Here is a 57671-nt window from a genome sequence, read left to right as displayed (position 1 = left end):
CTGGCTGTTCTCCCCTTAAAGTCATCAGATAATTGGTTTTCTCAGTTAATTTTTTCATGCTTCATCCTCCTCTGCGATTTCTCCCCTGCGTCTGCGCAGGTGATTCCTCCTACTCCTTTTACTAATATATTTATTTTATCTGTTTATCACCTTGCATACCATATCCAAAGAATACAAAATATTAGCCAAAACATTTTTACATTTTTGTATCCTTCGTACTTTTCCCCATAAACATTCTGTGATAGAATGATATAAGAATGATTTTTCAGACATATAGGCTTAACATCTGTACCAAAGGAGGCATAAACATTTTGAAACTTAGTATGTGGATGATCGCAAACCGGCTTTCTTCGTTGGACTTAGAGTTGAATATCAGCGAGAATGCAAAACCTGTCCTGAAGAGTGCCAGAAGTGTCTATGCAACAAACTGTGTACACGTGTACCAGTCAGGGAATGATGTCATCTGCAACGGAGAAGGTGATCTGATCCGTATTAAAGATGCCAGAGTAACAGAGGCCTTTGAAATTGTGCAGTGTGTATTTGATTTTTACGAGGACTGGTTTACCAATATTGCGGAGCTGATCCGGAAGAAGAACTACAGGGAAGTGGTGAATGAATGCTGGCCTGTATTTCACAATCCTCTGATCCTCTTTGACGGAAACTGCCGTGTTCTGGGTTTAAGTGAACAGTATGAAGAGGATGATATGGATGAAGAATGGAAATACCTCTCTGCCTATGGATACTCCTCTTTAGACGCCATCAGCTATATGCGGTATAACAGCCTCAATCAGGATTTCACCCGCATGGGCATGCAGAAATTTTCCTTTGAGGGAAATATGAACTATCCCGGGATCACCTACAGTCTGTATTCCGATGAAATGCTTTGCGGCAGGCTCAACCTCCTAGAAAAAGAGCGGTCCCTAAATCCGGGGGACTACCAAATCCTGGAGCTTTTGGCCAACTGCCTGAAATCCGGACTGGCAGAACAGGAGACAGATACCCCTGATGATAGAAAAACAAATCTTTTTTATAATCTTCTGGACGGAAAGCAGGTGAATGACCATCACCTTTCCATTCAGCTTACTTATCAAGGCTGGCAAAAGGATGATACCTATCAAATCTTCCTGTTGGAAGCAGATTCCCCTGAGAATGACAAAAGCATTATGGAAATGCTTGCCCTGACCATCATGCAGCATCTGTCATCCTGTTGTATTCTGCAGCGTTTCCCCTATCTCATTATTTTGTGTGACATAGACAGGTATAAAGGCGCGCCGATCAAGGAAATCATTTTATCTCTTACAAAGGGCGGAAATATCCGGATTGCCTGCAGCCTTTCCAGCCAGGGCATAAGAAACTGCAGCTTTTTACTGAAACAGGCATCCGCCGCCATTGAATACGGAAGGCTGTTGACACCGGAAATCTACTATTTTGAATTTTTTGATCATGCTATGGACTACATCATAGAATCCTCCAGTCTTGAGGACAGCGTGCAGGCCTGTCATCCTGATGTCTATGATCTCTGGAAAAAACGCCGAAAAAATCACGACGAAATGTTCGATACCCTGAAATGCTATCTGAATAATGAGCGCTCCCTGGTGAACACCGCCCAGGCGCTCTTTGTCCACCGCAATACACTGGTCTATCGCGTTCATAAACTGACAGAACTGCTCCATGACAATCTGGATGACATCTATACAAGGGATTATATCAAACTGTCCATCCGTACCCTGGAACTCTTTGAGCAAAAATTTCTGAATACAAAAAAGCAGCACTGAAAATATGCGGCTCATTGACGGCTGCAGTTATTGAAAAAGACCGTCTGCGGTTACAGACGGTCTTTTTAAACATATCATGATCATGCTTCAACTTCAGCTTCTGCAGGTTCTTCTGCAAGTACCTGTTCGTATTTTTCCAGGATAATACCCTGGATCCTTTCACGGGTTTCAGAGTTAATCGGATGTGCGATGTCCCTGTACTCACCGTCGGTTGCTTTACGGCTGGGCATGGCAATGAACAAACCTTTTTCCCCCTCGATAACCTTGATGTCATGCACTACAAATTCTTCATCGATCGTAATGGAGACAACAGCTTTCATCTTACCTTCCTTCGCAACTCTTCTTACTCTTACATCTGTGATGTTCATAAAAACCTTCCCCTTTCATATGCCATTCTTAAAAAGTCCTGCTTATGATGTCACTGCACCCTGCGCACTTTTTACTTGTGTATTTTTATAGTACATAACGCTCGTTCTTTTCCACTACGATCTTAATGCCATCCTCACCGCAATAGTAGGAATTGGCACGGATCGTATCACGGCTCTCCACAATGCAGTTCTCAATGTGGGTATTATCTCCCAGATACACATCGTTGAGAATAATGGAATTCTTGATCACGCAGTTATTGCCTACAAATACTTTCTTAAACAGAACAGAGTTCTCAACCTGTCCGTTGATGATACATCCGCTGGAAACCAGACTGTTCCTCACATCTGAACCGGGGTTGTATTTTGCCGGAGGCAGATCATCGATCTTGGACTGAACTCCAGGATACTGATTGAAGAAGTAATCTCTTACTTTAGGTTTCAGAAAGTCCATATTGGTTTTATAGTAAGACTCCACAGTGGAAATATTGCTCCAGTAAGTATTGATCTTATATCCGTATATCCTCTTCAGGTTCTTATAACGGATGAGAATATCTTTTACAAAATCATATCTGTCTTCCTGTGCGCATTTCTCTAAAAGCTCTATGAGCTGTCTTCTTCTGATCACATAGATACCTGTGGACACAGTATTGGTACGTGTGACCATTGGTTTCTCTTCAAACTCTTCAATTCTGCTGTCCTCGTTCATTTTCAGGCAGCCGAATCTGGTGGTGTCATCCCCATACACATCTGTGCAGACAACAGTAATATCTGCGCGTTTTGCAATATGGTATTCCAGAACTTTATTGAAATCCAGCTTGTACACACCATCACCGGATGCGATCACCACATATGGCTCGTGGCTGGATTTAAGGAAATTCAGGTTCTGGATCATGGCATCTGCTGTGCCTCTGTACCAGAAGCTGTTGTCAGCAGTAATGGTTGGTGTGAAGGTGTAGAGACCTCCCTGTTTTCTTCCGAAATCCCACCATTTGGAGGAACTCAGATGCTCATTCAGAGAACGGGCATTATACTGTGTCAGAACCGCAACTTTTTGAATGTGGGAATTTGACATGTTGCTAAGCGCAAAGTCTATGCTGCGGTAACTTCCAGCGATGGGCATTGCTGCGATCGCTCGTTTCTGTGACAACTCTCTCATTTTATTGTTATTGCCGCCGGCAAGAATAATACCTATTGCTCTCATGCTGTCTCACCTTCCTTATTCAATGTTTCGCCGCTCTCCAGTATGCCGTCCGGATAGTCTTCGCTTGACGTCTCACCCACGATCGCTGTGTTCTTGCCAATCTTTACATCTGACGGAATCACCGTGTTCTCTCCTACAGTTACAAGACCAAAGGAGTACACGCCTGGTTTTTCTTTGTTCGGAACCTCTTCGCCGATTCCCATGATCACATTGTCTCCCACCGTGACATTCTCCGCAATGATAGCCTTGTCTATCACGCAGTTTTCTCCGATGAAGGCCTGCTTCATGATAATGGAATCGCGCACGACTGCGCCTTTTTTAATTACGACACCCGCACCAATAACGGAATTATGTACCTCACCGTATATCTCAGTTCCCTCTCCCACTATACTTCTCTCCACTACAGCATCAGCAGAAATATACTGCGGAGGAATGATATCACTCTTAGTATAGATCTTCCAGAATTCCTCATATAAATTGAATTCCGGGATAATGTCGATCAGTTCCATATTAGCTTCCCAATAGGAGCCAAGTGTACCGACATCTTTCCAATATCCATTATATTCGTAAGCAAACAGGCGCTGGCCTTTTTCCTTGCAGTACGGAAGGATATGTTTACCAAAGTCACATCCCGGCTGGTCTTTCAGGGCAAGAAGGGCGTCCTTCAGTACCGGCCAGCTAAAAATGTAAATACCCATAGATGCCAGATTACTCTTTGGATGCTCCGGTTTCTCCTCAAAATCCGTAACGCGTCCTGATTCATCTGTGATAGCAAGTCCAAAACGGCTTGCCTCCTCCCACGGAACGGGCATACATGCCAATGTGACATCAGCCTTGTTCGCTTTGTGGTAATCCAGCATTACCTCATAGTCCATTTTATAAATGTGGTCGCCGCCCAGAATCAGTACATAATCGGGATTATACTCCTCCATATATGCCATATTCTGGTAGATAGCATTTGCAGTTCCTGTATACCATTCCGTATCTGTCTTCTTCTCATATGGCGGAAGAATAGATACGCCTCCAACATTCTTATCGAGATCCCACGGAATACCGATGCCGATATGAGTATTCAGACGAAGCGGCTGGTACTGTGTCAGTACACCTACGGTATCAACTCCTGAATTAATGCAGTTGCTCAGCGGGAAATCTATTATTCTGTACTTTCCCCCGAATGTCACTGCGGGCTTTGCGACTTTTGCAGTCAATACGCCTAATCTGCTGCCTTGTCCACCTGCGAGCAACATTGCAATCATCTCTTTCTTAATCATGCAATCACCTCTTGTATATTCTATGATTTTTCTATTATACCACATTAAATCATAATTGTGAACATTTTTAACAATTTTTTTTCGACTTTACATTAGTTTTTGTGACATTTTACCTGCCTGTAACCGTTTCTATAACTAGGGGTTTCATTTTGTACCTTTTTTAGGTATAATAAACACAAGCAGAGCCGGATTGACACCGGCCCATATAATAATAAAGAAGAGAAAGGAAGCACAACCTTATGTATCAGATAGATTTTAATCAGCCGCTGCATATTCACTTCATTGGCATCGGCGGTATCAGTATGAGCGGCCTGGCCGAAATTCTTTTAAAAGAGGATTTTCCCATATCAGGTTCTGACTCCAGAAAGTCCGCGCTGACTGCCCATCTGGAGAGCCTTGGTGCCGTTGTCCGCATTGGACAGCGCGCTTCCAATATTACAGACGATATCCAGCTTGTTGTCTACACGGCTGCGATCCATGAAGACAATCCGGAATTTGCATGTGCCCGAGAAAAGGGACTGCCCATGCTCACTAGAGCAGAACTTCTGGGACAGATCATGAAAAACTATGAAATACCTGTAGCTGTATCCGGCACACACGGCAAGACCACCACCACATCCATGATCTCACACATCCTTCTGGAAGCTGACGCAGACCCTACTATCTCCGTGGGCGGAATTCTGCCTGCCATCCACGGCAATATCCGTGTAGGCCGGTCAGAGACCTTTGTCACAGAAGCCTGTGAATACACCAACAGTTTTTTGAGCTTTTTCCCCAAGATCAGCATCATTCTGAATATAGACGCGGACCATCTTGATTTCTTCAAGGATCTGGACGATATCCGCCACTCCTTCAAGCTGTTTGCTGAAAAACTGCCCGCTGACGGAACTCTGATCATCAGCAGTGATATTCCGGACTATGAAGAGATTACCAAAGACCTTTCCTGCGAGATCATTACCTGCGGCCTGGAACATCCGGCTGATTATATGGCTCAGAATATTACCTTCGACGAGTTCGCCCACGCTTCCTTTGACTGTGTAAAAGGCAGCGAGACACTTGGACATTTCTCCTTGTCAGTACCCGGAGTCCATAATGTTGCCAATGCCCTGTCTGCCATAGCTCTGGGCATAAAGCTGGGCCTTTCCGCGGAGCACATCCAAAAAGGGCTTCTGAACTTCAGCGGAACGGACAGACGATTCCAGTACAAGGGCAAAGTGGGCGGTGTCACCATCATTGACGACTATGCCCATCATCCCACAGAGATTGCTGCCACACTGCGAACTGCGAAAAATTATCCCCACAAAACTACCTGGTGTGTCTTCCAGCCGCATACGTATACCAGGACAAAAGCCCTGTTGGATGAGTTTGCGGAGGCATTGACCCTGGCTGACAAAGTGGTCCTGGCTGACATTTATGCCGCACGGGAAACCGATGATCTGGGGATTTCCTCACGGGATCTGCGTGATCTGGTGGCCTCCCTTGGCACAGATGCGTATTATTTTTCCACATTTGATGAGATAGAAGAATTTTTATTAAAAAATTGTATCCACGATGATTTGTTGATAACTATGGGTGCCGGAGATGTGTATAAAATCGGCGAAAACCTGCTAGGAATGTAAAGTTATCCACATTATCCACATGCTTATACACATTTACTCCAGAATAAGCATGTGGATTTTTTTGGGTATAAGCCAGTTTACATAATAATCTAACATAATTTGCTGTAAACCTTTAAAATCCCCATCTTTTCGACATTTTTCGGTTGCTAATAAAAATACTCCACTTTTTTATCCACATTATCCACATTCCCCACAAAGTTTTCAACAAGTCTGCATAAAGGACTCTGCTAAAAAATGCTTATTCTCTTTTCAAATATAATATGTTATACTTACAAAAGACGGGGAAACACTTGCTTGGGCGGACCTTTTTGACATGTCTGCGCCGGGCGTACATGAAAAGTTGTTTTCCTGTTTGTTGTGCCGGAATCTTTTCGGCTAACCGGATTTTAGGATAGAAAAGGATGTTAGACATGGGACAGTTCATCATACATAACGATTTTCCCGGAGATTTTACTCTTGTCTCCAACTATTTTCTGGATACTTATATGCCGCAGGCCAATGGAGAATTTGTGAAAATCTATCTATGGCTTCTGCGCAGCGCGTCTGTATCCGGTTCCGCTCTGGAGCTGTCATCAATTGCCGATATCTTTAATTGTACGGAAAATGACGTGCTCCGCGCATTGAAATACTGGAAAAACACAGGCGTCCTGAATGTGACCTTCGATGGACGCGGCAATTTAAAAGAGCTCCGGCTGTGTTCTCTCACAGGCGGAGCTAAAGCTGTGCTCTCCCAGACTCCCCCGGCTTCCCCGGCAAAAGCACTGTCTTCGACAGTACCTGAAGCGGCCGCCTCCAGGGAAAAAAGCCTGCCGCCCCAGCAAAAAGCCCTGTCTCCCGACAAAGTAAAAGAACTGTCCGGCCGGGATGACGTGATCGAGCTTCTGTTTATCGCGGAGCAATATCTGGGAAAGACCCTGACGCCCACGGAGATCAACAAGCTTCTCTATTTTTATGAAGAACTGCATTTCTCAAAGGATCTGATGGAATATCTGATCGAATACTGTGTCTCCAAGGGAAGCCGCAGTATCCGCTATATTGAAACTGTGGCGCTTGCCTGGGCGGATCAGAAGATCACTACAGTGGAACAGGCAAAACAGGAGACCAATACATATAACAAGAATTTCTTCGCCATCCTGAAAGCTTTCGGCATTAAAAACCGGAACCCTGTGGATGAGGAAATCCGTTATATGAACCTCTGGCTGAATGAGTACGCCTTCACACTGGATATTATATCCGCTGCCTGCAGCCGTACTGTCATTGCCACAGGACAGCCTAATTTTGCCTATGCGGATTCGATTCTCCACAACTGGCAGAAAAAAGGTGTCAAACACCTGTCTGATATAGACAAGCTGGATGAAGACCGCCGCCAGCAGAAGGCTGCAAAGGCGGAAAGCAGTGCGGCCCGCCCCAAACCGGCGCCGTCTAAAAACAAATTCAACAACTTCCACCAGCGTACCTATAATGTGGACGAACTGGAGAAGCAATTACTGAAATAATAGTAAGCCCTTTTTGTAAGGAGGCCCCTGTGTCACTGAATAATTCCCAATACGACGCGCTTATGCGCGCATACAATGAGAAACAACTGGATCACAAGCATGAGCAGGATGAACACATCCGGCAGGCTTACCATGAGATCCCCCGTCTCCAGGAGATCGATGGTGAGATCGCAGCACTGAGCCTGAAAAAAGCCAGGGCGCTCCTGCTCCCCTCACCCGGGGATGACTTTGACCTCTCCGCCGCTATCGCCGGACTTTCCGAGGAACGGACTGCACTTCTGCAGATACACGGCTACCCGCCTGACTATCTGGAGCTTAAGTATGACTGCCCCTACTGTAAGGATACCGGCTATGTGGAGAATCAAAAATGTTCCTGTTTTAAGAAAGCTGCCGTAGATTTGCTGTATACACAGTCCAATATCAGGGAAATACTTGAAACAGAGAACTTTGAAAACTTTTCATTTGAATATTATCCTTCGGATATCATAAATCCTGCCACGGGCCTCAGTGCACTGGAGACGGCCCAAGATGCAGTGGACAAGGCCTGGGATTTTATTGACAGCTTTCAGGAGCATCCCTGCGGCCTGTTCTTTTACGGTGATACAGGCGTGGGTAAGACCTACCTCTCCCACTGTATAGCAAAAGAACTGATCGACAGGGCATACTTTGTACTGTATTTTACATCCTTTGATCTCTTCGATCTGCTGGCGAAGAATACCTTCCAGAAGGATGCAGCCGCTTCTGATGTAGCCGGGTTCATCTATGACTGTGACCTGCTCATCATTGACGATCTGGGAACTGAGCTGACTAACAATTTTGTGGCGAGCCAGCTATTCTGCTGTATCAACGAACGCATTATGAACCATAAATCTACAATCATTTCCACCAACCTGGCCATGGATGACTTTCTGGAGACCTATTCCGAGCGTATCTTCTCCAGAATTTCCAGCAATTACACCATGTTAAAGCTGATCGGAAATGATATAAGAATACAAAAAAAACTTTTAGGAGGAAAGTAAAACATGTCACCAAAAGATGCAACTCCCTTAGATTCCCTTCCCGTAGGCCGCCTTGGCATCATACCGCTGAAGAGCTGTGAAAAGCTGGGATCCAGAGTCGATGACTACATTGTAAAATGGCGCAGGGACCGTGAACATCAGGAGAAAAACAACCTGGAATTTGATGGTTATGAACGGGATTCCTACCTGGTCAAAGCGCAGACCCCCCGCTTTGGGACAGGTGAGGCAAAGGGTATTCTAGGCGAGTCCGTTCGTGGCGATGACATCTATGTCATGGTGGATGTGTGCAACCACAGCCTTACCTATTCCCTCTGCGGCCACACAAACCACATGTCACCGGATGACCATTTTCAGGACCTCAAGCGTGTCATCGCCGCCATCGGCGGAAAGGCCAGACGTATCAATGTCATTATGCCATTCCTCTATGAGAGCCGTCAGCACAAGCGTTCCGGCAGAGAATCCCTGGACTGCGCCATTGCACTGCAGGAATTAGTGAACATGGGTGTGGACAATATCATTACCTTTGACGCCCACGACCCTCGTGTGCAGAATTCCATCCCTCTGCACGGTTTCGAGACCGTACAGCCGTCCTACCAGTTCATCAAAGGACTGTTCAAGGCAGAGCCGGAGCTTGAGATCACCAATGACAATACCATGGTCATCAGCCCGGATGCAGGCGGTACGGGACGTGCCATCTATCTGGCCAATGTACTTGGTGTGGATATGGGTATGTTCTACAAACGCCGGGACTACTCCACCATCATCGACGGCCGCAATCCTATCGTTGCACATGAGTTTTTGGGCACGGATGTTGCAGGCAAGAATATGATCATAATTGATGACATGATATCCTCCGGCGACAGTATGCTGGAAGTCGCCGCACTTCTGAAGAGTAAAGGGGCAGGCAAGATCTTCATGTGCTCCACCTTCGGGCTTTTCACAAACGGCATGGAAAAATTCGACAAGGCTTTCGAGAGAGGTGAATTTGACAGGCTGCTCACTACCAACCTGATATATCAGCCTGATGAACTTCTCCGCAAAGAATATTATGTAAACTGTGATATGAGCAAATACATTGCTCTGCTTATTGATACTCTGAACCACGATGCCTCTATCAGCAAACTGCTGAATCCCGTGGAGAGGATCAATAAACTGATGGTAAAGCATAAAAAACAACTGGAAAATAAAGAATCATAAAACAAAAAAATTTAATAATAATAATTAGACAAAACAGGGATGGCGCCGCAAAATGCGGTTTCCATCCCTGTTATATCTTCACCCTTTGACTGCTCCTACTATCAAACTCTTCTGAACTTCCTTTGACAGCAGAACATATAGAAAAATCGTTGGAAATGTGGCCAGTACCAGGGCCGCTCCAATAGGCCCCCATTTGGTATTATACTGTCCTGCCAGTGTCTGTATACCCGCTGTCAGTGTCTTAAACTCTGTGGAATTCACAAAAGTTGTGGCAAACATCAATTCATTCCATGTATTCATAAAAGTAAAGATGCTGGCTGTAGCCACAGCGGGTTTCATAAGCGGAAAAATGATCCTGACCACCATCTGATAGATACTGCATCCGTCTATACATGCTGATTCCTCCAATTCTCCCGGTATTCCTGATATAAATCCAGAAAAGATCAATATGGTCATGGGTACAGCGAAGGCTGTATACGGCAGGATCAGGGATACATATCCCCCCAGAAGATGAAAGTTTTTCAGCATCAGCATCACAGGAAGCAGTGCGGCATGCATGGGAATCATCAGCCCAAGCATAAGTATCGCATACACAGTCTTACTCATCTTCCATTTCATTCTATTTAAGGCATAGGATGCGAAAAGGGAGACTATACTGGTGATCAAAATACTGGCACCCACAACGATCACACTGTTAAAGAAAAATCTTCCGATATTTGCACCCACTATTGCCACCCGATAGTTTTCCCATATGAACTCCTTGGGCAGTCCTATGACATTCGCCCCAAAGATTTCCTCATTGCTCTTCAGCGAAAACGCGAACAGCCAGTATAGAGGAAAGAGCTGGATCAGCGCCCACACAGTCAGCAGTATCCGGATCAGGGGCTTACTTTGTCTTATCTTTTTCACCTGTTATCCCTCCTCTACCTTGAAAAGCTTTTGCACCCCGATATACAGAAGGAAACATATAAGTACAATGATAACTGCCATGGCGCTTCCATAGCCGTATTGGTTCCTTTTGAAAATGGTCCATACCATCAACGTTGTCGGCACTTCACTTGCATGGGCAGGACCGCCCTCTGTCAGAACATAGACCATATCAAAGGTCTTGAATGAACCTACCAAAGAAAAGATAATACAGGTTCGTATCATAGGCTTGACAAGCGGGATTGTCACGCAGAACGCTGTCTTGATCCTGGATGCACCATCTATTTTGGCGGCATCAAAAATATCTGCGGACACAGATTTTATGGAGGAATAGAACAACAGCATATAATATCCAATGTACTGCCAGATAATAGGTACTATAACTGCCCCCAGAACTGTCTCCTTGTCCCCAAGCCATGCTCTTGTAAGCCCCTCCAGTCCCATCCCCCTTAAAAGGGTATTCAGCAACCCGTAATCCGGATGATATATCTTCCCCCAGAGCTGTCCGATCGCCACGCCGGAGATGATGACGGGAATAAAGAAAATGGTGATATACGCCCGTTCTCCTTTTATGCCCCCTGACAGCAGCAGTGCAAATGCCATGCCGGCGGGGAGCTGGATCAAAAGTGAGAGGACGGCAATGATCATACTGTTCCGCAGAGCCAGCAAGAATTTATCGCTCTGGTCCGTAAACAGCCTTACATAATTGGCAAGCCCTACAAATTCCTGTTTTCCCATGCCATCCCACTCCAACAGGCTGTAATATCCTGACAGGAACACCGGCGCAGCTACGATCATCAGGAAAAGTATCACCACGGGCAGCATAAACAGGAAAATAGCCTGTTTATTCTTCAGCAACCGGTTCATATAACCCCTCCATTCAGTTAATTCAGGGTATCCATCTTCTCACAGAATTCCTCGGCAGAGATATCTCCCATGGATAAGTCGATCAGAGCATAGAGGTAATCCTGAGCTGCACTGCCCTCAAAGAAAGTATCCCACCACGCAATATATCCGGTAGCGTTCTGGGCATCCTCCGCGATTGTTTTGAACAGCGGGTCTATCTTACTCTCATCAACCTGGTCTTTTACATCCCAAACGGGCATATCAAGGCTTGCCTGATAGGATTTCAGTGACATTTTGTAGGAAATTTTCTGAAGCACTTCAAATGCTTTTTCCGGATATTTTGTTTCCTTATTAATGACAAAACCGTCTGACGCTCCGCCCACATACTCTGTCACAGTACCCTTTCCATCCTCCATAACAGGAAACGGTATGGTGATCACATCATCCTTTACAGTTGAAGATTCACCGTTAATGAAGCCGCAGGACCAGGAACCATTATAAAACATAGCTGCTTTGCCAAGGGTAAAATCCGCAAGCGCCTCATCATTACTAATAGCCACTGCATTTTCTGTGAAGGCACCAGCTTTTGACATCTCCTCGAATTTCTTTGCTGCATTTTCAAAATCAGGATCTGTAAAAGTGCTCTCTTGGGAAAGGATCTTTGTTACATTCTCAATTCCGCATGCGCGGACTCCCATCATATCAAACACCTTACCGATTGCCCACCTGTCTTTTGCTCCCAAAGCGATAGGTGTCACACCATTTTCCCTCAATGTTTTGCAGGCTTCCAGTAATTCCGAATAGGTTGTGGGAATCTCCACATTGCTCTCTTCCATGATCTTCTTATTGATGAAGAGATGACAGGTTGACATCTTGGTCGGAAGTCCGTAAAGCTTTTCATCAAAAGTAAAGTAATCTAGAACACCCGGAAGAAGCTGCCCCTTAATATCCTCTGTCATATACTCATCAATCTGAAGTACCTTATCTGCCTCCACAAAGGGCTTGGTAAAGCCGCCACCCCATGTACCGTAAATATCAGGTGCCTCATTGGCTGCCACGGCTGCCTTTATCTTTGTCTTGTATGCCTCATTTTCCGCGTAGTCAAGCTGTATATCCAGTGTGGGATCCTCCTCCATGATCTCCTTGATGGATTCCTGGAAAGCGACTGCTGACTTATCATCCGGATTCGTTCCATACAGAGACCAGATTGTAAGCTGTACCTTTTCCCCTTTATCCTGACTCTCCTCCCGGCCGGCCGCGGTACCGGAATCCTTTTTCTCCTCTTTACTGTTTTCTCCTCCGCATCCTGCTGCTGCCAGCGCTATGGCTGCTGCTGTGGTAATGCATAATGCCTTTTTCCATCTCTTCTTCATATTTTGTACCTCTCTCATCTCATTTTTAACCGGCCGGGTTTTATAGTCTTATCCTATCATCTGCCCTCCAAAATGTAGAGAGAGAAAATTTACCGAAACAAAGAAAATAATTACTATATGGATTCCTGGTAATCGCGCACGGAAACCCCTGTGATCTTCTTAAAGCACTTAGAAAAATAGTTGGCATCCGGTATGCCCACCAACTCCGCGATTTCGTAAATCTTGTAGTGTTCTTCCTTCAAAAGTTCAATTGCCCTGTCGATCCGGATACGCATTAAATAATTTGAAAAGTTTACCCCCATCTCCTGCTTAAAGAGACGGCATAGAAAGCTTGAGTTTACATAATATTTCTTAGCCATTCCCGCCAATGTTATTTCACTGTCTCTGTAATTATCCTCCAAATCCCTGCACACCTGCCGGATCACATGACTTTCAGGTAATTCTCTTCTACTCCCACAGCCCGCTATAATATACCCTGTAAAATTCAAAAGGTAATTCCGCATCTCCTCCTTTTCCTCCATTCGTATTACATATTTAAAGGGCACACTGCTGGTCTTAAAGAACTGGGATATATCAAAACCATAGTCACAGACAAGGCGCATTAACCGGGTGATACAATTTACCGTATCCATTCTCGCTGCATTGATCTCCAGTGCAGAATCTCCCTGATAGCATTTAAACATGCTGTTTATATAGCCATATGCCTGTTCCTCCTTCCCTGCCTTCACAGCTTTACAGATTTCCTCCATACACTCATCTACCCTCTCCTGATACTCCTGCTGTGCCTTCAGAAGATTTCTCTTTTCCAAAATACTGTCCCTTACTTTACACACGCTCTGCCTTAGAGCATCTCTTCTGACAGGCTTTACGATATAATCAGCCACTCCCATACGGATGCCTTCCCTGGCATATTCAAATATCTCATATGCAGTCAGCATAATGATCTTAATGTCCGGATACTCCTCAGCCACACGGCGGGACAACTCCAAGCCATCCATAAAAGGCATCTTAATATCTGTGATGAGCATATCCACTTCGTTCTCCCCCAATAAGTCCAGGGCTTCCTGTCCGCTGTCCGCCTCCTGAACAATCTCACATCCAACCGCCGCCCAATCCAGACATATCCTCAGCAGACTGCGTGTATTCTCCTCGTCATCCACGATCATAACCTTTATCTTTTGCTCACTCATTTTAAATCCCCCTGATCTTCCCTGCATAACTGCAGCGGCAGCTTAAATGTTATTTTTGTTCCTGATCCCCTGCTGCTCTTTATATCACAGCAGTCCTTATAAGAATAATAGATACGGATCCTTTCCATAGTTCCGCACAGTCCGAAGCTTTTCTCCTGTTTGTCACCAAAATAGAGTTCCTCCACCTTCTCCGGCTCCATCCCCACTCCGGTGTCCTCTACGCTCAAATGCAGCTCCTCCTGGACCCTAAAAACCTTAATGTAAATACTTCCCTTCACTCCCCCCGGCCGTATTCCGTGGTAAAGGGAATTCTCCACAATAGGCTGCAGGATCAATTTCAGCACCTTTTTCCTTTCAAGCCCCGGTTCAATCTCAGCTTTGTGATCAAAGATATCCCCGTATCTCAATTTTTGCAGCTCCAGATAATCCGTCACGATCTTTAACTCCTCCTCCACTGTGACAACCGTGGAACCATGGCTCAGGCTGCCGTGGTAATAGCTCCCCAGATTTTCAATGGCGGTATATGCCCGCTCCTTATCACCGGCCAGTACAAGATATCCGATCGTGTCCAGTGTATTGTACAAAAAATGGGGTTTTATCTGCTCATACAGGACACTAAGCTCATACGTTCTTTTATCCTTCTCTGTCTGGATTCCCCGCTTTATCAGAGAATCTATCTCCTCTATCATTTCATTATAATTATCCTTCAGGATTCCGATTTCATCTTTCCCGGTATCCAGATCCACCTTTTTCAGACTGCCCATTTTTACTTTATTCATGGATTTTATGAGTTTCTGAACCGGATGGGTGATCGAACGCGATATCAGAAAGGAAGCGGCTATAAAGACAACGGAACAGAACACACTCATGATGAGGATCGTGGACTTTGCGGTCTTGCTCTCTGCCTCAACATTTTTCAGTGATGCTGTATTTACTATCTTCCATCCGTATTTCTCCATATTAGAGCCAGAAAAAACACATTCTTCCCCTCTATTCTTCTCTAACACGGAATATATTTCCGTGCTTCCGTCATAATCAAGAATTTCCCCCGGAAGCTCTGTCCGCTCTGTATTGGATATGATAACATTATTATCAGAATCCAGGATCAGAAAGGGGATATTATCATAGGGCTTTGTCTGCCCTCCCAAAAACTGACGTTCCAGAATGTCCAGCACCAGTACACCGATTGGTTCCTGTGTCTCTATATCATTGACGATCCTCACAAGGGATATCACGGACTCTCCCGGGTATTCGTTATAGTAATAAATATTGGCTATGAGCTTGAACCCGCCCTTCAGCTTCTCAACTTCACTGAACCATTCCTGACTGAAGATATCTGCGCCTTCAAAGGTATTTTTCTTATTGTTATTGATTCCGTATCTGTTTTGATAACGGTCATAAATAGTTATGGATTTCGCAACCGGATATATGTCCATATAAGTCATGATCTGTGAAAAGACTTCCTTAGACTGCACGGTATAATTCTCATCCACAGATTTCAGAAAATTCTGTACTGACGGGTTGGCAATAATGATCCTCGATATATTATTCAGGCCATTAACTGTATTTTCAATGGAAGACTCCTGCACAGACAACACCTGCTCCGAGTATTCCCTGGCTTTATTCTTGGACATATTTAATGTGTAGTCGTTATACAGCCAGAAAGAGAACAAGATAAATACTGCCAGCACCATAAAATATATGAGTAATATTTTCATATTTAATTTTAAATTCCTGTATGAAAAACGTTCCGCCCCTCTCATCCTTAACCCTCTCCCATATTTATCCATAAAAACAAAACAGCGTTTGGTGAAGCCCGTAAAAATCACCTTCTGCTCAAGGATGACTCCACACTGTGCAACACAAAACGCTGTTTCCTGCTATTGTTTAATTAGAAATGCCTCATACCCGCCGGAATGATCAATCTCCATATCTGTATATCCATTCTCGTAATGAAATTTTACCGATTCCCGAGACGGCAGTCTCACAACACCCGCAGGGCTATACCCTGTCCTGATCCTGACAAATTTATCCTTTACCATATATTTTTCTTCTACGGTATCCAGCTTCTTTGCTTTGCCTGTCACCACATAATTCAGCATATGAAGGATGAAATCCTGCCCCTGGCGTCTGAGGTTCAGCTCTGTAATGGCAGGCAGATCTGTCTCGATCAACGGCCTATCCAGAAGTCGCCGGATGCACCCCTCTACCAGATCCCTATAGACTGTATAACCGCTGTCCGTATACATACGGAAAACAGGAAATGCCATATAGATGCCTGCTTTTGTCTCCAGAATGGCCGGCTCCCCTTGGCTCTCTCTTTTGGGCGGTGTCTGTCTATGGGAACAAAAATGCTCATATGTACGGGAAAAATACGGATTTATGATCTCTGCCAGCACAGTTCCCTCTCCCATTATCTGCTCCCCGGCTTCATACAGGACATGGTCCGTCTTCGGGACTTTTGGGAATATCCCGCTGTCCCTCATCCTCAAATACCGCACATCGTATTCACTTCTGCCCAAATGCTTCAAGGGCATGCCGGGTATCATGGATCTTCCGTCCTTTAACCCTGATGTACCGGACACAAGAAGCTTTCCTCCCTGTTTTAAAAATGCCTCTATGGTTTCGGCATACTGCCCGTCCAGCTCTGCGTGGTCCGGTAAGATCAGAAGCCTGTAATCTGCAAGGGAATCCTCTTTATTGACAAAATCAAAAGGAATATGCAGTTCTGAGAGTACGCGGTATACTCCCTCCTCGCTCATTCCCCCCAAAGAAGGGTCCTCTGTCCCCGCCCCGGTTGGAATCAGTACGGCAGTCTCTCTGACTTTTTTTGTATCGTACAGCCACGGCTCCATACCTTCTATCTGTTCAAAAACTTTGCCAATCCGTTCATACACCGTAAGATCCAGCTTTCCGCAGGGGTGCATCTGGTCACCCACACATACCCTTGCCCCATTGGCAATCGCCCGGAAGCATTCATACTCCAGGGCATTTTCATGGCGCAGAGATCCAAAATCTCCCCAGGCAGTGTGAAACTTCCCGTTCATCATGCAGATGTCTTTCTCATATTTATTCAGATAATTTGCTGCCACAGGAAAATGCGTATATCCCCACTGTTCACTTGGAAGGGACTCAATATCCAGAAAATCAAAGTATTTTCTTTTTTCAATGGAGGAACAAAGGGTATCAGAACCGTCATCCAGTTCATAGGGAAACGAGTTGAAATATATTTCAAGGTCCCCATCCAGGGATTTTAAATAACGGTAAAACTCCTCACAAAATCGTGTCTCTGATATCTTGTCAAAACGCCGTACATCTGTTGCGTTCTCAGGGTCCAGTCCCAGTGCCTTCATGTCACCGGAACAGGTGGTACATACACATCCCCTGCCCTGTACAATATCGATCCAGAATCCGTCCGGATGATACCTGTCATATACTTCTTTCATTTCTGCCTTTAAGATCTCCCGGTAATCCTTGTTGTTATAGCAGATACATTTCCAGGAATAATAAGAACTGTCAAAAGGTTTTTTGTTCCCCCATATCCCTTCTGCGTTCACCATAAGCCATTCCGGGTGCCGGGCAGCCCAGTCCTCGTTCCATGACACGCAGGTGTAGGCCAGTGCCCGGATCTCATGCTCCCGGCAGGCCTGCATCTGCGCACCGAATAGGTCGAATGTAAGCCCCGGATGCATGGTGCCTATTGCAGTGGGATAATAAAACATTCCATGATGGCATTTTGTAAACAGATTGATGGAATTAACATGGGCCTTTTTTAAGGTATCCGCAAATTCCTCTGCGTCAAACTCTGCCCCGATATCCCCTATCAACGGGGACGTATGAAAATCAAGATGTATCTGCCGAAAGGGAATTCCTTTTTTCTCCATACACTTCTCCTTTGCGTTCATTAGCTTTCGGTATCTTTTCTTGATTATAGAATTGTCATGAAAATAAGTCAATTAGTTCCATTCAATTTAAAAATATGGTAAATTTTTTACTTATATTTGCAATATTTTCCTTCTTTACGGCTGCAGATACACCATGTTATAAGGAATGCCTGCCCTCTTGAGAGCCTCGGCCTCCCTCCTGTTACAGGTAAAAATAATGATCTGCTCCTTCTCTTTGTACAGCCACCGAAGAGTCTCTGTCATGCGCTCTTCATCATACATGGCAAAGACCTCATCCAAAAGCAGCGGCATAGGCTCATCGCCGCAGAAGATATCTCCCACCGCAATGCGCAGCGCCAGATATACCTGTTCTATAGTTCCCTGGCTTGCCATGAAAAGCGGCACATGGCGCGTTTCTGTGAACAGATCGATCTTCAGTTCTTCATCTATCGAAACTTTCTTGTATTTTCCCCTTGTCATGGTACAGAAAATCTCTGAGATACGGTTCTTTAATGCTTCTCCCACAGATTCCTGTGCCGATACAGACAGGCTCTCTATGGTCTCTGCCGCAAGCTCTATACTGCGTATCTCCTCCATCTCTCCATGCTCCGAACTTCCCCGCATCTGCAGCTCTGAAAGCTCCTCCTGCAGATTGGACATCCTGGTCCTTTTTTCCTGAATCTGGGCTGTGAGCAGACGGATACTGGCACCCATCACATTTTTTTCCCCGATATTGCCGGAAGTATGATCCTGGTCAGCCCGTCCGGTATCCTCTGTCTCCTCTTCCGTCCCTGATCTCTTTGACACAGTTTTTGTGTATACGTATACCATGGATAAAACGGCTGCTGTGAGTATGCATGCGGCAGATATGCAGGCGGTTTTCCATCCGGCTGTACAGAAGAGAATTACCCATACAGTAAAATCCACCAGAAGGACAGCCGGGATCACCTTTCGCCAGTTCAGCTTTTCCCCGGCTTTTCTTCTGTCCCGGGCAGACCTTCTAACTTTTTCCCGCTGGGTTTCTTCCCGTTTCCGTTCTTCCTGTTTCCGTTCCTCCTGTTTCTGTTCTTCCAGTCTTTCCTTTTCCCTCTTTTTCTCCTCTAAAAGCTTCTGTTCCAGCTCTTCTGTCTCCTGCTCAAGATAGGCAATTTCAAACTTTATCTTCTTCTCCTCCGCTTCCTGCTGCTGTATCCTCAACTGCATGCGGTTCAGCCATTCTTTCTTTTTTTCCTTCAGAAGCAAAAGTGCCTTGTCCACATTCAGCTTTCCGTCTCCGCTCTCCTGATAGCTGCTCAGATAATTCCTCAGCTCCAAAAGCAGGGCATCCCCGGTACGGCTCTTCATCTGTCCTATGGACACTGTATTTTCATACACTGCCTCGCTTATTCCCCCCAGCAGCATCTCCAAATCGCCGTCCGCTACAGACAATAGCTCCCCGTCACTTTCACAGACCAGCTTTGTCCCTTCTTCCCCTCTTCTGAAATCTCTCTCCAGCCTGAAATCTTTTTCCCCGCAGGAAAAGCGTATTGTACCCTCATACCAGGAAGGATTGTCCCAAGGGGTATATCGGGTATAGGTATCCGTCCTGGATGCCCGTCCCCTCATCTTTTTCAGACCGAATAATATGCACTGAATGAAAGCATGGAGCGTGCTCTTTCCGCTTTCATTTTCCCCGTATATAATATTGATCCCCTCATCCAGCCGGACAGAACGGTTCTGAAATTTCCCAAAATTTTTTAATATTAGTTCCCGAATCACCATAGAGCGCTTATTCCTCCCTTGAAGCCATCAGAGCCTCTATGCCATACGCAAAGGCCTTTTCTTCCCTGGCTGATAGTTCTTCACCGCTAAACCGCTTTACATAGGTCTCTATGAGACTGCCCCTGTATCGGCGCATCAAAGACTCCTTGTCATAGACTGTATGACTCTGATCGATCACTTCACGAACATTTCCAAGCTTCATGATCCGTTCTGTATCAAACTCTATCCCCATTGCGTGTTCGCCCTTTATAAGGATCCGGTACAGATTTTTCCCGCCCTTTTCCTCCATGAGCCTGGCAAGGGCCTGTTCAAGAGAAAACTGTGTGGTACTCTCCTTTACCTTTACGGACAGCAGGATATAAGAGCGGCTGGCTGCCGGAATGAATTCCGTCCTGATTGCCCCATTGACCCAGACGCCTTTTATATAACCGTGAGGCCCCAGATCATTTTTATCTATAGGCTCCAGTGCCCCGGCATAGGCTATTTTATCTTTTACCAGGGTCTCCGGTTTGTGGATATGTCCCAGGGCAACATAAGAAAATCCGGCCTGCTCCAGTACGGATCTGTCAAATGGTATATGTGTTCTGTCTCCCCCATGTGCAAGCAGGATTTCCAACGGCTGACGCCTCTGGGGCCTGATGTGGTGATATAAGGGATCCGTGATTTCTTTTCTGTCATAGCTTATACCGTAAACTGCTGTACCCAAATCCGGGAATTCCACACAGGGTTCCTGATCTCCCCACAGGCAGAACACATTCTCTGCCCAGGGAAACCGCAGATAATAGGATTCCCGTTTCAGATAGTCATGGTTGCCTGCTATGAGCACAACTTTTGTATCCGGTATGGTAGAAAACAGATAATTTACTTCCTTCAATTCTTTCATCAGAGGCTGCCGGTGAAACAAATCCCCTGCAATCAGAAACAGGCCGGCTTTTTCTTCGCCGGCCTGTCTTATCAATCTTCGGAAACTGTCCCATATTTCCTGGCCTCTTTCTTTACTCCAGGGAAAACCCTTGTCAGGTTCTGCGCCCAGATGTATGTCAGCGGCATGAAAAAATTTCATAAGTTCTCCTTTTATGATAAACAGCAGGTCTGTACCTTTCCTGTACAGACCATAAAAAACAAATTATAATTCGCAGTTATTTACAGTTCTCGGGAACGGAAGTACGTCGCGAATGTTCTGCATACCTGTCAGGTACATGACGCAGCGCTCGAATCCCAGACCGAACCCTGAATGGCGGGTGGAACCGTACTTGCGCAGATCCAGATAGAAATCATAGTCCTCCTCATTCAGATCCAACTCTGCCATACGGGCTTTCAGCTTGTCATAGGAATCTTCCCTCTGACTTCCGCCGATGATCTCACCGATTCCGGGAACCAGACAGTCCATAGCTGCTACTGTCTTGTTGTCATCGTTTTGTTTCATATAGAAGGCTTTGATCTCTTTTGGATAGTCTGTGACAAATACAGGGCGTTTGTACACCTGCTCAGTCAGGTAACGCTCATGTTCTGTCTGCAGATCACAGCCCCAGAACACCTTGTACTCAAACTTGTCGTTGACTTTCTCCAGGATCTCAACAGCCTCTGTATAAGTGACATGTCCGAATTCAGAATTCAGCACATGTTTCAGACGATCCAAAAGCCCCTTATCAACAAAAGAATTGAAGAAGGCCATCTCCTCAGGTGCATTCTCCAGCACATACTGGATAATATATTTCAGCATGGATTCAGCCAGAGCCATATTGTCATCCAGGTCTGCAAATGCCATCTCCGGTTCGATCATCCAGAATTCAGCGGCATGGCGTGTGGTGTTGGAATTTTCTGCACGGAAAGTAGGTCCGAAGGTATAAATATTGCGGAATGCCTGGGCAAAGGTCTCACCATTGAGCTGTCCGCTCACGGTCAGGCTGGTCTCTTTCTTGAAGAAGTCCTTGCTGTAGTCCACTTTTCCCTCCGGTGTTCTGGGGAGGTTCTCCATATCTAGCGTTGTAACACGGAACATTTCACCTGCACCCTCACAGTCACTGCCTGTGATCAATGGAGTGTGTACGTAGACAAATCCTCTCTCCTGGAAAAACTGATGAATGGCAAAGGCGATCATGGAACGCACACGGAACACTGCCTGGAAGGTATTGGTCCTGGGGCGAAGGTGGGAAATGGTGCGCAGATATTCCATGGAGTGGCGTTTTTTCTGCAGCGGGTAATCTGCCGCGGAATCCCCTTCCACAGTGATCTCTTCTGCCTGAATCTCAAAAGGCTGCTTTGCCTGGGGTGTTGCAACCAGAGTACCTTTTACAACAATGGCTGCGCCTACATTTAATTTGCTAATATCCTGGAAATTATCCATACTGTCATGGTAAACCACCTGAAGTGTCTCAAAAAAGCTTCCGTCGTGGAGTACAATGAAGCCGAATGTCTTGGAATCACGGACACTTCTTACCCATCCGCCTACAGTCACCTGTTTGTCCAGGTACTGCTCCTTGTCCCTGTAAATTTCTTTTACTGTTGTAAGCTGCATATTTATTCTCCTTTATTCTGCCGGTCCCGGTGTTGATCTTCAAACAAACTTCCGAACCGTTAAAATATCAATTTATAAAAAGCGGAGTGGATTTTTTATCCACTCCACATTAGTATATCTCATTGTTTCCTGCTATGCAAGGGGTATTTGGCACTCTACCACTCCAGATTTCCGCAGTTTTTATACTCTTCCTTTCTGTCAAAAGCACTGATCCCTTTACTGCTGCACAGATAGAACGTGTCACCAATATAGACGCTGCGCACCTCGGACAATTCCATATATCCGTAACCGGAAACGTTCATCCATTTGCTCATACTCTGGTACAGAAGCTTTTGGAAGCCCTGCTCAGGATTGTAAGTAAATACTCCGTAATAGCCCTGCAGGTCATAGGTGGTTTTATCATATACTCCCATTGGAAATCCCAGGATATTCTCCTCCGGGTCAATGAGTATTGTCTTGTAATCCTCCATGGCCTGACAGAACTCCACATTCTTCAGCACCATCTTGTCAATCTCCTTTACCTCCGCCGGATTCGAGATATCGAACATAGAGAGCTTCAATCCCTTCCGTTCCCCTGTATCCGGGTCTGTCTCCCATCCGATTCCCAGGAGCTTATTCTCCCCGTAAAAGTGCAGATATTCGGAAAAACCGGTCACTTTCAGTTCTCCTAGTACCTTGGGATCTGCCGGGTCTGTCAGGTCAACGGAAAACAGCGGGTCCACCTGCCTGTATGTGACAAAGTAACCTGTATTGCCCATAAATCTGGCGGAATAAATCTGCTCCCCTTTTGCCAGGTCTTCCACTTTGCCCAGCATTTTCAGTTTATCATCCAGTACATACAGGCTGTTGCTCATGCTTCCGCCCCACCATCCGTCCTTGTATCTGGTAGCCACAACTCTCAGACAGCCGTCATATTCGTCCATGGAAAATGTATCGTTAATACTCCCGTTCACTTCTCCTGCTGCCCTTGCCTGTATCTCTCCGTCCTTGTAGGAAAACCGCACGATTCTGGTGCGCATCTCCTCACCTGTGTAATCCTCCCCGAAAATATAAATGCTCTCTTTGCTCACATAGCACCTGCCGGATGCCCCGATCAAAGATTTGCTCTCCTGTATCTTATCCGGATCCTTCAGGTTCACGGAGGAGATCACCAGCTGCCCGCTCTCCCTCTGCGGTATAGCCGGATAGAGCACATCCGAACTGTCCAGAAGTTCACTGTTCACGGAAGGCACATAGAGTCTTGGCTCCGCCGCGTCTGTTTCCTCCTTATAGGCCGGATAGAACTGTGAGAGGAGATACACATAATTCCCCACTTTTCTGGTGGAATAATATCCGCCGTCCTGCTCCACAGTACCCTTCAGGGTTATTTTGCTCTTATCTGTAATGTCATATGTGTACAGATGTATAAACTCCCGGCTGTCCACCATGTAGGTCTCATCCCCCTGCCAGCGCAGGCCGGAATCATATCCGCTGGTGACCACGCAGAGTGTATTGCCGTCAACATACATCTCCTGTATGGAATCCGTAAGATCCTCCAGTGAAATCTGGCCTGTCACAGACAAGTCACCTCCGTCTGCCGACACAATGCGCAGAATACCGGAAGGCGTCAGTGTATAAATATAGCTGCCGTCTGTCTTGACTATATCGCCTTCATCCACACCTTCTGTACGGACATTCGTGGATGAATACTCGGATTTCATACCTGCAGTGCCTCCTGATCCACCGGCTGCTGAGTCTTCTGCAGCAGCCATTTCATTGGCTGTCCCATCACTTTTGGCATCAGCGCTGCTTTCAAGCCGCCCCCCGCTGTCCCGGGTATCTGCCTGTATCTTCTGTTCCCATGCCTCCTGGGCTTTTTCTGTCTCTGTATAAATCTGCTCATACAGTTCTTCGTAACTGCTTCCGGATATGTATCCTTCCGCTGAGTTTACTTCCTTCTCTTCCTTATCCGCCGGCTTCTTCCCGGCTTCTGCCTCATCTGCTTTTGCTGTTTCCCCAGACTCCTTCTTCTCCTCTGCACCTGCCTCAGAAGCAGAGGTGTCTTCCGTTCCGGCTTCTCCTGCCGCCTGCTCAGAGGATGTATCCATGGACTGTGCACTCATGGCTTTGTCGTCACTCTTTGTACTAAAGTCCATAAGAGGCATAAAGTTTACTGCGGCGATCACCAGGATCACGCAGGCCGCCGCTGCTGCTGCCTTCCTATAGCGGAAAGCATAATCTGCTGCTGCCACTCTCCACTTCCCGGATTTATTTTTTGATCTTTCCCCTTGTTTCAGCAGATCATCCAGATTGTCCGGATTTAAGCTCTCTGGAATCTTCTCTTTCTCAGCAGACTCTTTGATCCTGTGCATGATTTCCCGGTTTTTATTCTCTTCCTGCATCTGCTTGTCATTGAAATTCTCATCCTTCATATTCTTCGCCTCCCTTCTCACTGTAATATGACTTCCATTTTTTTCAGTGCCCTGTCCAGGCGGGAGCGCACCGTATTATGATTTTTATGTAAGATCGATCCGATCTCTTTACTCTTATATCCTCCGAAAACCTGCATAGCGACAATGAAACGCTCCTCATCACTCAGAGAGAAAAATGCCTCCCGTACCTGCATATCCCGGTCCAGGTCTCCCTGTACACTGCCCTCCTGTTCGTACAACGGCTCTGTTTTCCTGGTATACTCCTTCAGCTTCCTTTTGCACTTATTGGATAAGATCTTAAAGATCCAGCCTTTAAAGGCCTCACAGTCCCTCAGCTTCCCAATAGCCGCATAGGCATCTGCCACTGTCTCCGCCACTGCGTCCTGGGCATCCTCCGGATTCTTTAATACATATAATGCAAAATGGTACAAATCCTGATAAACCTCTTGATATAACTCTCCGAAGGCTTCTTTATTCCCCTGCTTTGCCTCATACGCCAGCTGCTTACAGTCTGTCATGCCGCCACCTCCCTTTCTCTTTCATACATTCCTTCTTATCTGTACGCGGCATCCCTCATACCGGTTGTTGTTACTGCCCGCACTCTCTGCAGAAAGTGCAGTTCTATGAATAGTAACCGCTTGTTCCCTTTTTATTATATAAATATAGTGTTTCCTTTGCATCCTTTTGTTGCATTTAGGGGAAAAATATTTTTTTATTTTCTTTTGCAAAGTTTACTTGACATTTTATGCAAAGCAAGCTATACTAAAATTGCAAAGTTAACTATGCAAAAGTAATTCCATCCGTTTTGCGCACCCCTGCGCTGACAGTACACACGTTATGCATTCCAAACAAAGGAGCTGATACAGAAATTGGAGACCAAGATACGTGAACTGCGGAAAGCCCGCAAACTCTCCCAGGAGGAGCTTGCCTTCGCAGTGGGAACCACAAGACAGACCATCACATCCATCGAGGTGGGCAAATATACCGCCTCCCTGGTCCTGGCCTACAAAATAGCACATTACTTCGGCCTGACCATTGAAGAAGTTTTTGACTTTTCAGATGTGGACGCAGCCAATAAGGAGGAGTAAAGATTATGGAAAAATATAAAAAGACATTAAAAACAAGAATCGTATTGTTAGGACTGATTATATTCTTAAACCTTATCATGTCCTTATTACATTACATTATGGATGGCCGCACCGGAATACCTGCAGATGTGAGACATCTGGCAGATTTTCAGTCAGGCTTTATGCTTGGTCTGGCCATTGTGTCTCTGTTTATGCTCATGAAGTACCGTAAGCTTCTCAGGGATGAACGGGGCCTGAGAGAATCCTTCAACAAGGAAACAGATGAACGGATGATCCTGATACGCTCCAAAGCCGGAATGCCGGCGCTGCTCATCACTTCTGTGATCATGATCTTTGCAGGTATTATTGCGGGTTACTTCAATATTATTATTTTTTACACCCTTTTAGCCGCCGGGATATGTCAGCTTCTTCTGGGTACCGGACTTACGTTTTATTACATGCACAAGCTGTGAGGGGAAAGTGAAAGAGGAAGAGTGCAGCCACTCTTCCTCTTTCACTTTCCCCTTTTTATTTATCCATGACCTTTACTGCCTTTACCGACGTACCGTCGGCTATGAAATCCCAGGCAGTCTGTTCCCCTTCTGAATAGTATGCTTTCACCCCGTATTTTTTCAACCTCTTGGCAATCTTTTTGTTCACGGAATCCGGGTTTTCTTCCTCATTCCCCGTTATGATCCCATAGACAGGCATGACGGCCTCCAGAAGAGCTTTTGATGTGGCATCCTTTTCCCCGTGGTGCCCCAGCTTCAGAACATCTGCCCCGCAGTCTCCAAAAGTCTGCAAGAACTGTTTCTCCTCTTTCTTTTCCATGTCTCCTGTCATGAGAAACGATGTATCCTTAAAAGACCACCGGACAACCATAGAGTTATTATTTTCATTTTCCGTGTCCCTGTTTCCGGGGATCCACACCTGTGCTGTGGCTCCTCCAAGGCTGAGAACTTCATCCCCCTGCAGTTTTACCACCTCTGCCCCATACTCTGAAGCTGTCTGTTCCGGGTTTATTTTTTTATATGTGATATCATCTTTTCCTGATAGATAAACTTTTTCTACAGAATACTTTTCCATTATCAGCTCAAGCCCTCCTGCGTGGTCCTTATGTCCATGAGAGAGGAAAACCCCATCCAGACGCTCCACCTTCTTTATGTCCAGGAGCCGTTCCACCATCGGATAATCTTCCTCTTTTCCCGTATCCCACATATAGTATCCGCCGTCCGGTACCTGGATCAAAAATGCGTCCCCTTTGCCGATGTTGATAAAGGACAGCACCATATTTCCCTTTAGATTTTCCTGCTTTCCCTGTCCCGTCTCCCCACAGCCCGCAGTGAGAAACAGGACTGCCAAAACTGCGGCCAAAACCAGGATTTTTCTCTTTTTCATCTGCATCCTTCCTATCCCCCTCTGTTTTTCCTCCGCCCACTTTCAACAGCGCGGCAGATGTGAAAACTGGCAGCGCCAATATAGACCCCATGCCGACAGCAAAATTGGCAGAAAGGGATATGGAACACCTGCTCCGAACATTAAAAGTCCTGACCAGATATTCCATATCCCTTGTCTTAATACCGTCTTTTTTCTATTTAAGGTTCTCCGGATTCAGCGCTTCCAGTTCAGGGACCACAAAGCGCCCGTCCTTCCGTATGAGCACATCATCAAAATAAATCTCCCCGCCGCCGTACTCCGGTCTCTGGATCAGCACTAAATCCCAGTGGATAGCTGAGACATTGCCGTTCCACGCGTCATCATAACAGCTTCCCGGTGTAAAATGAATGGAACCCTGGATCTTCTCGTCAAACAGGATATCCTTCATTGGATGCAGGATAAACGGATTCATCCCTATGGCAAACTCTCCCACATACCGGGCACCCTCATCCATATCAAAAATCCCATTGATCCTCTCTGTGTCGTTGGCCTCTGCCTTTATGATCTTTCCGTTCTCAAAGGTGAGGGTTACATTCTCAAATACAAACCCCTGATAAGAGGACGCCGCATTGTAGCGAATCGTTCCATTGACAGAATCCCGGACAGGTGCTGTAAATACCTCGCCGTCGGGAATGTTGCTCTGACCGCTGCACGGGATCACAGGTATATCCTTGATGGAAAAAGTCAGTTCCGTACCGGGAGCCGTGATCCGCACCCGGTCTGTACGCTGCATGTACTCCACCAGTCCCTCCATGGCTTTTCCCATCTTTCGGTAATCCAGGGTGCACACATCGAAATAAAAGTCCTCAAAGGCTTCCGTACTGGTGCCGGATAACTGTGCCATGGCATCATTCGGATAACGGAGAACAACCCATCTGGTTTTAGCCACCCTCACTTCATGGTGCACCGGGGTATTATAGTATTTGTCATAGACAGCCATATTTTCCGCGGGAACATCAGACAACTCCGTAATGTTGTCTGCTCCCCGCACACCAATATAGCAGTCCATAGCCTCCATCTCTTCCCTGTCCACCTTTGCCATAAGCTCAATCTGCTCTTTGGTACAGTGGAGCAGCATCTCTCTCTGAACCTTGGGGTCTGTAAAATGCGGAAAAGGAGTCCCTCCTGCCCGGTACACTTCCCGGATAATCTGCTTTGCCAGCTCTGTAGTTGTATATCCTGTATAATGGATATAGACCTTTTCTCCCGCCTGCACACCGCAGGAATCATTTACAAGTCCATAAGCCAGTTTCTTGATTCTCTCATCCATAAATCATCCTGCCTTCCCGTAAGGATACAATAAAGAGCACGCCAAATCCCTACGTTTTTTATAACTGCCGCTTACTCCGGCAGTGTCTCTATATAACTGATGAATCTGTTTCCTGCTGCCTCAAATTCCCTGGTGCTGTCACCCAGTCCTTTATACTTTGTCTCTCCGGTTGCCGGATCATACAGCAGCGTATTATAACCGTCATATCCAACTATGACCCGGTTGTCATTTTCTCCCAGTGACACGATGACCGGTCTCTGGGCACTTACCTGATAGAGTACCTGTTCCAGCGTGCATCCTGTCAGATCCAGTACAGTCCCGGCGTCACCAAGACTTTCCTGCAGAGCCGCCGTATCAAGGGAGGCTGAACGGAATCCTTCCGGTATGTCATCCAGATTCAGGGTTACCTTTGTCTTCTGGTTTCCTCTCTCCCACACATACTGCTGGGAACGGTTCAGAACAACGCCCATCATGTCATCTGCTGCCCGGATAGCCTGTGCCGGAGTGCTGAAGATATCGGCCAGTCCTCCTTTTGCATAGACATAATAGCCATCCTGAGCCTTCTCCTTCAAGTCCATGTTCAGAACAGTGTCGTTCTTATTTACCATGAGCTTTGTCTCCATCCTGAGCGGATTCTTATTCCTGCTGTCCTCGGAAAATATCAGCCTTGTGATATTTGCCTGGCGCACAGTTGTGGTGGTGGCAATGGAGATAACTTCATCTTCCGCATTCTTCACATTGTTCATAATGTGCTCGCTGGGTATATCAGTATACTGGTCAACATTCCACTGGGCCTGCTTCAGTTCCAGAAGTCCCTGCTGGATATCCACATCCATGATGTAAACTCCATCCTGCATATAGTCTTTCACGAGCTTGCCTGAAAAATTCTGGATCTTCACTTCATGCATGGCATAGCGCAGACTTCCGGTGGCATCTACCACAATGTCTCCGTCCCGGGCGGTACCGTAGACCAGATCCTCATTGATAAATCCAAAGGCTCTTATCTTTGTCCCCTCATCTGCCGCAATGCTTTTCTGCTCCCCGGTCTCCAAATCCATAAAGGTGATATGAGTAGTCTGAAGAGGGTCCATCTCCTCCATCCACGCCACATGACGGTTGGTATTGGACGCCACAAAACAGTCCTTCGCGATATCTTCTTTCACGATCTGATAGGTCTTATCCTGCATATTGATTTGATACAGGCTGCCGTCAAGCATGAGATACAGCAGTTCATCTGTGCTCACATAAGAAAGGATTTCCACATCCCGCTTCATAAATTCATAAGATTTGGTAGTTGGAAGGAAAAACTTTTCTTCCAGCACGTTCTGTTCACTGTAATAGTGATATACACACGTTCCTGTATAGCCCTCATGCTCTCCCCTGTTCATATATCCGTAGAACACAAAGTCCATATCACCATTTTCCTCCACTCTCACGATCTTGAAATCATGCATGGAGTAATCATATCTGTCATCTGTATCCCGGCCTTCCCTGAAGCTGAAAACCTGGGTCATCTTATTGGTGCTGATATTGTATGACCACAAGTCCCCTTGCTGCACAAAAGCCAGAACATTTCCGGCCTGGCTGGTCACAAACTGGACAGACTTTGACGTGACGCCCAGATTGATCTTGCCTGAGGCCACAGACACCTCGTTTCCTGTAAAGATCTGCTTTGCAGACCGGTTAAAATCCAGAAGCATGACTCTGGTATCCCCATACCGCATACGGTAAAATTCATCCACCTGATAGTATTCCTCATATCCCTCCTCATCCTTTGCTGTGATGTAGTAGGTTAAGGTCAGGCTTCCTGTTGTCTCGTTGATGTCCTTGATGGTGGGTACACCTTTTCTGCTGATAACAGGGGCAAGACTTCCCCATGTGACCATATCCGCGCTTGAATGGATATTTACATTGGTAAAGCTGTTGTTCACTGCGGTTTCGTCTGACTCCAGATAGGTCCTCAGCTCACCAGTATTGTCCTTGCTGAATGTCTTGGAGGAAAAGCTCTGTACAAACTCCAGGTATTTGTCAGCGTTCAGGCCTGTCCGCTGGATCACCCTTGTATAATAATGCCAGGAACCCTTGTCCGTGTTCAGGGTGAAGACCAGGGAATACTCCTGATTCATCAGAATGGATTTTTCCAGTGTAAAGGATGCGGTCTTGGCACTGCCGTTCTCTTCAAAATTTTTTATTTTGGCGTTTTCCACCACCTTGCTGCCGTCTGAGGTTCTGACCTCATAGACAAGGCTTTTTATCTTATGGTCATATGGCAGGATGCTGACAGTCATTTTCTTATCTGTTCCCACAGGGGTCAGGCTGTCCCTCATAAAATCCACCTGCATCTCCTGCGCATAACCGTACATACGGTTCATCTCCTGGTCTCCGTACATCATGGAAAGTACAGGAAGGGTTGCCTCCTCCATATCCATTTTGTTATCTGTTGTCTCTTTATTCATAAAACTGGAGAACCCTATCACACCCAGGATAAATATGAGCAGCAGGACTCCCAGCTTTGTCAATACCTTTTTCATCTATCGTTCCCTTCTAAGTAACCGTTCAGCCAGGTCTGCGCATTTACTGCGCTGACCGTATGAACAGGTAGTGCCAACAGGCATCCGGTCCATCGCGAAGCGATATTTAATGGCCGGATGAGTAACAGTTCAGCCTGTCTGAACTGTTACTCTTCTAAGAACAACAGTGATGCAAGCGTAGGATGTGCGTGAAACTCCTCTGTGCATTTTTCCCATGCCTGTCTCTGCTGTCTGCTGACTGTTTTATTTTCATTTTTCACTGCTCGTATGAGCAGATTCTTGGGTGTATGCTCCACATCAATAAACTCCAGGATCTGCGTGTCGTATCCTGCACTCTCCAGCATCTGTGCCCTGAGTCCGTCTGTGAGGATAGCCGCGAAGCGCTCCTTTAATATGCCGTATCCAAGCACAGGGGCCAGGATGTCATTTGCGATCTGCCGGTTCAGCTCATGCTGGCAGCACGGCACAGACAGGATCACAGACGCTCCCCACTTTACTGCTTTTGCCAGGGCATGATCTGTGGCTGTATCACAGGCATGAAGCGTCACCACCATATCCACATGGCTGCACCCTTCATAGGATGCGATATCTCCCTGATAAAAATGCAGTTTTTCGTAATGATATTTTTCTGCAAGACGGCTGCATGTCTCGATGACATCAGCCTTCAGATCCAGACCGATCACCTGGATATCATAACCTTTCAGCTCATGCAGATAGTGATACATTGCAAATGTAAGGTAGGATTTGCCGCACCCAAAATCAATGATATTCACCTCTCTGTCTTTTGGAAGCCTGGGGAGAATATCCTCAATAAACTCCAAAAAGCGGTTGAGCTGCTTAAATTTATCATAACGGGCATTCTTGATCCTGCCCGCTTCATTCATAATTCCCAAATCTATCAGATAGGGCACCGGCACACCTTCCTGCAGCAGATATTTCTTCTGCCGATTGTGGGTCAGCATGGGAACAAAATCCTCCCTGCCCTGTGTTTTCTTAGTCTTAATTGTAAGTCTGCCCTTTTTACTGGCAAGAACTGTACCCTGAATGCCCTTTGCCTCCAGTTGAAGCTGGCGGAAATCCTGCTGCATCCAGTTGTCTGTGAGACAGAGCACTTCCTCTCTTTCATGGTTTTCATGAAGCTCTTTCTGTCCCACAGTCCTTGTAACCTGATACATGACCCGGCCCTTCAGCAATAAAGGGCGTATCTGTATTTTAGACGGCCCCTCTTTTTTACGGGGGCCGCTGATAATGATCCTGATCAAATCTTCATTTATATATAAATCCAGAAATTTTTCCAGTTCTGTCATTTTTTCTCTCCTAAAACAGTATGCTGATATCAGCATCATGTAACTGTTTAGTACTTTCACAGCTACAGTATCATATCTATTGTAAAAGTTTTATGACAAAACCGCAAGCCCCAAGTGTAGTTTTATGCTGTTTAATAGTTACTATTCAGCCTTTCAGCTTCATAGCAGCAAAAGCATGCACACAGACTGCAAAAATTGCAGTTTTGTGAACCGAAGCTGACTATAATCTTCTGCAGCGTCTGCGCCTGCATCTGCGTCTGTACACTTCATTAAAGAACAGGACCTCTATCAAATCCTGCAGTGCTTCGTCCGGAAGATTGCCGCATCTTCTGCAGAACCCCGATTCTACGCCCATCCTTCCGCTTTCTCTGCGTATCTGACTGTGAATGGAATCACAGACCTTGCGCATCATGTATTTATCCGGATGTTCATCATACATCCTGCTGCCCTCATAATCCATACGGTCACACGCGTCATCCACAAAGCACTGGATATAAGCCGCATTCTCCGGATAATTGGCACGCAGGCGCCGCATATCCTGCTGCAGCACCCGCTCCTGCCCCAGTATCTCATCCCTGGAGTCAACTCTCTTATCTGCCATAAAAAACCTCACTGATTCTTCTCATAGTCAGTATATGCAGAAAAGCGGTTCCTGTCACTGTCCGGCCGCTGTCCGGGGTGTATAGGGCGGAACCTGTCCGCCTGGCTCCAGAGTGTTTGACACATATAAAAAACCGTCCTCATCGTCCGCCCTGCGCACGGTGACATGGTGGGTGAAGAGTTTATCACTTCTTAGCTGTGGGCTGACCACATCAACCGTCATGGTTATGGTGCCATCCCCGTTATCCCTGGCGTCCACCACTTCAGGATCCATCTCCGTCCAGACCGCGCTGTTGCTCCCTGCTATCTGAGTCCAGGGGTATGTGTCTGTTTGGCTGTTGTAGCCTGCCTGCTGCCTTAATTGTTCCAAAGGAATACTGAAATATTTTTCGATCAAATCTTCAAATTCACTGCCGCCAATCCCATTCGGATACCGGGAGCTGTCCGGCAGGCTTCCCTGGTCGATCCTATAGAGAAAATCATAAAGATCGTTAAAGTTCACCTGTTGGAAATTCTCCTCATCCCATTCCACCAGGAACAGGTTATTTGCCTCATATCCGATAGGTTCTATATACTCCTCACACATTTTGCGCAGTTCCTCATCCAGGGGCAGCACCCTTATGGCATCCGTTCCGTCAGCCTCCATCCCATCCGGAATAAATCTCTCAAAGAACAGATAGCCTTTCTTTGTGTATTCCCATTTCCATGCCTTGTACCTCACCATATCCGTCACATAAGGCTCCTGCTTTTTATTCCAGTCCAGGATCGTGACGGTGACAGTCACCGCACCTGTATTGTCCGACGTAAAATCGGTCTTATCCATCCCCCCGTCATCATGGATCCTGTATACGGTAATAGCAGCCTGCTCTTTTTGCTCCTGACTTGCCAGAAACTTTTCTACCAGTTGATAATTCTCCATGTTCTCCCTGTTCCTTTTATCCAGGGCCGCGTAGCCCTGACTCCCCATCTTCTTCACCAACGCAGCCACCGTATCCATGGACAGAACATCCCCTTTGCTGCTGTTTTTTTTGGCCTGTAAAAGCAGGTCCTTATAGCTTTTGGCAGCCTGTACAGCAGCCTCAGAGAGGACTTGTGCTTCGTCGGCAGGAATCTTCATCTCATAGTAACTGTTTTCCTCCTCTGCCGCCTCCTGTTCCTCAGGCTCCGCTGTGTCCGCACTGACTGTCACGTCCGCCTTCTGCTTTGCCGTATCCCGGCATCCTCCAAGGATCAGGCTCACTGCTGTCACACACATCACAACCCCTTTTAATCTCACACCACATCACTCCTTTGCCAGCATTTCATCCAACAGTGCTTTGTCCAGATCCACTACATAACCGCTTCCTCCGCGGTCTTTCACATCTTCCACCATATTGAGCATAAGGAAACTGTCTGTCTTCTCTCCATCCGTATTGAATACGGCAAACCATCCAAGCTCTGTCCCGTTTTGATCGTCCTGGGATGACTTGATCTCCGCAGTACCTGTCTTGCCTGCCAGCTCTGCTCCTTCTGTGTAAGCGCCGTGGCCGGTTCCATTTTCATCCGCAATGACTGCTGTCAAATCCTCTTTTATCACAGCGGCAGCTTCCTTGGAGAACGCGCCTGCTATCCAGTATTCGGCTCTCCTGTTGTCCTTTATCTCCAGATATGGCTTTATCATATTTCCTTCATTGACAAATGCAGAATAGATGCATGCCAGATGGAGGGGATTCACCAGGATCTGCCCCTGGCCATAGCCGCTGTCCGCAAGCTGGATCTCTGAGGATATTCCGTCCTCGTTGGAATACTGGGATTTGCTCATCCCGATCTCAAAGGGGATATCCTGCCCGAATCCCAGTTTTTTCAACTGCTCTGACAGTGTATCCGCCCCAATCTTCAGCGCCGCCTTTGCAAAATATATATTGTCTGAATAGATAAGGGCATTCCGCAGAACAGCCTCATCCCCGTATTCATGCAGAGTGGTGATCTGGTAATCGCCCCAGCTCTCATCCTTTTGCCAGGAAAGCCCGCTGGCTCCCAGGTTCTCGTCCGCGGAAAGGGTTCCTGTCGTAAGGCCCACAGCACCGGTGACCGGCTTGAAGGCAGAGCCGGGAACCCAGCTTTCCCTTGTTCTGTTGTACAGGGGTTTATTCTCATCATTGTTCAAAGAATCCCACTTTTCCTGAGACATTCCCAGCACAAAATCCATGCCGTTGAAGGTCGGTGTGGAAACCATTGCCAGCACCTCCCCGGTCTTAGGGTTCATCACAATGGAACTGCTCTTGTCATTCTTATACTGTTCATACACACTCTGCTGAAGATGTGCATCAATGGTCAGTGTGATGTTCTCTCCGTCCTTGGGAGATGCGGAGGCAAGCGCCTCCTTCTCGTTGCCCTCTGAGTCCACAATGGATATCTTATAGCCCTTCTGCGCTTTCAGCCTGTCTTCGTACAGTTTCTCAAGACCACTTTTCCCCAGAATGCTTTGTTCATCATATCCCTTGTCTCTTAATTCCTCCAGCTCTTCCGCATTGATCTCCTGCACATAGCCCAGAAGATGTGAGGTACATTCCCCATAGGGATAAACCCTGCTCTCTGCGTCAGAGATCATCACACCAGGAAGTTCCAGCAGCTTATCCTTCAGAGCAGCCTCCCCGTCTCCCACGGGGGTCTCCAACTGGGCATTTGTCATCTTCTTCACCGGCACGAAGGAATCATCCTTCACCCAGGAGGCATCCAGCTTATCGGAAATACTGCCGGCACTGGTTCCCAGAAGCGCCGCCATAGCTTCCAGCTCATCCTGAGGCTGAACCGCCATCCTGCCGGGTACAAGTCCTATATTCGCCACAGTCCCCTGTCCCGCCAGAAGTTCACCGTTCCTGTCATAGATTTCTCCCCGCTTTGCGTCTATGCTGACAACACTCACCTTATCTGAGGCTTTGAGTCCGGGAAATATCATGGAATCACTCCACTTTATACACCACTTTCCCCCCTCTTTCTCAAAAAAGGTGTCATTGTCATAGGAAATTTCCCCTGCCACGGTATCCATGGTAACTTTATAGGATATGGGCTGGCTTTTCTCCTGATTCTCAGAAATATTAAGGCGGATATTATCAGCTTCTATGCCCTCATAAATCTTCTGGTTCCTTACAACAAAATCTTCGGCACTCACTGTATTCCTGCTGGCCTCATCCAGCAAAGCGTACATCTTGTCATATCTTCCCTTCTCAATATATCCCATGTACTCCTTCAATACATCCTCGCGCTTCTCCTCAAACTTTGCCTTGTACAGAAATACTCCCGCCGCACAGACGGCAATTGCCGCCATGGCTCCTATCACTGCAGCTATTCTCTTTCGCTTCATAAAATAACCTCCTTATTCAGAATACACTCCCTATACAAAAATCCTACAAACGTAAGATATAGTTTTACCCAATATATTACACCTGTAGGACTTATTGTCAAGTATTTTCTTTATTCAGTTTTTTCTCCCTCGTCTCCGGTGCTCTGCGCATCCGGGGCCACATCTGTCACTTTTGCTGTCTCCTGAAGGATTTCGCAGGCTTTGCTCCAGAGTACATTGGCCTTCACCATTGTCTCGTCGCTGTACGCGCTCTCAAGAGCCGCCGCATCCTTAAATCCGTAGTCCGCTGCAAACTTCTCAAGCTCCGCTTCATAGTCTTTTACAGAGAGCTGTACTTTTTCCGCGTCAAAAATGGCCTGCACGATCAAAGACTGCTGCAGGATATTCTGTGCCATCTGTGTCATGGTCTCCTCTGCCTGTTCTGTGGAAATGCTCTGGGATTCCCAATACTCGTCCAGGGTCATGCCGCTTGGGCTTGCATACTGCTCCTGGATCTTGTTCTTCACATATTCCATGGTCTCGGACATGGGTTTTTCCGGATATTCTGTAATCTCTGAGTTCTCAACTACTTTTTGAAATAAGTCGGATTTGAGCTGGCTCATGTAGTTCAGGTCCGCGTTTTCTTTCAGGGATTTCTTGATCTCTTCTTTATACTCGTCTACTGTTTTGTAGTCTGTGTTGTTCTTTACCCACTCATCCGTCAGCTCCGGCGCTGCTTTGATGGTGTTGATCTTCACCTTAAACTGCACTGCCTTGCCGGCCAGGTCAGGATTGTTGCTGTACGGGTCCGGGAAATTCAGGTCAAGGGTAACCTCCTCCCCTTTGCTCTTGCCGATCAGTCCGCTCTCAAATCCCTCGATAAAGGAATTGGAACCGATCAACAGATCCGCATCTGTGGCGGAACCGCCGTCAAACGCCTCTCCGTCCAGGTATCCTGTGTAATCAATGTTGACTGTGTCGTTCTCCTGTACGGGTCTGTCTTCTGTGATCTCCTCAGCCTTATAGGTGAGCTGCTGGCTGATATAATCCTCCACGTCAGCGTCGCCGATCTCCTGCTTTGTCTCTGTGACCTCCAGGTTCTTATAATCTCCCAGTTTGACATATTTGCTGATATCATCCACATCCACTGCCACCACGTTGCCTTTGCTGTTGGTATCTACTGCTTTATCCTCTGTGGAAGTTTCCGTTTTTTTATCATCGTTCTTGCTGTCGTCACTCTTCTTGTCGCCGCATCCTGCTGCCATCACTGCAATACTGAGTGTCAATAGCGCCATGATCAGTTTTTTCTTCATATACAATTCCTTTCGTCTGTGGTTTCTGGTTTCCGCATAAGGAAGTTATACCACACATGCCCCGAAAAAGGAACCCTTTCTTTCACATTTTTATTGCCTTTTCACAGAAACAATGCTAGAATAATAGTTGCGTTATCAGTCCAGATTTTAGGAGGTCTAACACAAATGGTGTGGAAAGTTCTACTGATTATTTTAATCATTTTAGTAGTCGTTCTTGCCGTTTTATATTTTCTTGGCAAGAGGGCACAGAAAAAGCAGGAAGCACAGCAGGAACAGATGGAAGCAGCAAAGCAGTCCGTCTCCATGCTGGTTATCGATAAAAAGAGGCTTCCCATTAAACAGTCCGGTCTTCCCCAGATGGTAATCGACCAGACACCGAAGCTTATGAGACGTTCCAAGCTCCCTATCGTCAAAGCCAAAATCGGTCCCAGGATCGTTACCCTGGTAGCGGACGAGCAGGTCTTTGAGATCATCCCCGTAAAGAAGGAAGTCAAAGCAGAGGTCAGCGGTATCTATATCACAGGTGTCCGCGGACTGCGAGGTGCTTTGGAAGCTCCTCAGAAGAAGAAAGGCTTCTTCAAGAGAATGCGCCTCAAAGCGGAGAATCTTGCAAAGGGAAACCAAACGGAAAGCAAAGACAAAAAGAAGAAAAAATAAAAAACTGCCGCTCGGGAAAAATCCCGGACGGCTTTTTTATATCTTCACTCTGTTTTTTTATCTGTATCTCTGTTAAACCGGAGGATGTTTTATCGTGATGACGCCAAATGGAAATTTCCTGCGCCCTGGGGCTTTACATTAACACAGATCTGGCAGTCCGCTGTATGTACCTCGTTGATCTCCAGAGCATAGTCAATGAGGATATCAATATTCTCCTCCTGCTCCTTCACGTCAATTTTTGTGGCGGATATTCCCATCTGCATATCTCCGAATGGTGTGGCATAATAGGTCAGATTCTTCTTGGTCTCCTCAAAGACCATGTGTGTGTTGGTGAGTCCTTTTTTCTGCACCTCCACAGAGCCCTTCATGACCTTGATCATATTCTTCGTGATGGTGTCATACCCTTCCTGAACCTCCTCGTAGCAAATGAAATGATGGCCGTTCCTGTAATAATAATCTCCTTTTGCCACCACTTCCACTTCCTCAGGTTTCTCTCCGGCGTCGATCGCCTGCATCCCTTTTACTGTTATCAGCACATCTTTCGTCATATTCAATACTCCTCAATATTAATCTGCTTGGTCATCCTCACATCATAGGGCAGAATGGAACCTGCAAATTCCTGAAAACGTTCCTCCGCGTCACTGACATAGAAGCGGTAAGGAAATTCCTCCTCCTCATGTCCGTCACTCTCGATCCCATGCTCCTTCAACAGCTCCCGGAGCGCCCGGGCAGTCTCATAGGCAGGATTCACCAAAGTAACACCATCTCCCGCGATCTGACGCATCAGGGAACGCAGCAGGGGATAGTGGGTGCAGCCCAGGATCAAAGTGTCCACCCCCTGTTCCAGAAGCGGGTCCAGATAGCGTTTTGCCACCTCCACTGTAACTTCATCCTTTAGCCATCCCTCCTCCACCAACGGGACCAGCAGGGGACAGGCCTGGCCTATTACCTGGATCTGTGGATCATATTCATGTATGATGGCAGGATACAGCTCAGACTTTACAGTACCTCTTGTACCTATGAGGCCGATTTTTTTATTCCTGGTGGTCTGTGCAGCCACCTTTGCTCCCGGCTTCACCACACCGATGATAGGGATATCTATCTCCTCCCGTATGGTTTCCAGCGCCATGGCACTGGCTGTATTACACGCCACCACAATGGCCTTCACGTCCTGGGTCTGCAGGAAACGCACGATCTGACGGGAATATTTCAACACGATATCTTTTGACTTGCTTCCATAGGGCACCCTTGCGGTATCCCCAAAGTATACGATCCTCTCACCGGGCAGGTTGCGCATGATCTCTCTGGCAACGGTAAGTCCGCCCACTCCGGAATCAAAAACACCGATTGGTGCCTGTTTATTCTGGTTCATATGAAAACCCTCTTAAAATTTATATTCTATTTTAACCGTGTTTCCATTTTACCCTCATTGAAGCCAGAATGCAAGCTGCAACCGCTAAAACCACTTAAATCCTATTTTCACCTTATCCCTTTCTTTGGGATCGTTCAGTATTGTAAGAAACTCCTCCTCTGTCAGAACTTCCTTTAAGTCCTCTTTTTTCTCCTCTGAAACTACTCCATGGGACTCATCAATAAAACACAGGCTGGGATAGAGAACACACCACCAGTTATGCCCTTCTGCCTCCCCAATCTTCACGTTCAGGGCTTCATATTCTCCGGCGGGAAAGGTGCAGTCCCCGTAAGTCTTATCAGGAAAATACGTCTTTTCCACAGCGGCTGTGACAGGGTAGTCATACCCTTCCTCTTCGATGGTCTGTCTGGCTGTATCTTCAATCTCATTTAAGTGGGTTAAAACACCTTCCTTGGTGGCTTCCAGGGATCTGTCCTCTCCCAGGACATCCTCCAGATAGTCCACGATCCTTGTCTTTACATGAAGCTTCAGGTTCTGGTCCTCATCTGTATCGCTGTTGGCAACCACGTGCAGGCGGAAAATTTCCTTTGCGATGCCCTGCTGCACCTCATGTTCCAGCCGCTGCTGCGTCTCCTCTTTCTCTCTCTTCAGTGTATGTATGCGCACAGCTCCCAACAGTACCGTGGCCAGAAGTCCGATGATCACAGCGGCAATCCATATATTTCTCTGCATTTTTCGTCTCACAGCAAATCCCTCCGTCTGATTCGGTATTCAGATGCGGAAAGCTGCATATCCCCGCACCTGATCACCGGATTTTTATTACTCATTTCTTTTCTATAGACAGAGTATTGCCGTATCTTTCCAGGCCTATTCCTTTTCCAGCATTATTTTATCTTCCATGGCACTGACCTTTTGGAGAGCGGGGCGCTTCTCCCCGTTATGCCATGCATTGTATAAATCCTGCAGATCTGTCTGCCGGTGTGCCTGGCTGTCCGGCCTGTTCTCCACAATGCCCGTCAGATAATCTCCCAAAGAATCCATCTGCTGACCGTCCATGCTCATCACATCTCCAAGCTGGGTGCATGAGAACACGTAAATGTTGCCCGCTATGGACGGCTTGTCTTCCAGATAGTGGAGCAGGTTTTTATATGCCTCCTCATGGTCCAGAAGACCGTTTCCCAGCAGCAGAACCTTCAGATGACCGGTATCCAGGTAATCCTCCTGGCTGTTCTGAAAATCTTTTTCCGCATCTTCCATGGTCCTGCCCTGATAAAAATCCGCTTTTTCGCCGGCCTTTTGATTCTCCCCGTCCTTGCTCTGTCCTGTCACGCCGGACAAGTCGGGAAGACCGTAGTACACCTGGTATTGGCCGTCCAGATAGTCCACACCCATGGACAACGGGAAACTGCGGTTCTCCAGAGCCACCCCGCAGGCAGACAGGTTCAGGGCCACGATAACAGCCAGCAGCACTGCTTTACTTTTCTTCCTTATCACGATGTTTCCCCCTTCCGTATGCGATCCCTGCCCACAGTGCCAGCAGAATAAACAGCGGCGCATAGATGTTCTGCAGCACTTCGCGGTACCATTCAAGAGAAATACCTGCTTTCTCGCATCCCAATGCGCAAATGAGAATGCCTCCCGCCAGATACGGCGCCCCTTTTTCCATATGGACACGCTTCAGCAGCTCGTGGTTGTAGAAAAAGATACTCCCCACAGCAAAAAAGATACAGAACATAACAGCAGCGATGAAGAAAATATCAACACGCTCCAGAAAATCCCCGGGCAGATCCACCCCTGCCATCATATCAAAAATAGGATAGGACTTCTGTACATAGCCGCCCGCTCCGAATGCCCCCTGCAGAAGTATCAGCACTGTTGACAAAATTCCCAGAAGAAGAAACACCGAGCCGTTCAGTGCCTTGCCCGCATTGCCAGCACGGTCCACATTCCCCAGGGTAAAGGGAAGGAAAAATATCGGCAGGAACGTGCAGAACACTCTGTAACATCCCTGTATAACTCCCTGGACCGACATGTATCCAATCTCTTCCAGATATGCCCCCTTGACTCTGGTAACACACAATAAGAGCATGGCAGCCAGGACAAACAAAATGATGGGAAAGCACAGCTCGGCCATTCGTCCTCTGCGCTCCAGCCCTTGATGGCTTCCCAGATAGCAGACCACAGCAGTGACTGTGATGATCACAAAGGGTTTGCTGCTCTCAATAAAAAAACGGCCTGTGATCCTGCTGGTCACCAACAGCAGAAAAACACCTGTAATGAAGAGATAGGACAGATGCAGCAGGCAGAAAATCTTTCCGGCGTACTTTCCCATATACCGCTCAGGATTGGCATAACAGGGCTTCATACGGATAAAAAATATACTGGCCGCCAGAAATAGTACACCCATCAGAAGCAGGGAGAGTACCCCCTGCCTTCCGTTTAGATAGGAAGTGACGGGAACCGTGACCAGATAAATACCCAGTTGTCCCAGCACCAGTTGTCTGAAGAGCTGTCTGTGGGATATCCGTTGATTGTCAGCGAACATGCTTCTGTCCTCCTTTTGTCTTGAGGCGCACCTGCTGTTCCTTTCTGGCATAGAGCGGCCGCCTGGTCATAAACCTGAGGGGCGCCATGACAATGCCGTCTGACTCTCCTCTGTAGCCCGCATTTCTCTGGGCAGCAAACGGTGTCAGATAGGGGATTCCAAAGCTCTTAAGCCCTGCCAGATGGCTGATGACCAGATAAAGTCCCAACAACATTCCAAAGACACCCATGGTGCCTCCCAGAAGAATAAAACCGAATTTCAGGAGTCGGAACGGCGCGGTAAACTCTTCGTTTGGAATAGCCAGGGTCGCCAGTGCGGTGACTGCCACCACCACTACTACAATAGGGCTTACCAGATTGGCCTCCACAGCGGCCTGACCGATGATCAAACCGCCCACGATACCAATGGTCCCGCCCAGCGGTCCGGGCGCACGAACGCCTGCCTCACGGATGCTCTCAAATGCCACCTCCATAAAGAAGACTTCCAGTATCCCCGGAAATGGCACTCCTTTTCTGGCCTCCGCAAAGGAGAGGATCAGGTTGGTGGGGAGTACCTGGGTATGGAAATTAGTCACCGCCAGATAAGCACCGGAAAAGAGCATGGCAAATGCAGCCGCTATATACCGAATGATCCTCAGAAAGGTTGCCAGTTCAAAATGGTTGTACTCGTCCTCGCTCACCTGTAGAAAATCATTAAAGGCGGCAGGGAGCAGGATTCCCATGGGAGAATTGTCAACAAGCACCAGGACTCTGCCGTTGAGGATTTCCATGGCGCATTTGTCAGGGCGCTCAGAGGTCTGGAACTGGGGAAATGGAGAGAGCCAGTTTTCCTCAGCCAAATGCTCCACAATGCCGCTGTCCATGACCCCGTCAATCTCAAAATCCTCCAGACGTCTGTCCAGTTCCTCTAAAAGCTCCGGCCGCACCAGCTCCTCCATATAGAGGATCTGTACCAGCGTCTGGCTTCTGACACCCAGAGTCTTTTCTTTGACTTTCAGCTTGGAATTCCTGATCCTCTTACGCACAAGTGCGGAGTTGGTTTTAACCACATCTGAGAATCCTTCCTTGGAGCCGCGCAGCACCTTTTCCCTGGATGCCTCCTGCACACCCATGTTTGGGTAGCCTTTGCTGGATACCTTGATGGAATGGGGATAGCCGTCAAAGAAGAAGATGGCATTTCCCGCAAACATGGCTGCCAGTGCTTCTGACATGGTGTCCAGTGTTTTTACATCCGAGATCCCCAGACCGTTTTCGTCCACAAATTCCAGGATCTCGTCCTTGGGCATCTCCCACATATGGTTTACCAGCTTGCCGATCACAGAGTCCTCCAGCATCATATTGCTGACTGCCACCTCTATATAGACGACCAGACAGTGGATTTTCTGCTCCTGCCCCAGGATCATAGGACGGATAATGATGTCAGCGCAGTCTTTTAATGTCTTTCGGATGTAGTCCTCATTTTCCTGTATGTGAATAGATATCTTGTCATTGTCCTTCATTTCAAAAGCCCCTTTCTGCTCTCATACCCTATGGTATCCCCGGAATATAATCATTTTTGCACCACAAAAAAGAGAGACGTATTTTTTACATCTCTCTTAGAATATCCATTTCTTCTATTAATATACCTTACAGTACCCGTGTTCCGTGGGTTATGGGACGGAATCACTCCTGCTCGTTCAGGCTTTTGATGATAGCCTTCTGCTGATTGTCCACATGGACATAGACATATTTCAGCGCGGACTCCTTGTCCTTTTTGCGCAGCGCCTCACAGATCGCCCTGTGCTCCTGGGCAAGGGTACGGCGCACCGCAATATCCTTCAGATATTCGATGCGGTAGCGGTACATCTGTTCCCTGAGGTTGCTAAGCAGCTGTACCAGCCTTTTGTTGTTGGTGGCATTGTATATAATGTCATGAAAGGCCACATCCATCTCCGCAAGCTGGGTCAGATCCCCGTTCTCGGTCAGGCTCAGGAATTTATGCTCCACCTTGTCCAATTCATCCAGCTCCTCCGGCGTGATCCGCTCACAGGCCAGACGGATAGCCAGTTCTTCCATGCCCTTTCTGACCTCCAACACATCATTCAGATCACGCTCTGTGATGGACGCCACCTTTGCGCCTTTTCTGGGCGCCATAACTACCAGGCCTTCCAGCTCCAGTTTCCTGATAGCTTCCCGGATAGGAGTCCTGCTCACCCCCAGCTTCTCCGCCAGGGCAATCTCCATAAGCCGCTCACCGGGTTTTAAATCTCCTTTTAATATCGCCCTCCGCAGAGTATTGAAAACCACATCCCGCAGCGGAAGGTATTCATCCATATGCATTTCCAAATCCGTTGTCATCTGTGTCTTCCTCCATTATTGAATACAGTAGTCAAAAAAACGGTTCTGGCGATCTTAGTCTCGCGCAGTGCCTCACAGGCCTGCTCCGCTGTCGCCTTATCATCAAAGAGTCCGAAGACCGTAGGACCGCTGCCGCTCATCATGGCATTGACCGCGCCGTGGTCCTTCATATGTTGTTTGATCTCCTCGATCACAGGGTATGCCGGAATTGTCACGCTCTCAAGAACATTTCCCATATGTTCGGCAATCCTGTTCAAATTGTGCCATTGAAGCCCCTCCAGCATTCTGTCTATCTCCGGATGATGCTCTATCTCCGATGCATCCAGCTTCTCATAGACAAATTTCGTTGACACGCTGACAGGCGGCTTTCCAATCAACACATAGCAGTCCGGACAGGGCGGCAGAGCACGCAGCTTCTCTCCGATCCCCTCTGCAAGCGCAGTGCCGCGAAGCAGACAGTACGGAACATCCGCACCGACTTTCACGCTCCGCTCCATAAGCTCCCGCACAGTAAGCCCCAGTCCGAACAGTCGGTTCACTCCGATCATGGCGGCGGCGGCATCCGAACTCCCGCCTGCCATGCCGGCAGCGACCGGTATGAATTTCTGCAGATCCACAGTTATCCCTTTTTCCACTTTGAACTCATCCATCAAAAGCTGCGCTGCTTTATAGACAAGATTGTTCTCGTTTGTGGGGATAAACGGCAGATTTGTAGTAATGGAAATCCCCGGTTCCTCTTTGATATCAATTTCTAACTGGTCATACATGTTAATGGTCTGCATGATCATGCGGACCTCATGATAGCCATCCTCACGTTTTCTGACTACATCCAATCCCAGATTAATTTTCGCCAGTGCCCTTAATCTCATTTTTATCTCCTGTATTTCCATTCTTGCGCTCCAGAGTGTATCTAAAGCGAATCGTTGACTACCTGCAGCCATTGAGCATCCCCTGCCCCGCCATACACCGCTGAACTGTGCATCACAAAGCGGTATAAAAGAAGGTTATGAATGGTCACAGATGTTTATTGTATATTGTATTCGTTTTTATACACTTTATTCTATACGATATGCCTCCTTTTTTCAACACCTAAAAATAATATGTTGCTGTTCAAGTAACTGTTCACAGTATGCAAAAACTGCTTTCCTGCGGTCAGCACGGAAAATGTACCTGCCCGCTGAATACCGAGATGTCTCTTTAAAATTTTCGTAATAATCTTTCAAACAGGCTCTAGGATTCTACTTTTTTAGTCAATATCAGGGTGTCATATGGCTTAACCTCATCACTTTCCAGATCATTGAGCTGCACAATGGTTTCAATCGTAGTGTAAAATTTCTTGGCGATATCCCAGAGCGTATCCTGGGGCTGTACCTGATATCCCACGATTCCGGGCATATTCTGGAGCTTCTCCTTATCCAGCTCCCGCTCTTCTATTTCCCGGATTATGCCTGTATCTGTCTGCTTCAGCACAAGGGCATTCAGATTCATGACTATTTTTACCTCTATCTCATCACTGTCGATCATAGTAGTGGACAGTTGTTCCAGATCCGTTCTCAGATGATAGGTACAATTTTTCCCTATACCCGGAGCTTCCACCACATGGGAGAAGGGAATCATGGCATCCATGGAATAGAACGGCATATCGTCATCCCCTATGATATAGAGAATCCTCACCTGGATGATGCCCTCCACCTCTATGCCGTTCTCCACAGGATGGGTATCGTCTACCTTAACGTTGCCGTCGCTGTGGCAGATCTGCAGGATTTTCCCCTGGTTCTGTTCCATTTTAATGCGGTCTCCCACTCTGCATTTGGAATTATTTTTAACCAGGAGGCTTTCCAGCTTTTTATTTTCACGGATAGGGACGCATTCCTTTAAAGGGGTATATACGTCCAGAAGCAGGGACATTTCCTCCTCCTCATAAATTTTCATCTCTAATTCCAGGACAGCATCCACACCTATGAGGCGCTCCTCCCCGTCACTGTCTGTTTTTACCTCCAATTTGCTTTGGGGCATGGTCACCTCTATGTTGGGCACCATATCCACAGTGCAGCCCACACATTCCAATTCCTGATAGAAGGGAACCGAATGCTCCAGCCATTGCAGGGAATTGTTGTCATCGTCCCCACGGTACAATGCGAATATAAAGAGTTCTCCTTTTACACCTATCTTATCATTTTCTGCCCGGATATCCATACCACGGACTTCCACTGTGTTCCATAGAAGTTCATGGATATTGGGCTTGTTGGAGGCCAGGGCGATATCCTCCTTGACCCGCAGGGTGTCCTTTTTATGCACCGCGATCCCCATGACAGAGATGTCCTTTTTTTTCTGGGAAATGCCCTCCGCGTCCACACCTGCGGGGAGATTTGTCTCCTGCATCTCCTCCACTGACGCGGTGAAGGTTACCAAGGCTTTGATGTTCAGCTTTCTGGAATTGATAAGCTGGACACTCAGGTCCTCGATATCCCATTTCACCCGGACTTTGTCACCGTTTTCCAGGCCCTCCAGGTGCATGGTTTCCCCTATGGGGAGCGTGCCGAGAAGACTTTGTATCCTTCGCTCCTCACTGTCACTGACATAGAGGAGATAGACCATCAAAGCTCCGGTCAGGAACGCGTGGCCCTCGGATATCTGGACATCATCTATGTGGATCTCACCCTTTTTCTGGATCATCCGGCCTACGTCCGGCTTAATATCCGGCACATTTAAATCCTCATCAAAGGTAATCTGGCTGACAGCTTCACATTTTGTATGCATCATACGCATCTGTTTTGTTATTAATTCCACAATAAGCCCTCTTTTCTATTCAAAAATTACCGGTTCTTCCCGATATTTCATTTTTACCACCAGATATGGATAGGATGGCTCGTCTTTTAGATCTTTGTCCTCTTCCGGCCCTATTAGGGTAGTCTGTAGATGGATGGCATTGTCCCAGAGGGACAAGTCCTCAATTTGGATACTGTATCCTCCAGTCTCTTGTTTGCCGTAGCCTTTGAGAAGGTATAGATAGGAACCGTCCTGATATGTAAGCTGGAATTCTGATTCTTTGTTTTCTTCTATCAGTTCCTTGACTTTATCAGGAAAATCCTCTTCCTTCATCACTGTGTACTCCGGCTTGACTCCGTCCTGGGCTTTGACTTTTTCTATGCTGCAGGAGGTCAGAGGGAGTGTCAGGAGGCAGATAAAACATAGTGTTAGGATTAATTTTTTCAATGTTGGGAGGCCGCCTTTGGTTTTGGTGCTCTTAGCAATAGTGTATGTGGGGAAAAAATGGATTATGACAAAGAAATTTTCAAAAGAGGGACAGCAAAATCCATCCAAAAGACTTGGATAGAAGTATTTTTCATCTTGCAGGCAAAAAAATAAGGCACGCCCGGATTCTCTGGAAAGAAAATACCGGGTATGCCATATTTTAAGAATTGGACACCGTATTCACACTGCTTTCTCCTGCTGCCTTACTATCTTGTAATCAGACTTCCTATCTGCGTATTTAATTGGCCACAATATTTTGCAGCCATACTCCTTTTTTCACCAGTATGAAGCCGATCAGACATTTTATCATATCTCCCATCTGCACCAGTATATAGATCGCCACTACCGGCATGAGGGTGAAACGGCTCAGAGAGAATGCTATGGTCACACTCACGCACCAGATGAACACACTGTCAAACAAGAAGGTAACAATGGTTTTTCCACCTGAACGTAAGGTGAAATAAGCGGCGTGAAGAAACGCGTTCTGCGGCATAAAGACCGCGGTTGCCATGATAAAGTATTTTGCCAGCTCTCTTGCCTCAGGATTGGTGTTGTAGAGCTTGGGGAAGAGCGGCGCAAGCACAAGCATCAGCAATGCAACACAGGTACAGCAGAAGACGGAAAACGCTATCATCTTAGTATCTGTATCCCGGGCTTCCTTCATCTTGCCGGCACCCAGAAGCTGACCTACCACAATGGCTACAGAATCTCCCAGGGCTATAAATACGATATTAAATACATTGTTGATGGTATTGGCAATGTTCAGACCCGCAACTACATTTAATCCTCTGATGGAATAGCACTGCGTCAGCATGGCCATACCGGCTGCCCAGAGGGCCTCGTTCAGGAGAAGAGGTGTTCCCTTGATCAGGATCTTCTTTGTCAGCATCGCCGGAACCTTCAGCGTGCTGTACAGGCCTTCAATGTACTGATTCACCTCTTTATGCTTGTGGGTCCAGTGAATAACTATGGCTGCCTCCACATATCTGGAGAATACGGTTGCGATCGCCGCACCGCGGACGCCCAATGCCGGAAAACCAAACTTTCCATAGATCAATATGTAGTTGAATACCAGGTTGATGGCAACGGCTGTGATACCGGCCTTCATGGGCGTAACGGTCTCTCCGCACTCACGCAGCGTACTGGCATATACCTGAACCATCATGAAAGGCGGAAGCCCTATAAGCATAATGTAAAGATATTGTTTTCCATAGGCCAGTGTGGCTGCCAGATTCTCCACACTGCCCTCCCCATGAAGGTACATGCTGATGAGCTGTTCGCCTCCAATGAGGAAAACCACAACAGTTCCCACTGTAAGTATCAGAGCCATCCACAATTTATACCGGAAGGTATTGCGGACTCCCTCATTATCCTTCTGTCCAAAATACTGCGCAGTAAAAATACCCGCACCTGAAACCCCTCCGAAGATACAGAGGTTATACACGAAAATAAGCTGGTTTACAATTGCCGCACCTGACATCTGCTCCGTGCCGATCCTGCCTACCATGATGTTGTCCAGAAGGCCTACGAAATTGGTGATGCCATTCTGTATCATAATAGGTACGGCTATAGCAAGAATCATCTTATAAAAATTTTTGTCTCCGATGAACTTCTTCATCACTCCGGTCTTTCCCATTTTTCTCTAAGCCCCCCTAAAATCAGCGATATACTACATAACTTACTACAGGAAAACTTCTTTGTAAAGAAAATAATATGGAATATAATGACGATTTTTTACGGGAATTTTCGTTAGAATAACAAGATTTGCAGAAATCTCGGTAAATGAGAAACCGCCTGCGGCCCAAGTTCTGTATTTTCTGTATATTAAGGTTAAATATGGCTTGCATCCCTTTCCTGTTTTCCGTATAATATAGAAGAGTTCCAGGTATCGGAGGCACCCTTTTGTTCGCCTGCCCGGAGGCAGTACAGTCACACGGTACATTAAAGTATGACTGAAATGCCATCCTGTGACTCACGGCACTTCCAGTGTGCCGCATAATAAATAAAATTCCCGGCCAGGTATGCGGACAGCATATCTGGTTTCTTATCCAATAATGTATACCAAACGGTATAGAAAGGTGAGTGTTATGTTTCGCTTTATTCTCGTATGTATTGTAGTTGTAGGATTTCTCATTTTATCAATACCGATTCTGCTGGCAGAATGGGTGATCGGCAAATTCAACCAGAGGGCAAAGGATATCAGTTCACTGCGTATCGTCCAGGCTGTTTTCCGATGTGTACTTAAAATTACCGGTTCTGATATTGAGATCATCGGCCATGAAAATGTTCCCAGTGACACGGCTGTGCTTTACATAGGAAATCACAGAAGTTTTTTTGATATTCTCCTCACCTATGTTATGTGCCCGGATCTGACCGGATATGTTGCCAAAAAAGAAATGGAGCCGATTCCGCTGCTGTCTAACTGGATGAAGTACCTGCACTGTCTGTTTCTGGACAGAACGGACATTAAAGCCGGTATGAAAACCATACTGACTGCCATCGACAAGGCAAAAAACGGTATTTCCATCTGTATCTTCCCCGAAGGGACCAGGAATAAAAATGAAAGTGAGCTGGAAATGCTGCCCTTCCATGAAGGAAGCTTTAAGATTGCCACGAAATCCGGATGTCCGATCATCCCTATAGCGATCACAAATTCCGCTGAGATTTTTGAGGCTCATTTTCCTAAGATCAAGCCTGCTAAGGTGATCGTGGAATACGGAACTCCCATTTATCCGGACCGGCTGCCAAAGGAAGATAAGAAACGTCTGGGAACATATACGCAGGAAACTATTTTGAATATGCTGAAAAAACACAGAGAAAGCTTCTAAAAATAAAATTCTATAGTTTATGCTGCAGTTTATCGTAAAAAACGCTGTTTCGGTTATTCTATTATTATATGGAAGAAAACCGAGGCAGCGTTTCTGAATTTAACAGTAGGAAAATACCAAAAATGAGAGGAACAAAAGATTTATGAAGAAAAAAACATACAACATGCTGACTGACCCACCCGGGCGCTCTCTGCTGCTTTTTGCCCTGCCTATGATTTTAGGAAATCTTTTTCAGCAGTTTTACAATATAGCGGATTCTGTGATCGTGGGAAACTTCGTGGGGGAGCGGGCGCTTGCCGCAGTTGGGGCTTCTTATGCCATCACTAATGTGTTTATTGCCATTGCCATCGGGGGAGGCATCGGAAGCTCGGTGATCATCTCTCAATGCCTTGGAGCAGGACAGAAAGGCAAGATGAGGACTGCTGTTTTCACCACATTAATCAACTTTTTCGTGGTAAGTATCTGTCTTGGGGCTTTGGGCCTTTTTCTGAATCACAGGATTTTAGGATGGGTGAATACGCCCCAAGAGGTATTTTCGGATGCAGCACTCTATCTGGCGATTTATTTTGCCGGACTGCCCTTTTTATTTATGTATAATGTGGAAGCGTCCATCTTCAATGCTCTGGGAGATTCCAGGACACCGCTTTATCTGCTGATATTTTCCTCTCTGCTGAATATTTTTCTGGATATGGTGTTTGTCATCCGGTTTCAGCAGGGCGTAAGAGGGGTTGCCATAGGGACGCTGATCGCCCAGGGAGTGTCTGCTGTCATATCCTTTTGGCTGCTTCTGCGGAAATTAAAGAAGTATGAAACAGATGAACATTGGCGGCTGTATGACACCGGGCTGATGTTTTCCATGGTGCGCATTGCGGTTCCTTCTATTATACAGCAGTCGATTGTGCAGATCGGCATCCTGCTGGTCCAGTCAGTGGTGAACAGCTTCGGTGCCTCTATACTGGCCGGTTACTCCGCGGGGATGCGGATTGAGTCCATCAGTATTGTGCCTATGCTGGCAATGGGAAATGCCATGTCCACGTTTACGGCCCAAAATGTGGGAGCCGGACAACTGGAACGGGTAAAGAAGGGATATCGGATGTGCTATGCGGCAGTCCTGAGTGCCGGGGCGTTTTTGTGTGTCCTTTATCAGTTGTTTGGGAATGTGTTTGTCTCTGCATTTTTAGATGCCGGGAATGGAAGCGCTGCTTTTCAGACGGGGCTTGACTATGTGAAATTTCTTTCCTTCTTCTACGCTTTTATCGGGCTGAAGGCCTCCACAGACGGTCTGCTGCGCGGGGCCGGAGATGTGAAGGCTTTTACAGTGGCTAATCTTGTCAACCTGTCTATCCGGGTGATCGTGACTAATGTGTTCGCACCGGTGTATGGAATACAGGTGGCGTGGATGGCTGTACCTATGGGATGGGCGGCTAACTATGTGATATCGTTTGGGTGGTATTTGACGGGAAGGTGGAGAGGGAAATGGGAAAAGGTTGAAAAGGTAATGTAAGGGGGTAATTGCGTTTGAGTCCTATGGAGCATAGTGGGGGTGCGGACGCAGTCTCGGATCATCAGCTTAGCTAGTCTATGAGGGTCTGTTAAAATGTCCGCATCACCGACTCTCCGCACCTCCCTCTCTTGCCTCTTATTTTAGGCTAAAATAATAATACTTTTTGATAATAATTATTTTCCATTAAACTAATCACTTTACATCGTTTTTTATAACACGCTATCCCAAATTTCAATATATGATTTAAACCAAGTTCCTGAAGTTCTTGAACATAATTTTTGTCCTCTATCTGCTTCAACGCCTGTTTACACCCGGCCTCAAGATTTTCATCATCAGAATACTTCACTTCAACTACAATCCCCATATCCTTCTCTTCAATTTCTACAAGGATATCACTATAGCCTTCACCGGATTCACGATTAGACCATACATTCCAATTCCTTTAAAGCCAAGCAATCCCAGCAGAATCCCATTATAAAAGTTTTCTTTTCTGTCCTTTTTAACAAAGGTGTCCCTGATACTGATGGTCTTCCTGAGATAGGAATTAAACTGCTTCTCCATCCTTCTTTGCTGTATCCCGAAACCAATCTGTGATCTGCTTGGTGAATATCTTTCTGACCTCCTGATTTGGAATTGCCAGACTAAATATATCTCCATCCGGTTCTCCCTGCTGAGTCAGATAGCCCGTTGTATACAAAACACTCCAGATGTTTTCCGTGTTATTATATAGCTCCCGATAAGTCAGTTCCTGGCGGATTTATTTTTTAATTATATCACCTGCTACAAGACGCTCTATTTCACGCTTTGTTGTGTTTGTTTCTGCATTTTCTATAAAATGCCTGACGACCTCATTACTGCTGGTATTTGACCAATAATCCTTTGGCAGTGCTTTTGGATCAAACCTGAGTTCATCACAATAACATATCACATCCCACGGACAATAAATATGCACTTTTCCAAAGCAGTACCCCATCATACCACTCTTTCACTATACTGTAGAACTCAGTAAGTTCGTAGTATTTTAAAAGCTCCTGCACTTCCTTGTCTGTAAATCCAAAATACTCGTCAAACCTCACATCCGCAATAGAAAGTACCTTTAAATTATTCAGCCCCGTAAAAATGCTTTCCTTTGATACACGAAGACATCCGGTTAATACAGCAAACTGCAGGCTGTCATTCGTTTTCAGGGCCTGTTCAAACAGGTTTCGTATCAATAACACCATCTCGTCATAATAGCCATTGTCAAATGCCTTCGCTAAAGGGACATCATACTCATCAATCAGTATGATAACCTTTTTCTCATAATGCTTTTGAAGCAGCATAGATAAAACCTTTAAACTGCTTATCAGCACTGTATCGGACATAATAAAACCTTGGCAGTTACTTTCATCTATCTCTGTCAGCTGATCAAATTGTTTCTTTTCCTTTTCGTTTAGTTTAGGACTTCCTGACAAAAAGTAGAATCTCAAAGCTTCATTTCCAATGATTGAACTCATCATAGAGCGTGCAGCCGAAAAATCAGTACCGTTTACACCTTTTAAACTGATTGAAATAACCGGGAATTCTCCCATATATGCCTTACATAAATCTCTTTCATCTGAAATATCCAACCCTCCAAACAGATTTTTTTTATACTCTTTATCGGTGCTTATTTCAAAAAAACTTTTCAGCATGCTCATGTTAAGAGATTTTCCAAAACGTCTTGGGCGCGTAAAAAGATTAACTTCACCCCAATTGTATAGAAGTTCTTTAATGAGCCCAGTTTTATCAATATAATAAAAATCTTCTGTTCGGATTTTATCAAAACTCTCTATTCCAATGGGAAGTTTCTTTTTAATATTTTCATTCATTTCTTATGCACACCCCTTTCTGAAAAACCATATTCACTTAGTCATATTTCTTATGGTTCACTTTACTACTCACTGATGCGGCCTGGAACACTTGACTGAATATAATTTCTATTCACACCTTTGTAAGGGTGGTAACACTTCAGTCTTAAATTTCGACGGCTTCATTATGCACTATTGCGAAGGTAAAAACTTGGCAAATACAGAAAAGGGTTATAGTATTGCATTTCAATCCACACCACCGCGAAGGTGGTGACGCGTTTTCATATGCTGTGAGATCTTCTATTGATATTTCAATCCACACCACCGCGAAGGTGGTGACATCCAGCATCTGTGTTGTGCCGCCTGCGGCGTATATTTCAATCCACACCACCGCGAAGGTGGTGACACAAGAAGAGGCCAATGCAGATGGGCTCTTCGTTATTTCAATCCACACCACCGCGAAGGTGGTGACAGGCACAGGTGGCATATACGGCAGCAAGCTGGAAATATTTCAATCCACACCACCGCGAAGGTGGTGACTCTCGGCGCCTTGGTCATGATGACAGCATTATCACATTTCAATCCACACCACCGCGAAGGTGGTGACGACACCAGTTTTGTGCGGTTGGTGTATGACAATACATTTCAATCCACACCACCGCGAAGGTGGTGACAAATTTGAATATGTATGCAGTCGCATCATCGCTCATTTCAATCCACACCACCGCGAAGGTGGTGACGCGCGAGCTGGGCTTCCGCCTCCGGCGTTTCTCCATTTCAATCCACACCACCGCGAAGGTGGTGACCCTGGGCAACAATACCAATGGGAAATACGCCTTTATTTCAATCCACACCACCGCGAAGGTGGTGACCGGAAGAAACTTGGAGATGCAGAATTGAACACAGAATTTCAATCCACACCACCGCGAAGGTGGTGACGAGCGAGAGTGGACTCAAAATGCGATATACCTTCATTTCAATCCACACCACCGCGAAGGTGGTGACAACGTATCGATAACGAAGATGGTACAAAATTATTATTTCAATCCACACCACCGCGAAGGTGGTGACGCCTCGCAAGCATTTGTAACTGTTGTTGTTGTATTTCAATCCACACCACCGCGAAGGTGGTGACTCCCGAAGTCTTAGCTCTGTATAGCCACATCGTATTTCAATCCACACCACCGCGAAGGTGGTGACTTTTTATCTAACTAATCGCTGAGGAGCGTGTTTTATTTCAATCCACACCACCGCGAAGGTGGTGACGATCTTTCAGGCAGATTAACTACTAGAATCGAAGATTTCAATCCACACCACCGCGAAGGTGGTGACTATAATTCCGATTCTGGGTCCAGGTCGGATATTTCATTTCAATCCACACCACCGCGAAGGTGGTGACGTAAGGGCTTTGGCTTCTTCCTCTGTCATGTTTTCATTTCAATCCACACCACCGCGAAGGTGGTGACGGGATATCATATACAGCTACGAAGAGGACAAGGCATTTCAATCCACACCACCGCGAAGGTGGTGACATCGGAATACCGCGCATCTCCTGCTCTGCAAATTATTTCAATCCACACCACCGCGAAGGTGGTGACCAGTTAAAATCTCCATACTTTGAAATGTCATCATATTTCAATCCACACCACCGCGAAGGTGGTGACCTAAGCTGCTGTTCCGGCACCGTACATCTTTTCATATTTCAATCCACACCACCGCGAAGGTGGTGACCGCCTAGTCCAATCTTTAGAGCTTTCCTTTAACATTTCAATCCACACCACCGCGAAGGTGGTGACTGTCCAGATCACATAATTTACGGTTTTCGTTATATTTCAATCCACACCACCGCGAAGGTGGTGACACTGTGGCATTGTCAATACTTAATTATCAATTTTATTTCAATCCACACCACCGCGAAGGTGGTGACGAAGTGACCATGAAAATAAGGATTCCGCGGTATATTTCAATCCACACCACCGCGAAGGTGGTGACAATTCCATTTTTTCCATGACATCACCTTATTATCATTTCAATCCACACCACCGCGAAGGTGGTGACCTGTCGTAGCCATCTTGTAACACTCATCAGACATATTTCAATCCACACCACCGCGAAGGTGGTGACCGTTCCACATTGCCTTCTATCTCGAAGATCTTATATTTCAATCCACACCACCGCGAAGGTGGTGACGCGACAGGATATCCTACACCTACAACGAGGTAGATATTTCAATCCACACCACCGCGAAGGTGGTGACACGCTCAATTGGGAAGAGACCTTTAATATGCTCACATTTCAATCCACACCACCGCGAAGGTGGTGACTAGCAGGAGACATTGAGGGCGCACCATACTCATCATTTCAATCCACACCACCGCGAAGGTGGTGACTATTTTCACCACTGTGGTGATAGGAAATTACGGTATTTCAATCCACACCACCGCGAAGGTGGTGACCTGGCATTCTCTTCTGCCCCTTCTGTTATCTGCCTTATTTCAATCCACACCACCGCGAAGGTGGTGACGATACGTGGCGTGTCTGTCTCCCCCACTCCATTGCATTTCAATCCACACCACCGCGAAGGTGGTGACAGGGATAGGTGAAAGGTATGGGTAAGATCAGATTATTTCAATCCACACCACCGCGAAGGTGGTGACCAATTACATTTCAATCATCCAGGAAACGCTGGGCATTTCAATCCACACCACCGCGAAGGTGGTGACATTCGTGACCACGGCCAGAAAACATTCCCTCATATTTCAATCCACACCACCGCGAAGGTGGTGACGTCCTGGATGCCGGACTTTATGCAGGGATTGGCCATTTCAATCCACACCACCGCGAAGGTGGTGACGTACTTAATAATCATCATCAGCTGCCTATAGAATATTTCAATCCACACCACCGCGAAGGTGGTGACCGATATCCGCAAGCGCCTGCTGAACCGTCAAGTCATTTCAATCCACACCACCGCGAAGGTGGTGACTATGACTGAACGAGAGCTGAAACAGATAGGCATATTTCAATCCACACCACCGCGAAGGTGGTGACGGATGGTAATATGCCAAAAAGAAAAAGAATGCCATTTCAATCCACACCACCGCGAAGGTGGTGACGCATCCGTATCTGCATAACTGTACAGATATACGCCATTTCAATCCACACCACCGCGAAGGTGGTGACAGCAAAAACATCTAATTTTCCTCTGATGTTTTTGTATAAAAATACTAATTTTCTTATTATTATGATAATAAAATCATTACCATCTACCAGTTGTTATATAATCCATTTACTTTTCGACACATTCTTAGGTGCGAATGACCCAAGATTTTTGTGTCAGCTTGGGATTCGCACTAAAAAATCAAAGTCGAATCAGCCGCAGTTCCCCTATCCACACCAAAATGTTCCACTTTAGTCTTATAGTTATTTCCTAGGTAATAAAATCTGAGACTATCAACCTCCTTATCAATAATTCCTTCTAAAATAGCTTTTAAAGAAACGCATTGAGCATTATCAAGAATGCACTCAAATACTGAGTTCTGCACTCTTCGCCCATAATTAACACACTGTTTTGCAACCTTTCTAAGTCTTCTTTTTCCTGCATCTGTTTCTGTATTTACATCATATGTAATAAGAACCAGC

45 protein-coding genes, 1 pseudogene and 1 CRISPR repeat array (2 of these 47 only partly in view) are annotated in these 57671 nt (G+C 46.4%); of the genes and pseudogenes, 10 read left to right on the top strand and 36 right to left on the bottom strand.

Annotated elements, in window-relative coordinates:
- A protein-coding gene (locus BLCOC_RS02790; RefSeq protein ID WP_115624317.1) for a uroporphyrinogen decarboxylase family protein crosses the window boundary here: on the bottom strand, positions 1-58 show its beginning. It extends 977 nt beyond the left edge of the window; 58 of the gene's 1035 nt are visible here — the first part of the coding sequence; it begins with the start codon at positions 56-58; the stop codon falls past the left edge of the window.
- A 253-nt stretch (positions 59-311) separates the two neighbouring features.
- Here BLCOC_RS02790 and BLCOC_RS02785 point away from each other — a divergent pair, with 253 nt between their 5' ends.
- Positions 312-1775, top strand: coding sequence for a PucR family transcriptional regulator (locus BLCOC_RS02785; RefSeq protein WP_165907262.1), 1464 nt, complete (start codon positions 312-314; stop codon positions 1773-1775).
- Positions 1776-1855: 80 nt separating this feature from the next.
- On the opposite strand, the gene spoVG is transcribed toward BLCOC_RS02785, so the two are convergent.
- From spoVG to BLCOC_RS02770, 3 genes are all read right to left on the bottom strand, one after another.
- Positions 1856-2143, bottom strand: coding sequence for a septation regulator SpoVG (gene spoVG, locus BLCOC_RS02780; RefSeq protein ID WP_018595743.1), 288 nt, complete (start codon positions 2141-2143; stop codon positions 1856-1858).
- 85 nt (positions 2144-2228) lie between these two features.
- Positions 2229-3344 carry a glucose-1-phosphate adenylyltransferase subunit GlgD gene (gene glgD, locus BLCOC_RS02775; RefSeq protein WP_115624315.1) on the bottom strand — a complete coding sequence of 372 codons (1116 nt, stop codon included), beginning with the start codon at positions 3342-3344 and terminating at the stop codon, positions 2229-2231.
- Positions 3341-4615: a glucose-1-phosphate adenylyltransferase gene (locus BLCOC_RS02770; protein WP_018595741.1), complete on the bottom strand. Its 1275-nt coding sequence runs from the start codon at positions 4613-4615 to the stop codon at positions 3341-3343. Before BLCOC_RS02770 ends, glgD begins: the two co-directional genes overlap by 4 nt.
- 239 nt (positions 4616-4854) lie before the next feature.
- On the opposite strand from BLCOC_RS02770, the gene murC reads away from it, so the two are divergent.
- The 4 genes from murC to BLCOC_RS02750 all read left to right on the top strand — a co-directional run bounded on the left by murC (position 4855) and on the right by BLCOC_RS02750 (position 9946).
- Positions 4855-6234 carry a UDP-N-acetylmuramate--L-alanine ligase gene (gene murC, locus BLCOC_RS02765; RefSeq protein WP_115624314.1) on the top strand — a complete coding sequence of 460 codons (1380 nt, stop codon included), beginning with the start codon at positions 4855-4857 and terminating at the stop codon, positions 6232-6234.
- A gap of 410 nt (positions 6235-6644) precedes the next feature.
- Positions 6645-7730, top strand: a complete 1086-nt coding sequence (locus tag BLCOC_RS02760; RefSeq protein WP_115624313.1) for a DnaD domain protein — start codon at positions 6645-6647, stop codon at positions 7728-7730.
- A gap of 29 nt (positions 7731-7759) precedes the next feature.
- Positions 7760-8749, top strand: coding sequence for an ATP-binding protein (locus BLCOC_RS02755; RefSeq protein WP_115624312.1), 990 nt, complete (start codon positions 7760-7762; stop codon positions 8747-8749).
- 3 nt (positions 8750-8752) lie between these two features.
- Positions 8753-9946: a ribose-phosphate pyrophosphokinase gene (locus BLCOC_RS02750; protein ID WP_115624311.1), complete on the top strand. Its 1194-nt coding sequence runs from the start codon at positions 8753-8755 to the stop codon at positions 9944-9946.
- A 78-nt stretch (positions 9947-10024) separates the two neighbouring features.
- Here BLCOC_RS02750 and BLCOC_RS02745 read toward each other — a convergent pair whose 3' ends face one another.
- From BLCOC_RS02745 to BLCOC_RS02695, 11 genes are all read right to left on the bottom strand, one after another.
- Positions 10025-10855 (bottom strand): carbohydrate ABC transporter permease, encoded by an 831-nt coding sequence (locus tag BLCOC_RS02745; RefSeq protein WP_115624310.1) that lies wholly within the window; start codon positions 10853-10855, stop codon positions 10025-10027.
- A 3-nt stretch (positions 10856-10858) separates the two neighbouring features.
- Entirely contained in the window at positions 10859-11740 is an 882-nt protein-coding gene (locus tag BLCOC_RS02740) for a carbohydrate ABC transporter permease (protein WP_115624309.1), read from the bottom strand.
- 17 nt (positions 11741-11757) lie between these two features.
- Positions 11758-13092 carry an extracellular solute-binding protein gene (locus BLCOC_RS02735; RefSeq protein WP_165907263.1) on the bottom strand — a complete coding sequence of 445 codons (1335 nt, stop codon included), beginning with the start codon at positions 13090-13092 and terminating at the stop codon, positions 11758-11760.
- Positions 13093-13205: 113 nt separating this feature from the next.
- Positions 13206-14282 carry a response regulator transcription factor gene (locus BLCOC_RS02730; protein WP_165907264.1) on the bottom strand — a complete coding sequence of 359 codons (1077 nt, stop codon included), beginning with the start codon at positions 14280-14282 and terminating at the stop codon, positions 13206-13208.
- A complete protein-coding gene (locus BLCOC_RS02725) occupies positions 14279-16045 on the bottom strand; it encodes a sensor histidine kinase (protein ID WP_165907265.1) in 1767 nt (588 codons plus the stop codon). Before BLCOC_RS02725 ends, BLCOC_RS02730 begins: the two co-directional genes overlap by 4 nt.
- Positions 16046-16162: 117 nt before the next feature.
- Complete coding sequence (locus BLCOC_RS02720) at positions 16163-18166, bottom strand: alpha-amylase family protein (RefSeq protein WP_165907266.1); 2004 nt, start codon at positions 18164-18166, stop codon at positions 16163-16165.
- A 135-nt stretch (positions 18167-18301) separates the two neighbouring features.
- Positions 18302-19927, bottom strand: a complete 1626-nt coding sequence (locus tag BLCOC_RS02715) for an ATP-binding protein (protein ID WP_115624304.1) — start codon at positions 19925-19927, stop codon at positions 18302-18304.
- A 7-nt stretch (positions 19928-19934) separates the two neighbouring features.
- On the bottom strand, positions 19935-20990 hold the full coding sequence (locus BLCOC_RS02710) for a metallophosphoesterase family protein (protein WP_115624303.1): 1056 nt from the start codon (positions 20988-20990) through the stop codon (positions 19935-19937).
- Positions 20991-21053: 63 nt separating this feature from the next.
- Positions 21054-22445 (bottom strand): asparagine--tRNA ligase, encoded by a 1392-nt coding sequence (gene asnS / locus BLCOC_RS02705; protein ID WP_018595729.1) that lies wholly within the window; start codon positions 22443-22445, stop codon positions 21054-21056.
- A 155-nt stretch (positions 22446-22600) separates the two neighbouring features.
- Positions 22601-24856 (bottom strand): beta-propeller domain-containing protein, encoded by a 2256-nt coding sequence (locus BLCOC_RS02700; RefSeq protein WP_115624302.1) that lies wholly within the window; start codon positions 24854-24856, stop codon positions 22601-22603.
- Positions 24857-24873: 17 nt separating this feature from the next.
- Entirely contained in the window at positions 24874-25374 is a 501-nt protein-coding gene (locus BLCOC_RS02695) for an RNA polymerase sigma factor (protein WP_115624301.1), read from the bottom strand.
- A gap of 351 nt (positions 25375-25725) precedes the next feature.
- Here BLCOC_RS02695 and BLCOC_RS02690 point away from each other — a divergent pair, with 351 nt between their 5' ends.
- Together BLCOC_RS02690 and BLCOC_RS02685 are read left to right on the top strand one after the other, a co-directional pair.
- Positions 25726-25944, top strand: a complete 219-nt coding sequence (locus BLCOC_RS02690) for a helix-turn-helix transcriptional regulator (RefSeq protein ID WP_115624300.1) — start codon at positions 25726-25728, stop codon at positions 25942-25944.
- A gap of 5 nt (positions 25945-25949) precedes the next feature.
- Complete coding sequence (locus BLCOC_RS02685) at positions 25950-26396, top strand: hypothetical protein (RefSeq protein ID WP_115624299.1); 447 nt, start codon at positions 25950-25952, stop codon at positions 26394-26396.
- Positions 26397-26451: 55 nt separating this feature from the next.
- Here the strand turns inward: BLCOC_RS02685 and BLCOC_RS02680 are convergent, their stop codons facing one another.
- The 8 genes from BLCOC_RS02680 to tig form a co-directional block, all read right to left on the bottom strand.
- Complete coding sequence (locus BLCOC_RS02680; protein WP_242999024.1) at positions 26452-27321, bottom strand: ComEC/Rec2 family competence protein; 870 nt, start codon at positions 27319-27321, stop codon at positions 26452-26454.
- A gap of 193 nt (positions 27322-27514) precedes the next feature.
- A complete protein-coding gene (locus BLCOC_RS02675) occupies positions 27515-28630 on the bottom strand; it encodes an aminopeptidase (protein ID WP_115624297.1) in 1116 nt (371 codons plus the stop codon).
- A gap of 71 nt (positions 28631-28701) precedes the next feature.
- The gene (locus tag BLCOC_RS02670; protein ID WP_115624296.1) at positions 28702-31161 is read right to left on the bottom strand and encodes a hypothetical protein; all 2460 of its coding nucleotides are present in this window, start codon (positions 31159-31161) and stop codon (positions 28702-28704) included.
- 146 nt (positions 31162-31307) lie between these two features.
- Positions 31308-32468: a class I SAM-dependent methyltransferase gene (locus tag BLCOC_RS02665; RefSeq protein ID WP_018595721.1), complete on the bottom strand. Its 1161-nt coding sequence runs from the start codon at positions 32466-32468 to the stop codon at positions 31308-31310.
- Between the two features lie 220 nt (positions 32469-32688).
- Positions 32689-33069 carry a hypothetical protein gene (locus tag BLCOC_RS02660; protein ID WP_018595720.1) on the bottom strand — a complete coding sequence of 127 codons (381 nt, stop codon included), beginning with the start codon at positions 33067-33069 and terminating at the stop codon, positions 32689-32691.
- Positions 33070-33123: 54 nt separating this feature from the next.
- Positions 33124-34344, bottom strand: coding sequence for a DUF6070 family protein (locus BLCOC_RS02655; RefSeq protein ID WP_115624295.1), 1221 nt, complete (start codon positions 34342-34344; stop codon positions 33124-33126).
- Positions 34345-34350: 6 nt separating this feature from the next.
- Complete coding sequence (locus tag BLCOC_RS02650) at positions 34351-36411, bottom strand: penicillin-binding transpeptidase domain-containing protein (RefSeq protein ID WP_115624294.1); 2061 nt, start codon at positions 36409-36411, stop codon at positions 34351-34353.
- Between the two features lie 110 nt (positions 36412-36521).
- Positions 36522-37703 carry a trigger factor gene (gene tig / locus BLCOC_RS02645; RefSeq protein ID WP_115624293.1) on the bottom strand — a complete coding sequence of 394 codons (1182 nt, stop codon included), beginning with the start codon at positions 37701-37703 and terminating at the stop codon, positions 36522-36524.
- A gap of 165 nt (positions 37704-37868) precedes the next feature.
- On the opposite strand from tig, the gene BLCOC_RS02640 reads away from it, so the two are divergent.
- A complete protein-coding gene (locus tag BLCOC_RS02640) occupies positions 37869-38360 on the top strand; it encodes a hypothetical protein (protein WP_018595716.1) in 492 nt (163 codons plus the stop codon).
- 89 nt (positions 38361-38449) lie between these two features.
- Here the strand turns inward: BLCOC_RS02640 and BLCOC_RS02635 are convergent, their stop codons facing one another.
- The 11 genes from BLCOC_RS02635 to BLCOC_RS02585 form a co-directional block, all read right to left on the bottom strand.
- Positions 38450-38908, bottom strand: a complete 459-nt coding sequence (locus tag BLCOC_RS02635) for a YwiB family protein (protein ID WP_018595715.1) — start codon at positions 38906-38908, stop codon at positions 38450-38452.
- Positions 38909-38910: 2 nt separating this feature from the next.
- Positions 38911-39732: a glutamate racemase gene (gene murI / locus BLCOC_RS02630; protein ID WP_018595714.1), complete on the bottom strand. Its 822-nt coding sequence runs from the start codon at positions 39730-39732 to the stop codon at positions 38911-38913.
- Between the two features lie 84 nt (positions 39733-39816).
- Positions 39817-40476: a stage II sporulation protein R gene (gene spoIIR / locus BLCOC_RS02625; protein WP_026255525.1), complete on the bottom strand. Its 660-nt coding sequence runs from the start codon at positions 40474-40476 to the stop codon at positions 39817-39819.
- Between the two features lie 123 nt (positions 40477-40599).
- Entirely contained in the window at positions 40600-41226 is a 627-nt protein-coding gene (locus BLCOC_RS02620; RefSeq protein WP_242999023.1) for a Ger(x)C family spore germination protein, read from the bottom strand.
- Positions 41207-42277 (bottom strand): GerAB/ArcD/ProY family transporter, encoded by a 1071-nt coding sequence (locus tag BLCOC_RS02615; RefSeq protein WP_242999022.1) that lies wholly within the window; start codon positions 42275-42277, stop codon positions 41207-41209. Before BLCOC_RS02615 ends, BLCOC_RS02620 begins: the two co-directional genes overlap by 20 nt.
- Positions 42267-43775, bottom strand: coding sequence for a spore germination protein (locus BLCOC_RS02610; protein ID WP_029470688.1), 1509 nt, complete (start codon positions 43773-43775; stop codon positions 42267-42269). The genes BLCOC_RS02615 and BLCOC_RS02610 overlap by 11 nt, the downstream gene beginning before the upstream one ends.
- A 163-nt stretch (positions 43776-43938) precedes the next feature.
- Complete coding sequence (locus tag BLCOC_RS02605; RefSeq protein WP_018595709.1) at positions 43939-44613, bottom strand: GntR family transcriptional regulator; 675 nt, start codon at positions 44611-44613, stop codon at positions 43939-43941.
- Positions 44610-45503, bottom strand: a complete 894-nt coding sequence (gene ispE, locus BLCOC_RS02600) for a 4-(cytidine 5'-diphospho)-2-C-methyl-D-erythritol kinase (protein WP_256161815.1) — start codon at positions 45501-45503, stop codon at positions 44610-44612. The genes BLCOC_RS02605 and ispE overlap by 4 nt, the downstream gene beginning before the upstream one ends.
- 340 nt (positions 45504-45843) lie before the next feature.
- Entirely contained in the window at positions 45844-47403 is a 1560-nt protein-coding gene (locus tag BLCOC_RS02595) for a DUF3794 and LysM peptidoglycan-binding domain-containing protein (RefSeq protein ID WP_115624292.1), read from the bottom strand.
- 15 nt (positions 47404-47418) lie between these two features.
- Complete coding sequence (locus tag BLCOC_RS02590; protein WP_018595706.1) at positions 47419-47829, bottom strand: protease complex subunit PrcB family protein; 411 nt, start codon at positions 47827-47829, stop codon at positions 47419-47421.
- A gap of 277 nt (positions 47830-48106) precedes the next feature.
- On the bottom strand, positions 48107-49504 hold the full coding sequence (locus tag BLCOC_RS02585) for an MATE family efflux transporter (RefSeq protein ID WP_115624291.1): 1398 nt from the start codon (positions 49502-49504) through the stop codon (positions 48107-48109).
- A 451-nt stretch (positions 49505-49955) separates the two neighbouring features.
- Here BLCOC_RS02585 and BLCOC_RS02580 point away from each other — a divergent pair, with 451 nt between their 5' ends.
- Positions 49956-50696 carry a lysophospholipid acyltransferase family protein gene (locus tag BLCOC_RS02580; RefSeq protein ID WP_115624289.1) on the top strand — a complete coding sequence of 247 codons (741 nt, stop codon included), beginning with the start codon at positions 49956-49958 and terminating at the stop codon, positions 50694-50696.
- Between the two features lie 142 nt (positions 50697-50838).
- Complete coding sequence (locus BLCOC_RS02575) at positions 50839-52200, top strand: MATE family efflux transporter (protein WP_115624288.1); 1362 nt, start codon at positions 50839-50841, stop codon at positions 52198-52200.
- Between the two features lie 145 nt (positions 52201-52345).
- Here BLCOC_RS02575 and BLCOC_RS27480 read toward each other — a convergent pair.
- Together BLCOC_RS27480 and cas2 are read right to left on the bottom strand one after the other, a co-directional pair.
- A pseudogene (locus tag BLCOC_RS27480) lies at positions 52346-54050 on the bottom strand (AAA family ATPase).
- Positions 54051-54272: 222 nt separating this feature from the next.
- Positions 54273-57212: direct repeats of the CRISPR family, unit length 32 nt; unit sequence ATTTCAATCCACACCACCGCGAAGGTGGTGAC.
- 170 nt (positions 57213-57382) lie between these two features.
- On the bottom strand, positions 57383-57671 hold the 3' portion of the coding sequence (gene cas2 / locus BLCOC_RS02565; protein ID WP_115624287.1) for a CRISPR-associated endonuclease Cas2. It continues 2 nt past the right edge of the window; the window shows 289 of its 291 coding nt (coding positions 3-291); its start codon straddles the right edge of the window (only 1 of its three bases is visible, at position 57671); it ends in the stop codon at positions 57383-57385.

The sequence above is a fragment of the Blautia coccoides genome (genome assembly GCF_034355335.1).
GTDB lineage: Bacteria > Bacillota > Clostridia > Lachnospirales > Lachnospiraceae > Blautia > Blautia producta.
Note: the sequence above shows the minus strand (reverse complement) of the source record. Positions and strands in the feature narration are given on the sequence as shown.

Coding starts and splice junctions, on each gene's coding strand:
- spoVG (WP_018595743.1), bottom strand. CDS start 2,143: ATGAACATCACAGATGTAAGAGTAAGAAGAGTTGCGAAGGAAGGTAAG.
- glgD (WP_115624315.1), bottom strand. CDS start 3,344: ATGAGAGCAATAGGTATTATTCTTGCCGGCGGCAATAACAATAAAATG.
- BLCOC_RS02770 (WP_018595741.1), bottom strand. CDS start 4,615: ATGATTAAGAAAGAGATGATTGCAATGTTGCTCGCAGGTGGACAAGGC.
- murC (WP_115624314.1), top strand. CDS start 4,855: ATGTATCAGATAGATTTTAATCAGCCGCTGCATATTCACTTCATTGGC.
- BLCOC_RS02760 (WP_115624313.1), top strand. CDS start 6,645: ATGGGACAGTTCATCATACATAACGATTTTCCCGGAGATTTTACTCTT.
- BLCOC_RS02750 (WP_115624311.1), top strand. CDS start 8,753: ATGTCACCAAAAGATGCAACTCCCTTAGATTCCCTTCCCGTAGGCCGC.
- BLCOC_RS02740 (WP_115624309.1), bottom strand. CDS start 11,740: ATGAACCGGTTGCTGAAGAATAAACAGGCTATTTTCCTGTTTATGCTG.
- BLCOC_RS02735 (WP_165907263.1), bottom strand. CDS start 13,092: ATGAAGAAGAGATGGAAAAAGGCATTATGCATTACCACAGCAGCAGCC.
- BLCOC_RS02730 (WP_165907264.1), bottom strand. CDS start 14,282: ATGAGTGAGCAAAAGATAAAGGTTATGATCGTGGATGACGAGGAGAAT.
- BLCOC_RS02725 (WP_165907265.1), bottom strand. CDS start 16,045: ATGAGAGGGGCGGAACGTTTTTCATACAGGAATTTAAAATTAAATATG.
- BLCOC_RS02720 (WP_165907266.1), bottom strand. CDS start 18,166: ATGGAGAAAAAAGGAATTCCCTTTCGGCAGATACATCTTGATTTTCAT.
- BLCOC_RS02715 (WP_115624304.1), bottom strand. CDS start 19,927: ATGGTGATTCGGGAACTAATATTAAAAAATTTTGGGAAATTTCAGAAC.
- BLCOC_RS02710 (WP_115624303.1), bottom strand. CDS start 20,990: ATGAAATTTTTTCATGCCGCTGACATACATCTGGGCGCAGAACCTGAC.
- asnS (WP_018595729.1), bottom strand. CDS start 22,445: ATGCAGCTTACAACAGTAAAAGAAATTTACAGGGACAAGGAGCAGTAC.
- BLCOC_RS02700 (WP_115624302.1), bottom strand. CDS start 24,856: ATGAAGGATGAGAATTTCAATGACAAGCAGATGCAGGAAGAGAATAAA.
- BLCOC_RS02695 (WP_115624301.1), bottom strand. CDS start 25,374: ATGACAGACTGTAAGCAGCTGGCGTATGAGGCAAAGCAGGGGAATAAA.
- BLCOC_RS02685 (WP_115624299.1), top strand. CDS start 25,950: ATGGAAAAATATAAAAAGACATTAAAAACAAGAATCGTATTGTTAGGA.
- BLCOC_RS02680 (WP_242999024.1), bottom strand. CDS start 27,321: ATGAAAAAGAGAAAAATCCTGGTTTTGGCCGCAGTTTTGGCAGTCCTG.
- BLCOC_RS02675 (WP_115624297.1), bottom strand. CDS start 28,630: ATGGATGAGAGAATCAAGAAACTGGCTTATGGACTTGTAAATGATTCC.
- BLCOC_RS02670 (WP_115624296.1), bottom strand. CDS start 31,161: ATGAAAAAGGTATTGACAAAGCTGGGAGTCCTGCTGCTCATATTTATC.
- BLCOC_RS02665 (WP_018595721.1), bottom strand. CDS start 32,468: ATGACAGAACTGGAAAAATTTCTGGATTTATATATAAATGAAGATTTG.
- BLCOC_RS02660 (WP_018595720.1), bottom strand. CDS start 33,069: ATGGCAGATAAGAGAGTTGACTCCAGGGATGAGATACTGGGGCAGGAG.
- BLCOC_RS02650 (WP_115624294.1), bottom strand. CDS start 36,411: ATGAAGCGAAAGAGAATAGCTGCAGTGATAGGAGCCATGGCGGCAATT.
- tig (WP_115624293.1), bottom strand. CDS start 37,703: ATGAAGAAAAAACTGATCATGGCGCTATTGACACTCAGTATTGCAGTG.
- BLCOC_RS02640 (WP_018595716.1), top strand. CDS start 37,869: ATGGTGTGGAAAGTTCTACTGATTATTTTAATCATTTTAGTAGTCGTT.
- BLCOC_RS02635 (WP_018595715.1), bottom strand. CDS start 38,908: ATGACGAAAGATGTGCTGATAACAGTAAAAGGGATGCAGGCGATCGAC.
- murI (WP_018595714.1), bottom strand. CDS start 39,732: ATGAACCAGAATAAACAGGCACCAATCGGTGTTTTTGATTCCGGAGTG.
- BLCOC_RS02615 (WP_242999022.1), bottom strand. CDS start 42,277: ATGTTCGCTGACAATCAACGGATATCCCACAGACAGCTCTTCAGACAA.
- BLCOC_RS02610 (WP_029470688.1), bottom strand. CDS start 43,775: ATGAAGGACAATGACAAGATATCTATTCACATACAGGAAAATGAGGAC.
- BLCOC_RS02605 (WP_018595709.1), bottom strand. CDS start 44,613: ATGACAACGGATTTGGAAATGCATATGGATGAATACCTTCCGCTGCGG.
- ispE (WP_256161815.1), bottom strand. CDS start 45,503: ATGGAAATACAGGAGATAAAAATGAGATTAAGGGCACTGGCGAAAATT.
- BLCOC_RS02585 (WP_115624291.1), bottom strand. CDS start 49,504: ATGGGAAAGACCGGAGTGATGAAGAAGTTCATCGGAGACAAAAATTTT.
- BLCOC_RS02580 (WP_115624289.1), top strand. CDS start 49,956: ATGTTTCGCTTTATTCTCGTATGTATTGTAGTTGTAGGATTTCTCATT.
- BLCOC_RS02575 (WP_115624288.1), top strand. CDS start 50,839: ATGAAGAAAAAAACATACAACATGCTGACTGACCCACCCGGGCGCTCT.